Annotated in this window: 52 protein-coding genes, 14 tRNA genes and 6 pseudogenes (1 of these 72 cut by a window edge); 27 read left to right on the forward strand and 45 right to left on the reverse strand. The window is 56.7% G+C overall.

Features of this window, described 5'->3' with window-relative positions; genetic code table 11:
• Positions 1-95 (forward strand): annotated as a pseudogene (locus tag EPY72_RS13765) (IS5/IS1182 family transposase); the annotation flags it as partial.
• Positions 96-128: 33 nt separating this feature from the next.
• Here the strand turns inward: EPY72_RS13765 and EPY72_RS13770 are convergent.
• Positions 129-341, reverse strand: a pseudogene (locus EPY72_RS13770) (hypothetical protein); the annotation flags it as partial.
• Between the two features lie 5 nt (positions 342-346).
• A complete protein-coding gene (locus tag EPY72_RS13775) occupies positions 347-733 on the reverse strand; it encodes a DUF8105 family protein (protein WP_135806801.1) in 387 nt (128 codons plus the stop codon).
• A 774-nt stretch (positions 734-1,507) separates the two neighbouring features.
• Between EPY72_RS13775 and EPY72_RS13780 the strand changes: the two genes are divergently transcribed.
• Together EPY72_RS13780 and EPY72_RS13785 are read left to right on the forward strand one after the other, a co-directional pair.
• Positions 1,508-1,822: a hypothetical protein gene (locus tag EPY72_RS13780; RefSeq protein ID WP_135806802.1), complete on the forward strand. Its 315-nt coding sequence runs from the start codon at positions 1,508-1,510 to the stop codon at positions 1,820-1,822.
• Positions 1,823-2,463: 641 nt separating this feature from the next.
• Positions 2,464-3,309, forward strand: coding sequence for a hypothetical protein (locus EPY72_RS13785; RefSeq protein ID WP_135806803.1), 846 nt, complete (start codon positions 2,464-2,466; stop codon positions 3,307-3,309).
• A 31-nt stretch (positions 3,310-3,340) separates the two neighbouring features.
• On the opposite strand, the gene EPY72_RS13790 is transcribed toward EPY72_RS13785, so the two are convergent.
• Positions 3,341-4,111, reverse strand: coding sequence for a hypothetical protein (locus EPY72_RS13790; protein WP_135806804.1), 771 nt, complete (start codon positions 4,109-4,111; stop codon positions 3,341-3,343).
• A 302-nt stretch (positions 4,112-4,413) separates the two neighbouring features.
• On the opposite strand from EPY72_RS13790, the gene EPY72_RS13795 reads away from it, so the two are divergent.
• The 3 genes and pseudogenes from EPY72_RS13795 to EPY72_RS13805 form a co-directional block, all read left to right on the forward strand.
• Positions 4,414-5,442: a Cdc6/Cdc18 family protein gene (locus EPY72_RS13795; protein ID WP_135806946.1), complete on the forward strand. Its 1,029-nt coding sequence runs from the start codon at positions 4,414-4,416 to the stop codon at positions 5,440-5,442.
• A 61-nt stretch (positions 5,443-5,503) separates the two neighbouring features.
• On the forward strand, positions 5,504-6,775 hold the full coding sequence (locus EPY72_RS13800; protein WP_135806805.1) for an RNA-guided endonuclease InsQ/TnpB family protein: 1,272 nt from the start codon (positions 5,504-5,506) through the stop codon (positions 6,773-6,775).
• Between the two features lie 19 nt (positions 6,776-6,794).
• Positions 6,795-7,049: pseudogene (locus tag EPY72_RS13805) on the forward strand (BlaI/MecI/CopY family transcriptional regulator); the annotation flags it as partial.
• 158 nt (positions 7,050-7,207) lie between these two features.
• Here the strand turns inward: EPY72_RS13805 and EPY72_RS13810 are convergent.
• From EPY72_RS13810 to EPY72_RS13820, 3 genes and pseudogenes are all read right to left on the reverse strand, one after another.
• Entirely contained in the window at positions 7,208-8,317 is a 1,110-nt protein-coding gene (locus EPY72_RS13810) for a hypothetical protein (protein ID WP_135806806.1), read from the reverse strand.
• A 163-nt stretch (positions 8,318-8,480) separates the two neighbouring features.
• Positions 8,481-9,707: an RNA-guided endonuclease InsQ/TnpB family protein gene (locus EPY72_RS13815; RefSeq protein ID WP_135806807.1), complete on the reverse strand. Its 1,227-nt coding sequence runs from the start codon at positions 9,705-9,707 to the stop codon at positions 8,481-8,483.
• Between the two features lie 205 nt (positions 9,708-9,912).
• A pseudogene (locus EPY72_RS13820) lies at positions 9,913-10,140 on the reverse strand (SOS response-associated peptidase family protein); the annotation flags it as partial.
• 141 nt (positions 10,141-10,281) lie between these two features.
• On the opposite strand from EPY72_RS13820, the gene EPY72_RS13825 reads away from it, so the two are divergent.
• A complete protein-coding gene (locus EPY72_RS13825) occupies positions 10,282-11,511 on the forward strand; it encodes an RNA-guided endonuclease InsQ/TnpB family protein (RefSeq protein ID WP_135806809.1) in 1,230 nt (409 codons plus the stop codon).
• 37 nt (positions 11,512-11,548) lie between these two features.
• Here EPY72_RS13825 and EPY72_RS13830 read toward each other — a convergent pair.
• Positions 11,549-12,019: pseudogene (locus EPY72_RS13830) on the reverse strand (SOS response-associated peptidase); the annotation flags it as partial.
• A 210-nt stretch (positions 12,020-12,229) separates the two neighbouring features.
• Between EPY72_RS13830 and EPY72_RS13835 the strand changes: the two are divergent.
• The 4 genes from EPY72_RS13835 (at position 12,230) to EPY72_RS13850 (ending at position 15,698) form a co-directional block, all read left to right on the forward strand.
• Positions 12,230-12,826 carry a hypothetical protein gene (locus EPY72_RS13835; protein ID WP_135806810.1) on the forward strand — a complete coding sequence of 199 codons (597 nt, stop codon included), beginning with the start codon at positions 12,230-12,232 and terminating at the stop codon, positions 12,824-12,826.
• A gap of 966 nt (positions 12,827-13,792) precedes the next feature.
• Positions 13,793-14,734: a hypothetical protein gene (locus tag EPY72_RS13840; protein ID WP_368280863.1), complete on the forward strand. Its 942-nt coding sequence runs from the start codon at positions 13,793-13,795 to the stop codon at positions 14,732-14,734.
• 2 nt (positions 14,735-14,736) lie between these two features.
• Positions 14,737-15,057, forward strand: coding sequence for a DUF8156 family protein (locus EPY72_RS13845; RefSeq protein ID WP_135806811.1), 321 nt, complete (start codon positions 14,737-14,739; stop codon positions 15,055-15,057).
• On the forward strand, positions 15,054-15,698 hold the full coding sequence (locus EPY72_RS13850; RefSeq protein ID WP_049987704.1) for a ribonuclease H-like domain-containing protein: 645 nt from the start codon (positions 15,054-15,056) through the stop codon (positions 15,696-15,698). Before EPY72_RS13845 ends, EPY72_RS13850 begins: the two co-directional genes overlap by 4 nt.
• A 50-nt stretch (positions 15,699-15,748) precedes the next feature.
• On the opposite strand, the gene EPY72_RS13855 is transcribed toward EPY72_RS13850, so the two are convergent.
• Together EPY72_RS13855 and EPY72_RS13860 are read right to left on the reverse strand one after the other, a co-directional pair.
• A complete protein-coding gene (locus EPY72_RS13855) occupies positions 15,749-16,231 on the reverse strand; it encodes a toxin-antitoxin system TumE family protein (protein WP_135806812.1) in 483 nt (160 codons plus the stop codon).
• 3 nt (positions 16,232-16,234) lie between these two features.
• On the reverse strand, positions 16,235-16,822 hold the full coding sequence (locus EPY72_RS13860) for a DUF7342 family protein (RefSeq protein WP_135806813.1): 588 nt from the start codon (positions 16,820-16,822) through the stop codon (positions 16,235-16,237).
• Between the two features lie 175 nt (positions 16,823-16,997).
• Here EPY72_RS13860 and EPY72_RS13865 point away from each other — a divergent pair, with 175 nt between their 5' ends.
• From EPY72_RS13865 to EPY72_RS13880, 4 genes are all read left to right on the forward strand, one after another.
• Entirely contained in the window at positions 16,998-17,249 is a 252-nt protein-coding gene (locus EPY72_RS13865; RefSeq protein ID WP_135806814.1) for a DUF8156 family protein, read from the forward strand.
• 27 nt (positions 17,250-17,276) lie between these two features.
• The gene (locus EPY72_RS13870) at positions 17,277-17,690 is read left to right on the forward strand and encodes a hypothetical protein (protein WP_135806815.1); all 414 of its coding nucleotides are present in this window, start codon (positions 17,277-17,279) and stop codon (positions 17,688-17,690) included.
• Positions 17,690-18,631 (forward strand): hypothetical protein, encoded by a 942-nt coding sequence (locus tag EPY72_RS13875; protein ID WP_135806816.1) that lies wholly within the window; start codon positions 17,690-17,692, stop codon positions 18,629-18,631. Before EPY72_RS13870 ends, EPY72_RS13875 begins: the two co-directional genes overlap by 1 nt.
• Before the next feature lie 77 nt (positions 18,632-18,708).
• Positions 18,709-20,451, forward strand: a complete 1,743-nt coding sequence (locus EPY72_RS13880) for an ATP-binding protein (RefSeq protein WP_135806817.1) — start codon at positions 18,709-18,711, stop codon at positions 20,449-20,451.
• Here the strand turns inward: EPY72_RS13880 and EPY72_RS13885 are convergent, their stop codons facing one another.
• Genes EPY72_RS13885 through EPY72_RS13900 form a run of 4 tightly spaced genes read right to left on the reverse strand, consistent with a single transcriptional unit; the run spans position 20,452 to position 22,624 of the window.
• Positions 20,452-21,441, reverse strand: coding sequence for an AAA-associated domain-containing protein (locus EPY72_RS13885; protein WP_135806818.1), 990 nt, complete (start codon positions 21,439-21,441; stop codon positions 20,452-20,454).
• Positions 21,438-21,839, reverse strand: coding sequence for a hypothetical protein (locus tag EPY72_RS13890; protein WP_135806819.1), 402 nt, complete (start codon positions 21,837-21,839; stop codon positions 21,438-21,440). Before EPY72_RS13890 ends, EPY72_RS13885 begins: the two co-directional genes overlap by 4 nt.
• On the reverse strand, positions 21,826-22,230 hold the full coding sequence (locus EPY72_RS13895; RefSeq protein ID WP_135806820.1) for a hypothetical protein: 405 nt from the start codon (positions 22,228-22,230) through the stop codon (positions 21,826-21,828). The genes EPY72_RS13890 and EPY72_RS13895 overlap by 14 nt, the downstream gene beginning before the upstream one ends.
• Positions 22,223-22,624, reverse strand: a complete 402-nt coding sequence (locus EPY72_RS13900; protein ID WP_168216047.1) for a TrmB family transcriptional regulator — start codon at positions 22,622-22,624, stop codon at positions 22,223-22,225. The genes EPY72_RS13895 and EPY72_RS13900 overlap by 8 nt, the downstream gene beginning before the upstream one ends.
• A 467-nt stretch (positions 22,625-23,091) precedes the next feature.
• Here EPY72_RS13900 and EPY72_RS13905 point away from each other — a divergent pair, with 467 nt between their 5' ends.
• Positions 23,092-25,242, forward strand: coding sequence for a type B DNA-directed DNA polymerase (locus EPY72_RS13905; RefSeq protein ID WP_135806822.1), 2,151 nt, complete (start codon positions 23,092-23,094; stop codon positions 25,240-25,242).
• 615 nt (positions 25,243-25,857) lie between these two features.
• Here the strand turns inward: EPY72_RS13905 and EPY72_RS13910 are convergent.
• From EPY72_RS13910 to EPY72_RS13950, 9 genes are all read right to left on the reverse strand, one after another.
• Positions 25,858-27,312: an orc1/cdc6 family replication initiation protein gene (locus EPY72_RS13910; RefSeq protein ID WP_135806823.1), complete on the reverse strand. Its 1,455-nt coding sequence runs from the start codon at positions 27,310-27,312 to the stop codon at positions 25,858-25,860.
• 795 nt (positions 27,313-28,107) lie between these two features.
• Positions 28,108-28,431: a DUF6788 family protein gene (locus tag EPY72_RS13915; protein WP_135806824.1), complete on the reverse strand. Its 324-nt coding sequence runs from the start codon at positions 28,429-28,431 to the stop codon at positions 28,108-28,110.
• Between the two features lie 204 nt (positions 28,432-28,635).
• Positions 28,636-29,310, reverse strand: coding sequence for a MarR family transcriptional regulator (locus EPY72_RS13920; protein ID WP_135806825.1), 675 nt, complete (start codon positions 29,308-29,310; stop codon positions 28,636-28,638).
• 71 nt (positions 29,311-29,381) lie between these two features.
• On the reverse strand, positions 29,382-29,675 hold the full coding sequence (locus EPY72_RS13925; protein ID WP_135806826.1) for a hypothetical protein: 294 nt from the start codon (positions 29,673-29,675) through the stop codon (positions 29,382-29,384).
• A gap of 59 nt (positions 29,676-29,734) precedes the next feature.
• Positions 29,735-29,806 (reverse strand) — tRNA-Gly (locus tag EPY72_RS13930).
• Positions 29,807-29,833: 27 nt separating this feature from the next.
• On the reverse strand, positions 29,834-31,363 hold the full coding sequence (locus tag EPY72_RS13935; RefSeq protein ID WP_135806827.1) for a TROVE domain-containing protein: 1,530 nt from the start codon (positions 31,361-31,363) through the stop codon (positions 29,834-29,836).
• Between the two features lie 115 nt (positions 31,364-31,478).
• Positions 31,479-31,553: transfer RNA gene (locus EPY72_RS13940), tRNA-Arg, on the reverse strand.
• Between the two features lie 426 nt (positions 31,554-31,979).
• Positions 31,980-32,055: transfer RNA gene (locus tag EPY72_RS13945), tRNA-Glu, on the reverse strand.
• 47 nt (positions 32,056-32,102) lie between these two features.
• Positions 32,103-32,507 carry a hypothetical protein gene (locus tag EPY72_RS13950; RefSeq protein WP_135806828.1) on the reverse strand — a complete coding sequence of 135 codons (405 nt, stop codon included), beginning with the start codon at positions 32,505-32,507 and terminating at the stop codon, positions 32,103-32,105.
• Between the two features lie 179 nt (positions 32,508-32,686).
• Between EPY72_RS13950 and EPY72_RS19510 the strand changes: the two genes are divergently transcribed.
• Entirely contained in the window at positions 32,687-32,827 is a 141-nt protein-coding gene (locus EPY72_RS19510; RefSeq protein WP_168216048.1) for a hypothetical protein, read from the forward strand.
• Complete coding sequence (locus EPY72_RS13955; protein WP_135806829.1) at positions 32,817-34,058, forward strand: RNA-guided endonuclease TnpB family protein; 1,242 nt, start codon at positions 32,817-32,819, stop codon at positions 34,056-34,058. Before EPY72_RS19510 ends, EPY72_RS13955 begins: the two co-directional genes overlap by 11 nt.
• Positions 34,059-34,122: 64 nt before the next feature.
• On the opposite strand, the gene EPY72_RS13960 is transcribed toward EPY72_RS13955, so the two are convergent.
• The 12 genes from EPY72_RS13960 to EPY72_RS14005 all read right to left on the reverse strand — a co-directional run bounded on the left by EPY72_RS13960 (position 34,123) and on the right by EPY72_RS14005 (position 35,885).
• Positions 34,123-34,193: transfer RNA gene (locus EPY72_RS13960), tRNA-Met, on the reverse strand.
• A gap of 103 nt (positions 34,194-34,296) precedes the next feature.
• Positions 34,297-34,369, reverse strand: a tRNA-Glu gene (locus EPY72_RS13965).
• 34 nt (positions 34,370-34,403) lie between these two features.
• Positions 34,404-34,530, reverse strand: a tRNA-Thr gene (locus EPY72_RS19515).
• A 4-nt stretch (positions 34,531-34,534) separates the two neighbouring features.
• Positions 34,535-34,606 (reverse strand) — tRNA-Tyr (locus EPY72_RS13975).
• A gap of 4 nt (positions 34,607-34,610) precedes the next feature.
• Positions 34,611-34,693: transfer RNA gene (locus EPY72_RS13980), tRNA-Leu, on the reverse strand.
• 42 nt (positions 34,694-34,735) lie between these two features.
• A tRNA-Leu gene (locus tag EPY72_RS13985) sits at positions 34,736-34,817 on the reverse strand.
• A gap of 47 nt (positions 34,818-34,864) precedes the next feature.
• A tRNA-Ser gene (locus EPY72_RS13990) sits at positions 34,865-34,950 on the reverse strand.
• Positions 34,951-35,176: 226 nt separating this feature from the next.
• Positions 35,177-35,317, reverse strand: coding sequence for a hypothetical protein (locus EPY72_RS19520; RefSeq protein WP_168216049.1), 141 nt, complete (start codon positions 35,315-35,317; stop codon positions 35,177-35,179).
• Positions 35,318-35,319: 2 nt separating this feature from the next.
• Positions 35,320-35,406, reverse strand: a tRNA-Ser gene (locus EPY72_RS19525).
• A gap of 4 nt (positions 35,407-35,410) precedes the next feature.
• Positions 35,411-35,483 (reverse strand) — tRNA-Pro (locus EPY72_RS13995).
• 249 nt (positions 35,484-35,732) lie between these two features.
• Positions 35,733-35,806, reverse strand: a tRNA-Asp gene (locus EPY72_RS14000).
• A 3-nt stretch (positions 35,807-35,809) separates the two neighbouring features.
• Positions 35,810-35,885: transfer RNA gene (locus tag EPY72_RS14005), tRNA-Gln, on the reverse strand.
• Positions 35,886-36,608: 723 nt separating this feature from the next.
• Between EPY72_RS14005 and EPY72_RS14010 the strand changes: the two genes are divergently transcribed.
• Positions 36,609-37,229: a hypothetical protein gene (locus tag EPY72_RS14010; RefSeq protein WP_135806830.1), complete on the forward strand. Its 621-nt coding sequence runs from the start codon at positions 36,609-36,611 to the stop codon at positions 37,227-37,229.
• A 136-nt stretch (positions 37,230-37,365) separates the two neighbouring features.
• Entirely contained in the window at positions 37,366-38,214 is an 849-nt protein-coding gene (locus tag EPY72_RS14015; protein WP_135806831.1) for a DUF8172 family protein, read from the forward strand.
• Between the two features lie 466 nt (positions 38,215-38,680).
• Here EPY72_RS14015 and EPY72_RS14020 read toward each other — a convergent pair whose 3' ends face one another.
• From EPY72_RS14020 to EPY72_RS14030, 3 genes are all read right to left on the reverse strand, one after another.
• Positions 38,681-39,094: a helix-turn-helix domain-containing protein gene (locus tag EPY72_RS14020; protein WP_135806832.1), complete on the reverse strand. Its 414-nt coding sequence runs from the start codon at positions 39,092-39,094 to the stop codon at positions 38,681-38,683.
• 104 nt (positions 39,095-39,198) lie between these two features.
• Positions 39,199-39,555, reverse strand: a complete 357-nt coding sequence (locus EPY72_RS14025; protein ID WP_210423542.1) for a DUF8170 family protein — start codon at positions 39,553-39,555, stop codon at positions 39,199-39,201.
• Positions 39,548-40,954 (reverse strand): ATP-binding protein, encoded by a 1,407-nt coding sequence (locus EPY72_RS14030; RefSeq protein WP_135806833.1) that lies wholly within the window; start codon positions 40,952-40,954, stop codon positions 39,548-39,550. The genes EPY72_RS14025 and EPY72_RS14030 overlap by 8 nt, the downstream gene beginning before the upstream one ends.
• A 277-nt stretch (positions 40,955-41,231) precedes the next feature.
• Between EPY72_RS14030 and EPY72_RS14035 the strand changes: the two genes are divergently transcribed.
• The gene (locus EPY72_RS14035; RefSeq protein ID WP_135806834.1) at positions 41,232-41,720 is read left to right on the forward strand and encodes a winged helix-turn-helix domain-containing protein; all 489 of its coding nucleotides are present in this window, start codon (positions 41,232-41,234) and stop codon (positions 41,718-41,720) included.
• A 62-nt stretch (positions 41,721-41,782) separates the two neighbouring features.
• On the opposite strand, the gene EPY72_RS14040 is transcribed toward EPY72_RS14035, so the two are convergent.
• Positions 41,783-42,613, reverse strand: a complete 831-nt coding sequence (locus tag EPY72_RS14040) for a type IV toxin-antitoxin system AbiEi family antitoxin domain-containing protein (protein ID WP_135806835.1) — start codon at positions 42,611-42,613, stop codon at positions 41,783-41,785.
• Between the two features lie 325 nt (positions 42,614-42,938).
• Between EPY72_RS14040 and EPY72_RS14045 the strand changes: the two genes are divergently transcribed.
• Positions 42,939-44,378 carry a hypothetical protein gene (locus EPY72_RS14045; protein ID WP_135806836.1) on the forward strand — a complete coding sequence of 480 codons (1,440 nt, stop codon included), beginning with the start codon at positions 42,939-42,941 and terminating at the stop codon, positions 44,376-44,378.
• Positions 44,379-44,429: 51 nt separating this feature from the next.
• Here the strand turns inward: EPY72_RS14045 and EPY72_RS14050 are convergent, their stop codons facing one another.
• On the reverse strand, positions 44,430-45,053 hold the full coding sequence (locus EPY72_RS14050; RefSeq protein ID WP_135806837.1) for a hypothetical protein: 624 nt from the start codon (positions 45,051-45,053) through the stop codon (positions 44,430-44,432).
• A gap of 192 nt (positions 45,054-45,245) precedes the next feature.
• Here EPY72_RS14050 and EPY72_RS14055 point away from each other — a divergent pair, with 192 nt between their 5' ends.
• Positions 45,246-45,833 (forward strand): hypothetical protein, encoded by a 588-nt coding sequence (locus tag EPY72_RS14055; RefSeq protein ID WP_135806838.1) that lies wholly within the window; start codon positions 45,246-45,248, stop codon positions 45,831-45,833.
• Positions 45,834-45,987: 154 nt separating this feature from the next.
• Here the strand turns inward: EPY72_RS14055 and EPY72_RS14060 are convergent, their stop codons facing one another.
• The 4 genes and pseudogenes from EPY72_RS14060 to EPY72_RS14080 form a co-directional block, all read right to left on the reverse strand.
• A complete protein-coding gene (locus tag EPY72_RS14060) occupies positions 45,988-47,067 on the reverse strand; it encodes a transcription initiation factor IIB (protein ID WP_135806839.1) in 1,080 nt (359 codons plus the stop codon).
• An 835-nt stretch (positions 47,068-47,902) separates the two neighbouring features.
• Positions 47,903-48,247: pseudogene (locus EPY72_RS14070) on the reverse strand (ribbon-helix-helix protein, CopG family); the annotation flags it as partial.
• A gap of 88 nt (positions 48,248-48,335) precedes the next feature.
• Positions 48,336-48,665 carry a DUF8158 family protein gene (locus tag EPY72_RS14075; protein ID WP_135806840.1) on the reverse strand — a complete coding sequence of 110 codons (330 nt, stop codon included), beginning with the start codon at positions 48,663-48,665 and terminating at the stop codon, positions 48,336-48,338.
• A 5-nt stretch (positions 48,666-48,670) separates the two neighbouring features.
• Positions 48,671-49,024, reverse strand: coding sequence for a DUF8105 family protein (locus EPY72_RS14080; protein ID WP_135806841.1), 354 nt, complete (start codon positions 49,022-49,024; stop codon positions 48,671-48,673).
• A 771-nt stretch (positions 49,025-49,795) separates the two neighbouring features.
• On the opposite strand from EPY72_RS14080, the gene EPY72_RS14085 reads away from it, so the two are divergent.
• The gene (locus EPY72_RS14085) at positions 49,796-50,755 is read left to right on the forward strand and encodes a hypothetical protein (protein WP_135806842.1); all 960 of its coding nucleotides are present in this window, start codon (positions 49,796-49,798) and stop codon (positions 50,753-50,755) included.
• Positions 50,756-51,899: 1,144 nt separating this feature from the next.
• On the forward strand, positions 51,900-53,399 hold the full coding sequence (locus tag EPY72_RS14090; protein WP_210423543.1) for a Cdc6/Cdc18 family protein: 1,500 nt from the start codon (positions 51,900-51,902) through the stop codon (positions 53,397-53,399).
• Positions 53,400-53,876: 477 nt separating this feature from the next.
• Here EPY72_RS14090 and EPY72_RS14095 read toward each other — a convergent pair whose 3' ends face one another.
• Positions 53,877-54,203 (reverse strand): DUF6788 family protein, encoded by a 327-nt coding sequence (locus EPY72_RS14095; protein WP_135806843.1) that lies wholly within the window; start codon positions 54,201-54,203, stop codon positions 53,877-53,879.
• A gap of 138 nt (positions 54,204-54,341) precedes the next feature.
• Here EPY72_RS14095 and EPY72_RS14100 point away from each other — a divergent pair, with 138 nt between their 5' ends.
• Entirely contained in the window at positions 54,342-55,268 is a 927-nt protein-coding gene (locus tag EPY72_RS14100; protein WP_135806844.1) for a helix-turn-helix transcriptional regulator, read from the forward strand.
• Positions 55,265-56,068, forward strand: a complete 804-nt coding sequence (locus EPY72_RS14105; RefSeq protein ID WP_135806845.1) for a DUF6036 family nucleotidyltransferase — start codon at positions 55,265-55,267, stop codon at positions 56,066-56,068. The genes EPY72_RS14100 and EPY72_RS14105 overlap by 4 nt, the downstream gene beginning before the upstream one ends.
• Positions 56,069-56,081: 13 nt before the next feature.
• Here EPY72_RS14105 and EPY72_RS14110 read toward each other — a convergent pair whose 3' ends face one another.
• On the reverse strand, positions 56,082-56,098 hold the 3' portion of the coding sequence (locus EPY72_RS14110) for a hypothetical protein (protein WP_135806846.1). It continues 799 nt past the right edge of the window; only the last 17 of its 816 coding nucleotides appear in the window; its start codon lies beyond the right edge, outside the window; the stop codon is at positions 56,082-56,084.

Consider the following 56,098-nt stretch of genomic DNA (forward strand, 5'->3'; position numbering starts at 1 on the left):
GCTTCGCCGTGCGAGCGCGGTCATGGTTTCGTGAGTTCCGCGAGATCGCGCTGATGTGTGTCGTCTATAACATCAAACGCTTCGTCAAACAGTGAATCTCTCCGCCTTACAGCGATTCAACACAGCCCCTCAACGAGAATCCGATGGATAATAGTCCGGACAGTCTCCGAGCCATATCTGTCGACGACAGTCGCCATCACTTCGTCTAGGTGGGCGTCTTGGTGGTCCACTCGTGGGTTCTCCGCCCGCTCGAAGACGAGGTCGGCGACGTCATCAACCAATGGATGCTCGGGGTTCCCGGTGCGCTCACGAACGTCAAAGAGGGGCTCAGAGTCGGTCATCATACTTACTCAGCCACGTCCTCGTTCGTGTCTTCCGCCGTTGGCTCCAGCCGTCGCTGTCGACGAACCTCCGCGAGCGTGTCCTCCAGCGTTCCGAGGCCCTCGATGGCTGCGAGTTCATCGGTAATCTCTTCTAGAAGGCGGGCTCGCTCGATTGCGTCTGCAGCGCCGGCGGTCGTCTCGATTGCCTCAACGCGGAGCCGGCGCTCCTCTTGCCACCCACAGTCCCAGCACATTCGGACGACGTCGAGACGCTCGTCTTCAGCAGCATCGAGAACCGCGTCGGACAGTGACGTCGACGGCAGTCGGTCCGGCCCGACCTCGAGCGTGACCGGGCCACCGCACGCAGGACAGTCCATATCCGACAGGATGCGCGCCGCGGTCATCAACATCAGGGGCCCCTGAGACGAACTCACAGACAGGGCTCTCGAGGAGGCAAAACCCGATACCTCAGGCTGGTCGTTGGGACGACGAACGCTCCGGTGACTCAGTAGACGATACTGTGCTCTCAAACTGATACATTTCGGAAAGCAGGACTCCAGAGATGGCCCCTCGGCCGGAGAGAGCCGGCGGCCTTCGCACATTGCATATCGCTTCTTTCTTTGGACGAATTCCACGATATGCAGGGCGGAATAACGGCCTCAAATCGAAGAAGAACCTCGTCGGGCCGATTTGAGGGGGTAGAAAATACCTCGACGAGCTACTGCCTCACCACTATTTCGCTAAAATTGCTCGACCACGGGGTAAACGGGGCAAATTCGGGGAGTACCGATGAGAGCCACGAACGACTCTGTGTCAAGAATGCCTCGCTGGATGGCCGCGCTCTTCCGGACCACATCGAAAGAACCACTGATTCCCGCGAATTCGGGACTTTGAATCCACTCAAAATTGCCCGACGGGGTTTCAGTACAAGAGAGACAGCACTACAATCCACCCTGTCGAAATACTGAGAGGATACTCGTTCACAGTCCGTACTCGACAGTGGACACGTTCGGAATGTTAACCAACAATTTGAACCAAAACAGAGCCTGTTGGTTAATAATCTACCCCTCCACTGTTTCCGGAGCTTTGTCTGGGCGTAATGTGCGGTGAAGTAGCACCTTTGAACTGCCTGATTCAGTGAGATCACCGATAATCCTTAGGGGCGTCGCGTGCTATCGAAGCACATGTTCGATCTCTTCGGCGATGACGGCCATGACGACCGTGTGGAGGCCCAAGCAGATCTGTTCAACACGCTCGGTTATTCAGATGTGCGGGCGGATCACACATCGGACTACCCTGACCCCGAGCAACGAAACGGACGAGTACCCGATGTAACAGCTGATAGCCCATTTGGCCGTGATCCCGTAGTCGAGATAGATAGCGGTACGACGACCTCCAAACGCGATCAGCGCCAACTGGATGATCTTGAGTCTGGGATTGGTCCAGATGAGCGCTTGGTCCAAATCGACGATGATGACCAGCTGTTCGGTGGTTGGTAGGCCGTTCTAAATATCATAGAGCAGTACATCGGCGGGATTCTTAGAAGTCATCGACCAGGATAGCGGCTTAGCCCCACCAAGTGGACATTGCAAGACGTATTTCAAGACTACAGCGCAATTAGATGAGGGTAACCGAGGGACGACGAATGGAGCACGCTCCACAAACAGCTCGAATAAGAGCTGATGATGTCCTCGATGGTAGGTTACCACCGGCGCCCAAGCTTGTACTCTTTGGACTGAAGAGAGTCCATACTCAATCCTGATTGGGAGAGCTCTGTCTACTAGCGGAGGGTGTTCTGATTGTAGAATTCGGTTTTAGCCCCATATTCGCATAATAATCCCGAAATTGGAGGATAGAGCAGAACTAGAAAACGGCCGAGGGATAAAGTGAATTGATTATCCGAGAACGGCAGTTACAATATCTTGATACAATACGCTCAACTCAAAGAGAGCTAAATTCAGAGATCACAGGTGAAATGGGTTACTCGAACCTATTTCGGGCATCTGGAATATGCTTATCGTGTATAAGACAATAGTAACACAGAGTACAGGGTGGAAAACCATTAAGTTCAGACAGCACTTTCGTTGGGGTAGGCGGTCGAGAATACGACGTTGCCTGGAAAGAGCCCGCTCACAGCGCCGTGGACGCCTACTTCTCGAACAGTACCCGGACTCACGGCGAGGAACTGCCACCCGTAGTGATCGAGAACCCACCACACTACACAATGAACACCAGCGATTCCGACGACACTGACCGACTCGAACAGTACATCCGCGACGAGAAGGGCCATCTCGACAGTTGGGAGAGTATGATCACGCTCGCGAATTGGCTCTACACGCACGAGTATTTCGAAACCAACGATCGCGTGGTCCCCACGAGCGATCTCAAAGAGATCCTTGGCGACCGGCTCGAATACGGTGTGGACACACTCCTCGACCATCTCGAAGATATCAACGTCGTCGACGAAGTCTCACAAGGAGGCGGTCGGTTCATTCTGCATGAACGGAGTGGGCGGGCTTTTTTCGACCCAAACAACAGAGAGATGCTGCCACTCCTCGACGAAGAGATCTCGCGGTTCCTCGAGGACCTACACGAGCAAGAAAGCCAAGCGCTGGAGTCCGAAGACGCCGGTGACGACGAAACTCAGTCGGTCGCTGACGGCGGAGAACCCGAAGACGCCGATCCGAACGAGACCGACAAGGCGGAGGCTGGCAACCAGGAGGACCCCGACGATGGGCCGACAACGCTTCGCGCAGTCGCCGCAGCTGCACTAGACGTCAAGGAACCGGTCGAGGACGCGCTCACGAACCCCACGGACCATATCGAGCGGATCGTCCGATTCGACGACGTGGTTACGGAAGTCATCGAGAGCGACGTCGTGAACCGCGGACGTGCGTACGAGCCGATGGGCTGGCGCAACGCTGCCAACAAATGGGTGCTGAAGACGACGGCGAAAGCACGCAAAGAGAACGAATCCTTGTCGTGATCTGTCAGCACTAGTTATCGGCGTCGACCAGTTAGTTCAATTCATTCCGTACAGCTGAGTAGAGGAAGTCCTCGACGTCCCGGTATGTCGGGTCGTCTGCGACCTCGGCCTCGATCCGATCCCAGAGTTCCTCGGGTACTTCGAGCCGCCGGCCGCCTGTCCGCGCCTCCCGCAGCGCCTCAAGGTCGATGTCGTAGGCCTCCTCGTCGTAATGGGCGTTGAACGCGGCGTCGGCCGCCTCGAGGTTGGTGTGGTTGTCGGGTATGTCCGGCGCCGACTCGGACTCGTCAATTACCGCCCGGAGTTCGTACTCCTTGTACGCCTCTCGGATGTCGTCTACGAAGTCCCAGTACTCCTCGACGGACGCCGTCTGCCTGTTGGGTGCATCGTAGCCGAGCGCCTCCATCCCGATCACAGCCCGCTTGTTGAGGATGGCATACGTGTCCGGGGCGAGAACATGGAGTAGCTCGGTTGCGGTCGCCCAGCCGAAGCCGTCGAGTTCCAGCACGTCTTCGAGGGCATCCGTATCCTCGAGCGCCCGCTCGACGGTGGCAACGACCTCATCGGGACTCTGGTCGTCCAAGACGATGTTGTCGACGTAGTGGTCGATGCTTCCCCGTGTCTCGGTCGCCCAGAAGCCGTTGTGGGAGACCAGTTCCACGAACGTGTCGCGGGACGGGGTTTCGAGGAAGTTCTCGGCCAGTTCACGTTTCTCTCCGATGTCGTCGTTCCGATCTGGGTAGTAGCTCATTTGCTTCATCTCGTTCTGTTTCGAACTTCGTTCCTTCTCGATAGCGACCAATCTTCATTCTCTGTTCGTAGTTCTATTGGGATAAGTATTTTCCCAAGTCGTGCAATCAGTAGCGCGTATTCGAAAAATTTCCGGGAAATAGAGCATCTGAGCGGGAAACTCGCCGTCCCTATAGTCGATTTTCCGGTTCTGTTAATGGGATCAGGCTTCCGGAATGCGATTGATTCAGGGGATTCACAATCGCGTTACTGGCCGCTAATTTTCCCGATAGCACCAGGGTCGTCCAGATGTTTTCCGGAAACAACCCAATCACGTTTTTAGTACTAGCCAGAAAACCAGTCTACCAAGCAACGATGATCCGCGATGCTCGCGTTCTCCGCGCCGGGTTCGTCCCTCGGGAAGTTGAGCATCGCGACGCCGAAGTCAACCACCTCTCCAGCGTCCTCGAGCCCATCACGAACGGAGAACCAGCCGACACAGCCATCGTCACCGGACCCAGCGGCGCCGGCAAGACCTGCATCTCGCAATTCGTCACCGAACGACTCCGGGAAGAGGTCCTGGACGTTGAGGCCACCTACGTCAACTGCTGGCGTAATTACACCCGATTTCGGACGCTCTACCAGATCCTCGACGACCTCGGCGCGACCATCGACATCCACCGGCAGTCGACGCCGCATGACGAACTCGTTGACCGCCTCCAGCAGCATGACGGCCCGCGAACCGTCGTCATCCTCGACGAGGTCGACCAGCTCGAAGACCCCAGCGTCATCTACGACCTCCACAGCCTCCCGCAGTTCGCGATCATCTGCATCGCGAACAAGGAAGAGGAGCTGTTCAGCCGCGTCGACGACCGCCTCGTGAGCCGCCTGCGCTCCAGCGAACACGTCCGGATGGCCAAGTACCACGACGAGCAGCTGTACGACATCCTGAGTGCGCGGGCGAAGTGGGGGCTCGACGAGAACGTCATCACCGACGACCAGCTCTACCGGATCGCCGACGCGGCCGCCGGCGACGCCCGCCTCGCAATCGGCATCCTCCGCACGGCCGCCGGCAAGGCCGACCGCGAAAACCACGAACGCATCACCGACGACATTCTCCTGGACGCCGCCGAGGATGCTCGGGCCCAGATTAAGCAGAAGAGCATCGATTCACTCACGCCACACCAGCGGGTTGTCTACGACATTGTCTGCGACTATGGCCCACTCGGACCAAGCAAAATCTATGATCGCTATACTGACGAGGTTGATGATCCACGAACTAAGCGAACCATTCGGACGTATCTGTCCAAAATGACGCAATACAACCTCCTCAGAGCGGACGGGTCAAGCCGGGATCGAGAATACACAGCCATCGATCAACCATCTCCCATACTCGCTGAGTAGGGGGAAACGGAACTGGCCCTTCCGGTAACTATTAAGTGGCTTTGTGACTACATTGAATATAGTGTCGGACGACGAGTATCACCGCCGAACGGCCATCACACGACTGGCTGTATCCCCATCTGACGAAAAACTTCTCCGAGATACCATCAAGCAGTGGAAACAGGGGTGCCAGATTGCCGTAGATAAGGCGTGGGAGCGGTGCCACTCGAAGTCCGACATCCAGCAACTTGCCTACGACGACGTGCGAGAGGCCACTAGTCTCAGCAGCCAACACGCCATTCTCGCGTGTCATCAAGCAGCTGAGAACATCAAATCCTGTATCTCCCGTCGTCAAAACGGGAAGAAAGCGAGCAAGCCCACATATACGAGTCCGACCATCACTTACGACAGTCGGACAATGACCCTCTTCCCCGAGAAAGAAGAGGTGACGCTCACCACGCACGGCGACCACTCGCGAACCCGAGTCAGCCTCGTCCTACCAGACGAGGAAACCGGCTACCAGTACCAGTATTTCGACAGCGACGAGTGGGAATCCACGGAATCCACGCTCCACTACCGTGACGGCGGATGGTATCTACACATTGGCTTCCGGAAACTGACGCAAGACGCTGAGGAAGAGACGACCGAGAACGGAACGGTTCTCGGCGTTGACCTTGGCGTGAACGAGATAGCTGTGACCAGCACTGCTCGGTTCTTTTCTGCTGGTGAATTAAGTCATAAGCGCCGGGAGTTTAAACGAGTGCGTGGGAATCTCGAAGATCGTGGTACGCGGAACGCTCACCGTGCTCTACAAGCGGTGAGTGGCCGGGAAAACGAGTACGTGAAACACATCCTCCACAGGGTGGCAAACGGAATCGTCGAGGAAGCGCTGCGCTACGACTGTGATGGAATCGTTTTTGAGGAGTTAGATGGAATTCGGGAGCGACTTCCTAAAGCGGATTGGCACTCTGAATGGGCATTTCACCGTCTCTACGAGTACGTCGAGTACAAGGCAGAGGCAGAAGGAGTGTTCGTAGATACAACGAATCCAAAGAACACCAGCATACGGTGCGCTGAGTGTGGCTCGATACACAGAAAGAACCGCTCTACTCGAGAAAGATTCGAGTGTCAGAACTGTGGGAACCGGAACCACGCGGATTACAATGCCGCTAAGAACGTCGCAGACGTGTATCTCCGACGTGAGCAACAGTCCTCACGTCGGAGGGGCGTCAGTCAATACGCCCTGAAGTCCGGGACTGTGACGCCGAACCGGGGATACACCCCGTACCCCGACGGGTTCGAGGCTGAGTCCGCGGACAAGCCCCACTCTCCACGAGCGAACCCACCAGGGTGAGCGAAGCAGGTTGGGGTTGTTGACGCAGAAGAGTCTCGATTTACTCACTCCGTACCAGCGCGTCGTCTACGACATCGTTCGCGAGCACGGCCCGGTCGGGCCGAGCGAGATTCACGAGCGCTATACCGAGGAGGTCGATGATCCACGGACGAAGCGGACTGTTCGGGCGTATTTGTCTAAGATGACTCAATACAACCTCGTCGAAGCAGACGGATCCAGCCGAGATCGCGAATACACAGCCATCGACCAGCCATCTGCTACGCTCCCTGAGTAGTTGGGTAGGACAACACACCTTCACCAAGACAGCCTATGATCCGTTGTAATCTCGGAGCGAGGGAAAACCGGCCTAAGTCTAGAGAAATCCACTCCAGCATCACGTTTCTAATCCAGGAAGATTCAGGAGACAATTTTCAACTTGGTTGTTGAGATTGTCTACTCGTAGACGACTTCTAGAATCGTATATAATGTGAACATCAAGAACAGAATCGATATTGTTGAGATATTTTCATCGAAGTATGCAGTTAGACTGCCGTGCATGATTGCGTTTCGATGATCCCAGAAATCCTCCAGATTGGCTTCAATCTTGTCAGCATCAACTCCGTAGTATCCGTGGTCAATCTCTTCGTATGCTTCCTTCAGTGCCTGACGTTTCTGAGATGAAGTGTAGTAGCCATTACCGTCAGGCGTTTTGCCTTGATCTGAACAGAGGATATCCATCAAACCATCCTGAACACTAATGAAAATGAAACAGGGAAGCATGAACTCCTCATTCAGATAGGCCTCTAGTCCTCTATCGATCCGACCGGTATAGTCATCTAACTCTGCTTCATCCGACTCTTCCAAATCCTTCAGTAACGAGGCCACAGATTCAACACCAACCTGCTGTGCCCGAGTATCAATCTCGACATCGTCAATTTCGTAGTTTTCTGGGTTATCGAAGTTCTGAATGCCGTTCTCTAATGCTTGTTGAACTTCCAGATAGTGTTCCCGAATTGACGCTATTATATCTCCAAAATCAATATCAGCCAATACCCCTTGAAGAGTCCTTTCCAAACGCTGCATGCCCTTGTTGACCGGCTCCCAATCAACCCGATCAATTGTCTCAGCCAATTTTTCTGCTGGTACCCCACCAGTGAATTCTCTGGGAGGGTCTTTCAATTCGACACTACTGAGATCGTGTTCCTGATACAATGCTCCGACAAACTCGCGGACATAATCTTTTGCAGCTTCGACAGACCAATCACCTTCTCCAGCTACTTCTTCTATACTATTTTCCCGGACGAAGAACCGAATACCGGCCATATAACCACGGGTTGAAGCAACATCTAAAGGATATGAATAAATCAACTGAAAAAGTTTCAAAGCTTCTCTCGCCCGGTCTTCATCTAAACCGAGATCTTCCTCGACTTGGGACACATCCTCCGTTTCCTGATACAGATGGCCCGCCTCGCGAATCGTTTCACACCACCGAAATTCGACCAGACGTTGTTGTTCCTCTCTCTTCTGTCTAAGCGTTTCTAGCAACTCATGAACATCCGACATTATCTTGATTAGTTACTTCTCTGCCGTATAATGATTTTCCTACCGTTAGCAGCTATACCATTTCGGGAGCACGCTTCATCACCAAGAGAGCCAGTGTCCACGCCGGGAGAAACAGATGATCCGAACGTATCTCTCGAAGATGGAGCAGTGAACCGCCCCAGAGTCAAGCTCCGAGACTTCCTGCTTCCACGACGCGCTTTGCAGACACCGAATCGGTGTCCGTAGGGAGCGCAGTCTCCACAGGCGTGTCTTCGGGCCATCCCAGCCCTAACTCAGCAAAGCCGCGTTTAAGCACATTCATCGCTGCGTTCGCGTCCCTGTCGACCTCGAACCCGCACGACGGACAGGAGTGTTCCCGAACCCAGATAGATTTTGCCGTCTCCACACCACACTTCGCACATTCTTTCGTTGTCCCAGCAGCTTCCACCTGCACGACGTGCGTGCCATACAGCTCGGCTTTGTACTCGAGGAGGGAGATGAACTGTCGCCACGCAGCATCCTGGGTGTTTCGCGCGAGGTGCGAATCCTCCAACATCCCCTTCACGTCCAAATCCTCGACGAAGACGGCGTCGTACTCACGGACGAGCCAAGTCGTAATCTTATGCTGGAAGTCCTCGACCTTCCGCTTGATGTGGCGCTTGACTTTCGCTACCTCACGACGCTGCTTCTCGTAGTTGGACGACCCCCTCTGCTTGCGAGACAGCTTACGTTGCTCGCGTCGGAGGCGCTCGTATTCGCCTTCGAGATCGAGCCAATCCACGGTCTTGCCATCAGATGTTTGGATGTAGTTGAGGATGCCGAGGTCGATACCCACGCTGTTGCTTGCGTTCAACGAATCCACGTCGGGCTTCTCGGGGAGATCAGCCTCGTCGGTTTCGAGGGCGAAGGTGACGAACCACTCACCAGTCGTCTCCTTCTTGATCGTGACCTCCTTGATGTCCGCTTCATCGGGAAGGGGACGATGGTAGCGGATCGGAATATCTCCGATTTTAGAGAGCCAGAGCGTCGCACGTCGGCCACTCGTGTTTTTGAGTTTGAAGCCGTGCTGCGAGTACGTGATACTCTGGAACTCTCGTGGTGATTTCCACTTGAGATTCCCGACCTTGTTCCCGTTCTCTTTTTGTTGAGAGAGGTTCGAGAGGTTGTCGTAGAACAGGGTGACGGTTCGCTGAAGGGCTTTCGCGTTCACCTCTGTGAACACGGGGAACTCGTCCTTCCAGTCCGGGAGACGACTGTGGTGTTTGTATGCAGACCCGGTACTGTCAGCATCGAGGTGCGTGTACTCGTATCGGGTGTAGTTGTACGCTTGGCGATGAATGTCGATGTGATGTTCCAGCTCAGCCGCTACCTCTTGTGTCGGGTACGCGGGGTAGCGGTGAGTGTACTCCATCGCTGTCTTCTCATTAGAACGTGTCCGGCAAATGGTTTGTGGGACGGACCGTTGAGTTCATTCCCGGAATTCAAGCTCTCGGGAAAGTCGCCTGAACAGTCAGTACAACCTCCTCGAGGCGGAAGGGACGAGTCGGGACCGAGAGTACTCGCTCGTCGATTCAGCGGCGGCGTCGCCGATGCAGTGACCGTGACCCCGTCAGCTATCAGGAACTGAACTCGCCGAGGCCCGATTGCTCGTGGTCCAGCGGCTCGATGATCTGGGGATCGTCGTTGCCGGGGTTGTTAACTCGCGTCGAGATCTCGTAAGCGTCTAGATCGTCCTTCGGATACGGCTGACACAGTTCCTTGCGGGTGTCCGGATCTGCGGCGAGCCAGTCAGATTCCGCGTCCTGTGGAAGGACGACCGGCATCCGGTCGTGGATTGAGTTCATAGTGATTGTGAGGCGGATACCCTGATCCTTGAGGGCAGGGAGGAAGCCGACACCCGATGACACAAACTAAACACGGTGCCAAGGCCGACTCCCTCGGCATCTATAAATACCTTCAAGTATCTCTAAGCGTACTAATGAAGTATGGAGGTCGTCCGCAACATCCAGCTCAAGCTCGACGTTCCCGAGGACGCTCACAGTGTCCTCGACGAGACGTTCGAGCAATTCCGTCAAGCGGCCCAACACGTCGCTGACGCTGGATGGAGTGACGACCCCACACAGATCAAGGACACGAAGAACACGCTCCACGAACAGACCTACACTACTGTTCGGGAGCAGACTGGTCTGCAAGCCAGCCTCGTCCAATCCGCCCGCAACCTCGCCGCCGACGCCCTCGGCAACTGCAAAGACCGTATCCTTGACGACGGCAAGAAAGCCAGCAAGCCCGAGTTCCGAGGAAGCGTGGTCGTGTACAACGGACGCACCATCACGTACAACGACGACCACGTTACCCTCGCCACCGTGGACGACCGCGTGACCGCCGAGTTTGTCACACCCGAAGATGAGGAAGGGACGCCGTTTGCGGAGTATTGGACGGACGACTGGGAACGCAAGGAAGCCACGCTCCACAAACGTGACGGCACGTACTACCTCCACGTCGCAGTCGAGAAAGAAGTCGAACCCGCTGATTCTGGTGACCAGCAACCCGAGAACGGAGTGGTTCTCGGCGTCGATTTGAACGTGGACGGATACCTCGCCGTCACCAGCACGGGAGCGTTCCTCGGTAATGCAGACTACCTCAACCACAAACGCGACGAGTATGAACGTCGGCGCGGCAACCTCCAACAGACAGGCACTCGCTCCGCGCACCTCACCATCAAGAGCATCGGCTCACGGTTTTCTCGGTGGAGTGCGGACTACCTCCACCGCGTCTCGAAAGCGATTGTGCAGGAGGCCGTGGAGAATGACTGCACGGCGATTGCGTTCGAGAATTTGAACCACATACGGAAGCGTATCTCGAACGCCAGCAAGTTCCAGCAGTGGGCGTTCCGCGAACTCGAACGCCACGTCGAATACAAAGCCGAAGAGTACGGCATCGACGTAGACGATGTTGCCCCTGCCTACACGTCACAGCGGTGTAGTCACGACGAGTGCGGATTTACCCACGAGGACAACCGTGATGGTGATGAGTTCGAGTGTCTGAAGTGTGGAAAGAAACTCCACGCCGATTATAACGCCGCTCGGAATATCGGGTGGCGGCTTGTCCAGCACTGGCTCAAGTCTGGTGCTGGACGGGCCACCAGTCAACTGGCCCTCAAGTCAGGGACGCTGAACGCGAATGGCACTTTCACGCCTTCCGCCCTGCGCGGATAGAGCGGGAGCCCACTGACAAGCCTCGGGGCTTGACCCCGAGGCAGTTGACCAGGTCGTTCGGCTCCGTTGTGATAATCGTGACGCACGAGATCCTCTCGTCGTCGCCCTCCCAGACGTCCCAGAGCCCGGCCATCGCGAATGCGGGGTCGTCTTCGCGGTAGATCCGGTAGGGCTGTTTCGACCCGCCATTCGATGATTGCCACTCGTAGAATCCCGACGAGAGGACCAGGCAGGGGCGGGATTCCCACGCCCGCTCGAAGACGCGTTTCTCGCCGGCAGTCTCGGAACGAGCGCTGATGATGCCCTCCTCGTGCTCATCCGCCCAGAACGGAATCAGCCCCCAGTGGTAGGCGTCGATCTCGTCGGAGCCCTCGTTCGTGATGATGTAGAGGTCCTCACCTGGCGCGATGTTGTATCGGGGTGTATACCCGCCGTCTGCGACGACCTCGGCGTCGAAACGGGCCTCGAGGTCGGCCTGATCGATGAAGAGCGAGTTTCGACCACACATACATCCTGATCCAACTGGGAGAGTCTTCAACGTATTTGAAAATGTGAAGGGCTGGTTCTGAGGCCCCTTCGTTTGATGGTAGATTTGGGATGATTGGCAAGTACAGAGGTTCTATACAACAGAGGAGGCTTCTATGGAAAACAGATAAACGGCACTTCTCTACTGACAACCTACAAAACTATTTCACCATTACATCCGATTGGTGGAAGCATGAAACGGGTGTTCTTCGACAAGATCGATTCTGTGGGTACATTCCCAGATAACAGAATCAAGATGGATATCATCTTCCAGGATAGTAACGGGAATGAGTATGTCTGGACGCCGAAGTGGGAGGAGGTGATGAGTATATACGCTGAGTCAGAGAGAGTAGAGGAAATGAATCTGGCAGGCGGAGAGTGGTTGGAGGAGTTGAAGGAAAAGAAGCAGTTCAGTGACGAGGTGCTGGATGAACTGGCAGAGGTTATCGCTGACGGACGTAGTACGGATGAGATAGCTGATTTCTTCGAGATAGTTGGATTTGACGCGGATGAAATGGGGTACAATTTAAGCCATGATGATCCGTTGCGGAGTAAGGCTGAGGGCCATAGTAATCGCGTTTATATTGCTAAAGAGAAGTTGCAAGAGCTGAACAGCGAGGATTACCGATATGTTGTGCAGATTGTTCAGAAGGCCGCGGATCCTAAGCAGTATATCGGCGAGCAGGAGAAGCATCAAGAAGTGGTAGAGAAGTTGAATACGGCTTTAGAGTTTGAAAATCTCCGTGTTACGGAGGATGGGCGGGTTCTTCCGATAGAAAAGGACGGTTGAATCCTTCCCCTTCGTGTGTGTAAGACTCGCAAGCTTACGTACCGGCTATTGGTATGTGGCCAAGAGGATTTTTACAGAGCCGAAAAGCCTCTGAATCGTGCGATTAGAGCTCGGTCGGTGGCAGAAGATCACAGAGAACAGGTGCTTGGTCAAGAAGTGCGTCGAAGAGCCGTTCAGTCGGTCGATATAGCGCGTGGTGTTCATCAACAGAGTATGGGGTTTTCTCATCATCTGTGTGTGAGAGAAATCCGCACTCGAGAAGCGGAGCAAGGGTAGTATCCAGCGCAGTTCCGGAACGGCCAGATTCAACTTCGAGAGTGTGTCGAGAGAACTCAGAAAGGAACCGTGTACAGCAACTCAGGACGTGAGCACGTCGATCAGCGAATAATTCGTTGAGCGCAGTACGATGGGTGCGTGTCCAATACTCGTCGAGTTTGACGTATGTGCGAACAATAGGGGATAGCTCGTTCAAAGAACCAGTAGCATGGACGATTCCAAGGTCGTTGAGCGCATGTTGGTCTTTGGTGTCCAGAGACTCGCCGAGAGGATGGAGAACAGTTTGAAGCGCATCGTGGTACCGTGAAGTGAGGAATTCACCGGCAACAACGTGGGCGTTCGCGATATTTCGAGTTGGATGCATTGACTCGTGGTGATCGGGGTTTCGGTGGTCGACGTGGGTTTGTGGGTAGCTCATAGAGCACCTCTTCCAACGTGGCGTCGAGCATTAACATACCGAGCAGTCAGGCCCGAGACTATAGCTGTGAAGGATTAACCAACAAACCGCCGTCGATACGCACCAGTGTTGGTTAACACGGAGAACGCTGGATTCAGGAACTATTCTCGGAAACGGGATCCAAACAGAGATTACTCGGGACTGTACCGGGATTGGAGGGGATCAAGTCGAGTTCCCTGAAACGCGGAAGCGACACGCCGCGGCTTATCGGGAACGTAGACAACTAGTCGAGTATGGGAGAACACTCAACATCGAACCGATTGGCGGTGGACCAGCCGACACGGGGCGCTGACCGCAATCGGTCCCTCGCTGACCAGGCCGATCCGGCTACGGACGAGATGTTGTTGCCGCAGCTCGACGACGGCATCACGCTGCTCGACGTCGAGGGGGACCGCGGCGTCCCGATCCTGCAGTCGCTCGTGCTCGACCATCTCCTCCTGCACGACGGGCCCGCCTTCTGGGTCGACGCAAATGGACACGCGACGACGACGACACTCTCCCAGATCGCGCCCAGTCAACGGTTGCTCAACCGAATCCACGTGGCACGCGGTTTTACCGCCTACCAGCACTACGGCGCCGTCTGTGATCTCCCGACGGCAGTGAACAAGTCGATCCAGATGTCCACCACCGACGCCGGGGCAGCCGGTCGAGGGGGACCGAGTCGTGACGAGGACACGTCGCCCCACACACCCGCCCTCATCGTCGCGCCGGCCGTCGACGCCCAGTACCGCGCCGACGATACCCTCGGCGAGACCCACGCGAAAACCCTCCAGGCCCGAACTCTCGCCCGGTTGGCGACCTACGCCGATGGGTACGACATCCCGGTGCTCGTTACGCGAAACGAACGAAACGAATTCACCGAATCAATCGCGACGGTCGCCGACCACCACCTGGAGTGTGAGCAAACCCGGATGGGGCCACGGGTCGTCGGCGAGGACTTCGAGACGCTCGTCTATCCCGTCGACGACGGCGCGTACTACCAGACGACGTTCGCGTACTGGCGGCAGCTGCTCGCGGCACGCGCCACGCAGGTCGGTACAGAACCGACGACGCCGGCGCCATCGACGCCGACTCCGGAGGGTGTCGGAACGGGCGTCACCGCTGACGGTGAGACGGTGGCGGCCACCGCGGATCCCCTGCTCGATGCGTGGACGGCAACCGGCGGAGGGCGATAGCGATGGGACGCACGAACCCGACGTACCGAGATGCGTTGCGGGCCATCGAAGAGCGCTGGGCGGAGTTCCGCCGGGCACTGCGGCGTCGCGACCAGCCGCGATTCGACCGGCTGTTCGAGTATGCCCGTGAACACGCCGACGCGAGCGGGCTGTTGAACCATCAAAATCCGCTGCTGCCGGCGCTGCTCAGCATCGATCTCGAACAGGAGGCCAAACTGGATGACCACGAGGAACGGCTCGAAGAGGTTGAGCAACGGCTTTCGGAAACTGTCGGCGAACAGCAGCAATCGTCTACCGAAGGTAACACTGGAGGTGTAGAATGACGGAGTTGACGACGATTGCCTTCGATATCGAAACGACGGGATTTCAGGCCGGTGATGAACTCACAGTAGTTGGGTTCGATTCAGCGGTCTCGTCGCGGGTATTTCTCCATACCGGGACGACACCAGAAGCAGGCCTCGCAGATCGGCTCAGCGATGCCCTCCAGACACCGGTACAGCTCTCACTCCATGACAACGAACAGGAACTCCTGAACGAACTAGCGACGTTCGTCACGTCGACACTCACCCAACGAGATGCAAAGCTCGTCGCATACAACGGTGAGCGGTGGAACGGAGGATTCGACCTCCCGTTCCTTCGCACACGGCTCTGTACGCACGGGCTCGAGTGGCCGTTTGGCACGTTGCCATACGTCGACGTGATGGATGTCTTCGAGACACGCTTCAATACGAGTGAAGACACACTGAGTGGCGTCTACGAGGAACTGATCGGCGCCGGATTGAACGACCTGGATCCATTCACCGACAGTAGCGAGGCAGTCACCGCATGGGAGGAGGGAGCCTACGAGCCACTCATCATCCACAATGTCGCGGATATCCGACGGACTCGAGCGTTGATGGAGCTTGCAGAACGGTATTGTTCAAAGTCAGATTTCTCTATGAAGTCGCTGGAACCTATCGCCTGAAGAACTCGCTTCTCAGTGGGGGTTCGTAAAGGAAAGCACCCGGATGGTTCCTACGGTGGGTTACGACCTGCGTTGAGTGGTTCATACGAGTCCGTGTGGTAGGCGACCCGCCAGAGTTTAAGGACCGCGCGGGTGACCAATTCTTCAGGAGATTGTGAAATACAGGACGCTTCGACCTCGTCTGGATCAGAACTCGCGTTCGGCGGTGGATGATAGTGTTCTAATCCGGGGACGTGGATATAGTCTCCTGCGTGTGGGTGCTTCCCCCAGCGCAGATTCACCCCTTCCGTGTCCGTGTAATGGAACTTGTAATCATCTCGTGTCGTCCACTGGATATCGATCCGGGCGTTCTCGGCCTCACACAGTCCATCGTCAAGCATGACTTCGAGGACTGATGGATGGAGGTAGTCGTCGAGTTCAGGTGTTGCGAGCGGTTCCATCTCCTCGACGACATCACGAATCGTCAGTAGCACCGGCCGATCCGCAGCTCCCCGGAGAGTATGGGTTTCTGCTTGGTCAAGCGAATCCCGCATTGCTCAGGCAGGGACGCTGTCGTCAGTCGAGCGACGGTCACTATCGACGAACTGCTCGGCGTTGCCGATCGAGAGGGCAGCGTTCGCGAACGCGAGATCCCGTCGGAGCGTCTTCCACTCACGAATCGTCTCTGGGTCGATCTCGTCCTGTGACCCGGTCTCGCTGAGGGCCTGGTTCGTCTGGTTGACCGCCAATTCTTCGGGGGAATCAACACCGAATTCGGACCGATATTCGGTGAGCTGCTCGCGCATCTCCTGAATTCGGGTGACGAGTTCATCGGTCGAGACGTGCTCAAGGATGTCGGCAGCCTGTTCGACGACGAGTGATTCAGGTGAGCGCCGATAGAGCGTGCCACCCTGTTCGCCGGGTGTCGTCTCGACAAACCCCTCGTCTGCGAGTGTGTTCAGGTGCTTTCGAGCGGTCTTTGGAGCCGTCCGTGCATCGTCAGCTACGGCATCAGCTGAGACGGGGCTGTACGTATGCGCAACGACGTGTCGAATGCGCTCATAGGGTGTTGTTTCTGCTTCCCATTCCTCACCAACCGCTTCGTTGACGTCTGTAAACTCATCTGGTGGGTTTCGGTCGTTCATATAGAAACACACGGATCAGAAGAACATAGTTCTTTGGTGAAATACTATATTCCACTCATGGAGAGTGCACCGGCTGGATCCAACCAGGTGAGTTCTGGAAAGCGAACGACGGAGGCGTGAGCGAGTAGGATGGGGCAGTATACTATCGACTTCTGGACGATGGTCGCGTCCTGAGGTGGGAGGCAACCGCCGACGGCGGCGTCGCGACCAGCCACGCTTTGACCGACTGTTCGAGTACGCCCGCGCGCATACCGACGCGAGCGGGCTGTTGAACCACCAGAACCCGCTGCTACCGGCACTGCTCAGCATCGATCTCGAACAGGAGGCTCGCCTCGACGACCACGAGGAACTTGAGACCACAATCAAAAGCGAGGGAGGAAGTACCGAGAGACAGCCTGGTCACGACCCCAATGACCGGGAGGTTTGATTACGGGAGTATACAAATAGGACGAATATGGCAAACAAAGAGCAAGAAGAAAATCCCTTAGCGGATCTGTATGTCGATGCCAGTGAGGAGGATCGGGAACGAATACGGGACGCAATCTCCGGCTTGATTGGAATTGACACCGAAACCGCAAAGCCAGTCCTGCGCGAGAAGTTCAGTTCCTTAACATCGAAGAAACAGTTTACAGCGCTTCTACTGTATCGTCGGGCCTTACTAAGCCTCGATGAGCTTGAAGAAGATGAGACAGTTGGTCAAGACTCAACCTATTTTGCGGACCTGATTGGTGTTGACGACAGTACCATCCGACACGCAGCGACCGATCTGGATTTTGTCGTTAATGACGACGAACAAGGAGGATATCTCGTTCCACCTCATAAAACCCACCAGGCTACGAAATGGCTTAATTCAGGCGAGGAAGATTGATGAGTTACGCGACACCCAGGAAGGACGCCTCCGTAGAAAATCTACTCTCTCTGTGTGAAATCCTTCGAGAGGGCCCCCTCCCTCGCGAGGAGATATATGAGGAAGCAGACATTGGACGAAGTTTAGTCAGCGATACAATAGAATACGGAACGCGACTGGGATTCCTATCAGACTCGGAAGGGGAGATTAAAGCCACTGAACGAGGGATTGGTGCAAGCTACTACAATGAGGGGGACAGCGATCTTGAAGAACACATCATAGAGGGGCTAAGCGAGTATGATCTCTATAGGAGTGTACTCGAAACTCTGGCTCCAGAAGCACAAGACAGCGGGGTAATTACAAAGAAAGACGTCCTTCGGACCTTCCGGACCGAGATGGGACTGAGTGGGAGTGAAAGCACGTTAGGAGATGCTGCAATAACGTTCCTGCAAACACTCGATGCTGGTGGGTGTGGAGACTATATCGTCGGTCGTCGCGGGAAAGAATCTCGGGTAGAAGTTACGGAAGAATTCGAAAATATTGTAGAGAGGATAACAAACGTAGATACTGGAACAGGACAGGGCGACCGAAACGCTTCTCCTGAATCTAGTGCTAATCTCAAAGCTGGACCAGACACTTCCGAGGGGGATATCCCATCCCAACGAGGTCCGGGGCAGGACGAGATAGGACAACAAAAGCCACTGAATCAAACTCAATCAGACTCGTTCACTGTCAGCCTGGAATTGAGCGGTGATGAAGAACCCGAGAATGTTGAGCAACTTATTCTCGCAATACGTCGCGGGCTCGAGAAGGATCTCAGCAACGAGTTAACGAACACGGGAGGTGAAGAAGCTGATTCTGCAGACAATCAAGAGTCCGAGGAGGATCCAGACTCTACCGACCAATCACTAGATTCTTTCATGAGTCAGGATACGGCGAATGAGGAAAACGGAGGTGAGTAGCAGGGATAGGTCCAAAAGATGACAGAAATCGTATAGTTTTTACGTTAACAGCCCGTGGCTTCTCCTAAGAGTGGCCTATGTCTAATCAGGCCGATTCCGGGAGTGAAGCTTCAGAAGCGAGCTCCCAAGATGCAATCCAGATCAACGAATCGGGAGACGCTCTTCCCGTCGTCGAAGTTCTTACTGGACGAGGAGTGATTTTAGGGAAATCAGGTAGTGGGAAGAGTAACACGGCAAGTGTCGTGGTAGAGGAATTGCTCGAAGACGGCTATCCAGTACTGATCGTCGATGTCGATGGGGAGTACTTCGGGCTCAAAGAGGAATACGAACTTCTACATCTGGGAGCGGACGAAGAGTGTGACCTACAGGTCGGGGCAGAACATGCAGAAAAGATCGCGGAACTCACCCTTGAGGAAAACATTCCCGTCATTCTCGATGTGTCCGGGTATCTCCATGAAGAAGACCAGAAAGAACTGATCAAAAAAGTTGGACGGCATCTCTTCGCGAAAGAAAAGAAGCTGAAAAAGCCGTTCTTGTTCCTTATTGAAGAGATTCATGAGTATATCCCAGAGTCGGGCCTCGATGATGCTGGGCAGATGCTCATCAAGATCGCGAAACGCGGGCGCAAACACGGTCTCGGCCTCTGTGGCATCTCGCAACGCCCCGCAGATGTCAAGAAAGATTTCATCACGCAGTGCGACTGGCACGTTTGGCATCGCCTGACCTGGGAGAATGACACAAAGGTCGTACGAAGGGTCTTGGGATCGGAATATGCGGAGATGGTCAAAGATCTCGATGATGGGGAAGCGATTCTCCATACAGACTGGAATGACCAAATCAGGCGAGTACAGTTCCGTCGAAAATACACCTTTGACGCAGGGGCGACGCCGGGGCTGGAAGAGATTGAGCGACCGGATTTGAAGTCTGTTAGCAACGATATCCTCTCTGAGCTGGAAACGATATCTGAAAGAAAACAGGCCGAACAGAGTGAAATAGAACGCCTCCGATCTGAGTTGGAAGCACGTGAGAAGCGCATTAGTGAACTTCAAGAAGAATTAGAGAGGTCTCGTGATGTTAGTGACCTCGCAGAGCGGTTTACTGAAGCTCTCGTTGAGGCTGATGGGCAAGGAGCAACGTCGGAGACAATCGAGGACACTGTTGAAGAGATCCGGGAGGAGAAAAACGAGCAGATACGTTCGCTACAGGAAGAGAATCAGGAACTCCGTCAGGAGAACCAAGAGTTGCGTAACCGAGTTCAGGAGCTGGAGCAGACAGCCGATCACGTCGAGAGTGTCGAGGCTCTCAACGAGAATATCGAAGAAGTATCAGAGGCGTATCTTCGATTAGGAGAGGCACTCGGTCTGGACCCGCAAGAGAACGAGATAGAACAGCTCCGGGAGCGCGTAGAGACGCTTCAAAAAGAACTGTCAGCACAATCGAACACTCCAACCGAGCAGCCCAGCGAAACGGCCGATGGGAGTGTTCATACCTATCAGGAATTCCTGAGTGACGAAGCCATCCAAGACAAGATTACGTCTGCGAAGGATGAAGCGACATCACCTCGGTACGTTGAAGGAGTCATCACAGCGATAATGGCGCATAATGAGCCGGTTACCTACGAACAAATCGCCGATGAGCTCAATATTAGTTCGACAGGCCATGTGGCCTCTGCAGTTAATGCTCTTCACAGTCGGGATGTCGTAACGAAATCAAAGAATGGTCGAGTCACGGAAGTCGACCTGAATATTGACGATCTGGGAGAGATTCGCGCCGCTGCTGCACGGCGAGCTGCCTCAGAAGAACTCATGAGCAGTATCTAACTACGGCGTTACAGCTTGTTCATCGGGCTCTGCTGATAGAACTAATTCTCCGTGGGTCTCGTCATCCGCAATCTCAGTGTAGGTGAGCCAAGGGATGAGTCGGTTGGCACGAGTCTGAACGGTGACTTCACTCCAACCTTTAAGATGGGCTTCTGAAACCCGATTCATCACAGTTTCAGCACTGAATTCCTCATCAGGGGCTTCCTCACAGAACGCTCGAACCAACGGGATCTGGAGTAATTCTTCAGCGAGAATCTTTTTTCGGTTGCCAATGCTTGATTGTTGCAACTCCCTTCCTCGGTCAGTTACAACCGGACCAGTACGGGTATAGTCAGCAATCCCAAGGGCATAACAGGTCGATAGGGTCTTTTCGACCGTTTTTGTAGACATCTCCGTACTCGCCTCCAAATCCTCACGGGAGTCTGCCTTCGAGATGCGAGGAAGTAACTCAAAGACTTTCTCCGGAGCAACGCGGGGACAGTTTGCTCCCCGCGGGTTTTCTAAGGGCTCCGTTTCGACCGAAACCTGTTCTGGGCTCGAAGCGAGAACGCCGTCAGATCTAGTACCGAGATCAAGATAGCTAATCCAATGGGCATAGACAGAGCCATATGCTCGAAAAGTATCTTCAGCCGCAGCACCAGATTTAGTCTCGAAGCTGATAAGACGACCAGCTTCTTCAAACGTCACAGAGTCGTCCTGGATCTGATTGAGAAGCTTTGAGACACCCGGAAGTTTCTCAAAGGCCTCGCGTAGAGGGGTTAGATCCTGCAGCTGGACGACCCGTCTTGCGTCCTCGGTCACTGAAAGCTGACCATCTTCTCGGTTGATCAGGCCGAGGATGACACCATCATGGATTTTATTCATCGCCGTCTTGCGCGAATTACCGAGCCCATCAGCGACTTCTTCAGTAGTAGATGCCCCACTAGTGATTTCTCCGAGAACGTCTTCCGTGTGCTTCGGACGTCTAAAGAGTCGTTTTGTGGTCATCATTCACCACCCCCCATCGCATCCTCAATTTCATCAAGAGCCTCCGGCAGGTTCTCAACGAGCAGTTCGTGATGACTTTGCCCCTCTTTCGAAAGATACCCCGCTTCGCGGAGTTTCTGAAGGTAGTTCCGAACAGTACGGTCGCTCTTATCGATGCGGCTGTAGAAGAATGACGACTCCAGTTCTGGATCATCCACTAGGTCGGCCTCAGACGCGAACCGCTGCCCGATGAAATACACCAGAATTTGGAGTTCAGCATCGAGCGACCGAGCTCGACTATCCAGATTGATAGTTCCGTCACTATGCAGGTCGAATAGCTTCTTAACACGGTCGAACTCCGATTCTAAGATCGTCGCATCGTCGACGACCATCTCCTCGTTGATTCGTTCATTCAGATCCATTGTTCGAACCCTCCTCGACGGTTTTCAGGGCGGTTGCGGTCAATTTCCACAGCTGTGCACGGCCGTCAGTACCTGCCCGAAGGACCCAATCACGATCTTCCATCCGACCCAGTACGTCGCTCATATTACCGGCAGGTTGGACTCGACACTCACGATAAGCATCCTCAATATCACCAACCGTGAACTCGTCAATCCCACGTTGGGTTTCGAGGTAGTACGCAATATAGAGGGACCGCTCAGTGTGACTCGAGGGATCGTTCTCCTCAACAAACTCCCTGAGATTCGCTCCAGCGGTTGGCTGGTCTGTCCCATCGAGTCGATTTTCGATCTCCGTGACTCGCTGCTTCAGCTCCTCAACTTGTTCCTCTAGACTTTCAGCGCTGTCACTCATCGGTATCACCTTCGTTAATATAGTCACGGACTTGGTCGATACTATGCGAGGGAATGCGATAGGCGCCGTCGTCGCTCTCAACTAGACCCTCGTTATCCAATTCCCTTACTGTGGGGTACACCGTGTTCTGATTGACTCCGCTTTGTGTGCTAATCTCACCTGGAGTCATCCACTTGGTGTCGACCATGTCCAGTTCCGCACGAGCCTTCTGTGCCAGCAGTACTATCAGCGTCTTTTTCTTTGCCGTCAGCTCCCGGAAGTGGTCTTGTGGGATAAGGTCCCCACTCTGCTTGCCAATTCGAATGTACTCTTCCAGGAGATCATGAAGGATCTCTTCGTGCATCTCTTGCTCATCAACGAGCAAATTTTCGAGAGTTTTCTGGTTCTCGGACATCGACACTTTGCCCTTCATACCTCCACCCATATAGTACTTTGGCAATCTTGGAATCTTCTTCGCAGTGTTCCCTCTTCGGAAATACCCACGTTATATAAACGATTCCGATATGGTTCCCGGCTCTCGATATTGCCAAGTTGCCAAATGGGGTTTCTTGAGCTCATATTATAAAAGAATCGGCTATTCAGGGAATAGCTTGGGGGTTGCATCGTAGAGCGAAGGTCTTGGCAAGTCTGATTACAGGGTTGTTACTCGATTGCTGGTGTGATTGAGTATCCCCATAGATTAACCAACATCTGAGACGGTGAATTCAGAGTGTGTTGGTTAAGTCAATTGCGAATCCCGGAAAGAGGCGAGAATGTACAAAGCGTTCGAATATGTACTTTAGAAGGTGCTTCGCGTCTGTTCCGGAAATTCGGAAGCGACACGCCGCGGCTTATTGTTAAGGCCAATATCTTGACCACATAGTGCCATTCACCATCGATTTCCTGAATGACGGCCGCATCCTGGAGTGGGAGGCAACCGCCGATGGCGCCGTCGCGACCGAGCGCGATGATTACACCCCACGCTTCTACGTCGCCGCTCGCGACTCAACGACCGACCTCGACCTCACGACACTTCAGTCGGTGTACGACCAGCACCCGGATGTCGTCGCGACCGAAACAGCTGCGCGACGGCCCAGGTTTCGGCGGGACGAGGAGACAGTCCTCGCCGTCGACGTCACCCACATTGACCGCGTTACCCCACTCGCCCGGCAAGCGCGTCAGCTGTCGGAGTATCCAGTCGGGGATCTCGCCTGCTTCAACGTCGACTTCTCGCGAGAGTTCCGATACTGTCTGGAGACCGGCGCCGATCCGACGCCGGCGAGCGAACTGTCGACGCTCCGGCTCAGCGTCCCAGTGACCGAAGCGAGCAACGACATCTATGGGGAGCTGTCCGTCGCCGGCGACACCGTCACCGGCTCGCCGACGGATATCCTGACCGCCGTCCAAGGGGCGCTCGACGCACACGATCCGGACGTCCTGGTCTGCTCGACGAGCGAGATCGTCCCGACCCTGTACGAGATGGCGACGGATGCCGGCATCGACGACTTCTCGCTGAGCCGGTGGCCGGACGTCGACTACCAGCAGCTTGCGAGCCGGTCGACGTACTCGAGCTACGGCCGCGTCGGTCACTCCCCGGCGCGGTACAACGTCCCCGGGCGGGCGATCATCGACGAGTCGAACACGTTCTTCTACGGGGAGACGAACCTCGACGGCGTCTTCGACCTCGTGTCGCGCTCGAAAAAGCCCGTCCAGGAACTTGCGTGGGCGTCGATCGGGAACGTGCTCACGACGATCCAGATCTGCGAGGCCCACGACCGCGGTGTCCTCGTCCCGTGGAACTCCTGGCGCCACGAGTTCTACAAGCCGATGGGGACGCTCCACGATGCCGACCGCGGCGGCTTCATCTTCGCGCCCGAGGTCGGCCTCCACGAGAACGTCCACGAACTCGACTTCTCCTCGTTGTACCCGAACATCATCTGTACCCGGAACGTCTCACCGGACGTTATCCGGTGTGACTGCCACAGCGACCGCGACGACGTCCCCGGCCTCGGATACTCGATCTGCGACGACCGGGGCTACCTCGTCGACGTGCTGCAGCCAATCATCGACGCCCGCGACGAGATCAAGGCGGCCATCCGTCGCGAAAAGGAACGAGACGACCCCGACGAGGACCGGCTGACGGAGCTCGAGGGACGGTCGGGTGCGCTGAAGTGGATTCTCGTCGCCTGCTTCGGCTATCAAGGGTTCAGCAACGCGAAATTCGGCCGTATCGAGTGCCACGAGGCAATCAACGCATTCGCTCGCGAGATTCTGCTGACGGCGAAACAGCGGCTGGAAGCTGGCGGCTGGCGCGTCGTCCACGGCATCGTCGACTCCATTTGGGTGACCCCGGATCCCGACGTCGACGACGATGACCGCGAGGACCTCGAGACGCTCGCGACGGAGATCACGGAGCGCGTCGAGATTCGGCTTGAACACGAAGCCCACTACGACTGGGTCGCGTTCGTGCCGCAGCGCGAGAGCGACGCCGGCGCGTTGACGAAGTACTTCGGGAAGGTGGCCGGCGACGATGGCTTCAAGATCAGAGGTATCGAAGCCCGGCAGCGCTCAACCCCACCGTTCATCGAGGACGTCCAGCGGGATTGTCTCGAACGGCTCGACGCGACTCGATCTCCGGATGCCGTACTCGACTGTCTTCAGGAGGCGGTCAAGCGCCTCCACGCTGGGACGGTGCCGGTCGAGGATCTCGTCGAACGGAATCGTGTCTCCAAGCCGCTGGAAGGGTACTCGCAATCCACTCAGAACGTGGCGGCGCTAAAGCGGGCTCGCGACCAGGACCTCGCCATTCACCCGGGACAGGACATCAAGTACGTGGTCGTCGACGACGAGAAGAGTTCGCGAGAGCGGGTCGCGTTGGCGCACGAAGAGATGGAATCGTACGATGCGTCGTACTACGAGACGCAACTCGTCAGAGCTGTCGAGAGTGTACTGTCACCGCTTGGGTGGGACCGCACGGAGATACACCAAGGACTCGCAGGGACACGTGAGCCAGAGCTAACCGATTTCCAGTGACTGGGCAGCGAATGGTTCAATAGAGAACCACGGTCACACTCCCTCCCCCCGTCATCGATGTGTAAAACTATGAGAGGAGGGAGGGGGTGACGGGAATAGAATGGCGAAAACCGACGATGAGACCATTAACACGAAGAAGAGCGTCTCAGCGACGTAATCTATATTCTTGTAACCAATGCATATTGTCTGACAAAGTTTTATATGTAGTGCGTTACAACCCGAACCGTACTGCATTTGGATGTGAAGGTTAGGAGAAGCGACGCTTCGACTAACCGAACAGGGGCGTCCCTATCACGCTTCTCGATCTCCTACGCCATCTCTTTTGTTTTCAGCCGTCTCGTGGCGCCAAACCCGACTTTCGTGATTTGTTCTACGTGAGTACCCCCTTCCACCTTCTGTTGTTTACACATCGATGACGGGGGGTGGGGGTCACGAGACCCCGTGTCTTGATCTCATTTTCTATCCGTTCGGGGGATTTGGTGTGGAAGCGACTACTCCTGTTCGCTGCATCACCGACTCCAGTTCAGGACTCTCTCGACCTCTGCCCCGCTACTATCTCGACTTTACACATCGAACACGGGGGGTGTGTCCTCCACCGGGTGCTCGCCGAGATTCTCACTCTTCGTGAAATTCTTTCAGCTGCGCATTCACGACTGAACTGAGGAGTTCTTCCTGCTGGGCTATTCCTTCCAGGCGCGTATCATCGACGATCCGGGTCATCATCGCCTCAGGATCACCCGTGAATGTGAACTCCATATACATCCCACCGCCTCGTCCGCGGCTTTTCCGAGATGTTGAAATCAACCCGTACGTCGAAAGTTCTTTGACATATTTGACGTACGTCTCACGAGTCATCTGGTCCGCATCGAGTTCGTTCGTGACCCACTGATAGACTTTGAATCCAACCGGACTTGGGACTGAGCTTCCCGTCCGGTTCGAGTGATGCGCAACTGCTGCAGTTGCGTAGAGTGAAATCTTCTTTTGTGTCGTGAGTCCCTCAACGAGCTTCAGCGACCGGTCTTTGTCGATCTCCTCTTGGGATTCTCGGACGTGGTCCTCCGTGACCACTTCATCTCCTCGTTCGTCTGCGAGGTCGCCGGCACCGCGGAATAGGTCGATCGCCTTCCGTGCGTCACCGTGACTCTGTGCAGCGAACGCCGCCACAAGCGGAATCACGTCATCCTCGAGAGCATCTTGACGGAACGCATCGCGTCGATTTTCGAGAATTTCGCGCAGTTGATTCGCGTCGTAGTCAGGGAAGTAGACGTCACGTGGATTGAACGAGCTCTCGGCACGCCCGTCGATGTCTTCCATAAACTTTGGATCATTCGTCAGCGCTGCGACGGACACGCGGCCTTCGATTTCGTTCGTGTTACTCGCCCGCGAGAGCTGATAGAGGAGTTTCGAGTACGCGGGTTCGTCGTTTTCGCGCCGGCCGACTAAGAGGTCGATCTCGTCGAGAATGAAAATGACCGAATTGTAGTGCTCGTTGATGAGTTCGTACAGACGTCGGTACTTGCGCTTCGTCGATACGCCGGTCTCTGGAACACCGACTTCCCTCCCAACGTCCTGGGCGACAGTTTGGACGAGTTCGTAGACGGCCTGATCGAGCGTATTGATTGGCTGGCAGTTGATATCGACAACGCCGAACCGTTCGCCTTTGGATTGACAGAGCTCGATGATCTGTTGCGTGACGGCCCCGATGATGAGTGACTTACCTGTTCCTGCGGGACCGTACAGCAGCATATTCGGCGGCCGATTTCCTTGGAGAGTCGGTTTCAGAAACGAGACGACGGACTCGAGCTGGTCGTCACGGCCGACGATTCGCTCCTCGTCGATAATCGTGTCAGGCTCGACGAGATCCCGGTTGACGAAAACCGATGCCTCCCCCTCATCATCGAGCATATCACGGATCGACCGCTGAGCGCTCTCTTCAGTCGATCCCTGATTGTGGCTTGAGTCTCCGGCAGCGTCCTCACGGGCGGATTCTAACTGCTGTCCATCCGACGTAGAACTAGTTTCTTCATCAAGGGTGGATTGGTCCGCCCCTTCTTGATCACTACCGGCCATATGCCTGCTGTACACCGGAGCATTAAAAAGATTAACCTCTGTCGATGTTTATTCGCCCGCTGTATCCAATACACCGCCTGAATTCCGCGGTTTCACGGCTCGTCAGTAAGAACCGACACCGAAGTACATCTGGTGGGAGGCCCCCCGTCATCGATGTGTAACGTAGAATCGGCGCCCCTCTTGTGAATTTGCGTATCTCTGATTGGAACTAGTCGTCCCACCCCCCATCATCGAAGTGCAAGCCGCGCGTCTGACACCCCCCGTCATCGAAGTGTAAACGCAGGGTCGACCATCCCCCCATCATCGAAGTGAAAATCGGTCCAGTCTCCGGCTCTCTTGATGTTCACCGTTCGAATTTCATTTTGCACACGGGGTGTTCCTGCTCGACTTGTTACTCAATTCATCTCTTACACGGAATCCAGTACGTCTGTGTCATCCCACGAGGCCATACTCAATATACAAAACCAGCCTAATATCTCTCTATCGTCGGAATACGGCACATTTACACTTTGCACACGGGGTGTGTGATGAGAACCTATCAGTGGATACACTCGTGATCAGGGGTGTGGTCTGTCTCAAATAGAAAAAACCATGCTTCAACTGTGGAACCCTGTTCGACTGTTCGTGCCTAAAAACGGCTCTATCGACTATTAACGGCTTAATTTAATCTCAAATTCTTTCTCGTTCCCACTGTTTTCACTCTGGACGAGGGGTGTGTCCACCCCCCTTTTCAAGTGCACCAAAATCAAATAGCACACGGGGTGTGGGAAATCGATAATCGGATGTATTGACCCCTCATTCGTCCGGATTGACTGGCCCTTTATATTTGGACGTGACCTTGTCCCCCTCTCTCCACTGCCAGTAGTAGTAGCGGTTGTCGTTGATTTCCTTGATCGTGATCGTTGCCTTCGACGGGACCTCGTCCGGAAGATCATCGGGTCGGTCGTCGATCTCGTCGTCCTCCGACTCCTCCTCGAGGCGGGCCTCGCGGGCTTTGTGCTCTGCCAGCTCCTCGGCATAGCGTGCGACATGCTGGAGCTGGTCTGGCGAGTAGCCGTTGAGCGTGTCGACGATCTCTGTCGGGAGTTCGGCTGGCGGCGTCGGTGGCTCGTAGGACATTAGCGGTCGCCTCGTGTTAACCAACAAAGTGCGTACCGGCATAGATTTGTTGGTTAATCAGATATCGTCCCTTCGCGGGCTGAAGAGTATGAATAGCAGGCTATTCAAAAATAGCAACCCGGGAACGCTGTCGATGTCAAACCAACGGCAATCAATTAAACCTCACCGTGGAGGAGGTCGATAATTCAATTGCTGCTGTGAAACTCACGAGCATTCTCTTTCTGACTCACGGTAGGAAACGTCGAGATCGAGATCGTCGTACATGCGATCGAGCATAGCGAGTGCTGACTGAAACGTCGCATAATGCTCCCGCATAAACGCTATCGTCTCGCGCCGAGAGATGACTGGATATCCTTCGACGTGGTCGGGGTTGAGCACCGAACGCTCGTTGAGGACGACTTGGAGAGGACCTTCAAACGATTCCTCCGGTTGTCGCTCAAATCCTGTTGGGATTCCAAACTGTTCGAAAAAACGCTGCCAGGCGTCGATGTCCTTCTCAAGGACGGCAAGAAAGAGCGGGTAGTCGCCGGGCTCGCGACCAACCTGATAGCCCCCTTGGGTCCACACGTAGACGGCGTCCACCTGTGTAAAGGCGAAGGGCCAGTCACCGAACTGTGGGAGTACGTACGCCTCTTCGATGGACGGTGGATTCACGGCGGCACTCGTGGCCAGCAGGTCTCGTGCCGCCTTACGGACGCGATCGTCGGTCACGAACAGTCCATCATCATATCGAAGATACCCTGCATCCTCTAGTTGATTGACTGCTTGTCGAACCGTTTCGTAGGGGGTGTGGAGATGTTGGGCTACCGTTCGGATCGAATCTCCAGGATTGACTGTGAGCAACACTCTAGCAGCAGTCTCATCAAACGGATCGTACATCTAATAATTACCAATATTGTGGTAACAGTCAAATAGATTACTACACTTTCGGCTATGCCGTTCTGAACGGCCTATGCAATCTGTCTGACTGACTCAAGTCCCGGGACACCAGCCAGTCTGTCTCTGATCTCCTCCTCGCCAATTGCCGTAGCCCACCGGACCGTAATTTCGACGGTAATGAGTGTGGCCGACAGCTGTGGATCGATACTATCCAATTCGTCAATCGTGACGGCATCGATAGTTTCGGGCCGCGAGAGACGCTTCTCAGCGTCAGTGACGAGGTCCCCATCTGCGCCGCAGGGGATTCGAATCGTCACGACGGCAATTGTCGTCGATTCTGGGTCGGTAGTACTGGATACTGCCATATTTTCATCTCCGTTGAGGCGCGTCTCACGGGCCAGATGTTCGACAACTGTACTCCGAATGCGCGAGGGCGGTTCGAACGCCCGTCTCGGACGTGGCACGACCGCGTGTTTCCGAACTCTACCACTCGCGCATCCTCAAACAAAAAATACGGACAGGGCTAGGTCGGCTCGAACGCCTCGATTTCATCGATGATCTGCTTCGGATTCTCGGCGTGTTCGATGAACGAGAGGACGTTCTCTGACCATCCCGAGATGTTGTAGACGTTCTCGTAGCCTTCTGGCGTCACTAGGTCTCCGTAGGCCGCGAGATCGACGAGATACAGCGCGGTGTCCGCAGACACCGCGTCTCGATACGCATCGAACGCGTCCTTGACCGTCTGGGAATCGCGGGCCGTGAACGGCGTGTTGTCCCAGATCTGCATATCGGTGAAGACGACGATGCGTTCGACGGGCTCACCTCGCTCGCGGAGGTAATCGATTGCCTTCCAGCCGTTCGTCGAGTTCCCGGTATCCTCGTCGATCGCCAACACCGCTGCTTGGCGCTGCAGGACTGGCGTGTCGACGTGCATCGGAACGGTCTGGAAGTCGTCGCCGAACCCGCCGACGTCAGCACCTTGGTCGGCCAGGATCGCACCGAACAACGCACCGATCTCCTTCAGTCGGAGCGTGCTGTTCGCGGACAGCGGCTGATCCATCGACCCTGACAGGTCGACCGCGACAAAGGTATCGCCGAATCCGCCAGGCACCGTCTCGACCGCGACATCAATTGCATCTTCGAGCCACTGCTCGACCGTCGGTGCCTGGACGTCCGCGTCTTGCAGCGCGGTGTAGGCCTGGTAGTACCGGAACGGGTACAGCGGCGCGTGTCGGACGGCCTCCAGGTCGAGGTGATCCACGACGGTGTCCTCCGGCACGCCGGCTTCGAGCATATTCCGGAGGTTCCGGATCGACGCGAAGATGGGCAGCGTGTACTCGTCGTCCTCGATGAGCAGTTCCCAGGCGGCTTGGGTGTTGCCGCGCTCGGAAATAACCGTCTCCCACGTGTTCGGCGCCGGCAACGGGTCGACGTCGGGATAGTCGTCAAGGCCACCACGCATGAACCGCTCGAAGAGCGCTTCCTGCTCGGCGTCGACGGGCGTGGGGTGGACGCGGTTGAAGACGTCGTGCAGCGTCACCTCGCGCCGCGACAGGTCGTACTTGCCCAGCGTGTAGGCGTCGGCCATCTCCACCAGTGCGTCCTCGATCCCGCGTCGAAGCGGCCACGGCGCAGTCCCGCCGAACAGCTGATCGTGGACCGCGAGCGCGGTGGCCGTCTCGTCCATCCGCTGGATGATCGCCGGCGCCCATTCGCGGATGAGCGACTCGGGGGAGTCGTCCTTGAATCGGTCGTCGTTGGCTGCCAGTACGAGTAGCACTTGTGGGATGTCCCGCAAGTAGAGCTCCTGGCGAGCATAGGCCGCGAGCTTCAGGACGAACTCCGGGTCCTCGTTTGCGGCGGCATCGAACTGGCGAACGACAGCAGCCAGCTGCTCGTCATCGGTCTCGTAGAACGACCCCTCCAGCAGCTGGTTGATCGTGCGCTTGTACAGTGCGAGTAGGGGGTCGGCAGGCTCGAACGCTTCCCCACCTTCGTAGTTGGTGGTCCGCGTTGCCTCCGCGACCGTTTGCTTTGGCGTGTTGAATTCCATCCTATCACCCGGAGCCGCAACAGGCGACTCCGATTTTGGTGCTGCTCACACGTGGTGCGAGCAGCGAGTCTCGGGAGCGAAATTTCCCGAACCAGCCTCGCATCGCTCGGCTGGACGTTCCCGGCACGATTCGAACGTGCGACACCCGGCTTCGAAGGCCGGTGCTCTGTCCTGACTGAGCTACGGGAACACGAGTGGCCGAACAATTTCTGGAGCGAACGACGGGATTCGAACCCGTAGCGTGCCATCGACGTAGCGCTCCAGATCGACGGCCACTGGCGACACGGCGACCGGAAAACTGTCGGAGCGGGACCGGTGTCGAGCGTCCTCTCGGACGCTCTTTGTCCGGGATGTTCTCGATGGACTGCGCCACCGACAGGATTTGAACCTGCGAGTTCCTGGCGAAGCAACGCTCCGACTCGACGGTCGCCACGTGCGGTCGGGCAACCGGTGGTGCGACGGGCTATGACTCCCGTTGGTGTGCTTTGCGGGCGAAGAAACGCACCACCTCGACGACCACACGCTTGGGGAAAGCCGACCGTGACAGCGTCACAGATCCGTGGCTGCCCGCTATGTCAGACACGGAATAAACGCTGTCAGGGCCAGCCTCCCCGAGTGCTCCCGAGGGGAATCGAACCCCCGAACTCCACCTTGAAAGGGTGGCGTCTCTCGCCAACGGAGACTCCGGGAGCGCAGTAGGGACGAAATCAAGCGCTGAGGTGCGGCGGATACGCACGGATTATCGCAGGCGTTCGAAGCCCTCGAGTTGCCCGTGCGTGAACGTCACTTGATACGTGACGAGTGTATCGAGATCCTCGAAGGAGTGTTTGAGCTTGAAGCGGCCGTGGTAGTCCTCTCGTTCGATCCAGCCGTCGTGGACTCGGTTCCGACTGCCGGCCATGTAGCGAAAATCGTCCTCGTCGACGTCGTCACGGCTCGCGTATGGCCGGTCTTCTGGCGGGACCGCTTCGGTGTGCCACTCCTCTTCGAGGAGCCGACCGTCCGCCGTAATCCGAAATGTGGTCATGGTCGGTCGATCGATGCCTTTCGTCTGCCAGTCGACATCCTCGGCAGGAGTAATCCCTTCGGGGTACTCTGGCAGGTGGACGTCGTCGTAGAGTTCGACTGTATCGAATAGGCTCATCTTGATACATCGAGGGAATCCCGCCCTTCCCGTGAGTGAAGAGTGTTCCAACTGGTCGGAACCGAGAAACGAACAGGGCGGGAGGGAATCGTGTAATCTTCGGGCGACAACCGCCAGGACTGTCGTCTAACTGAATACCGGACGTAAGTGTTTACTTACACGGCTACTTACATAGCTCTGTGCGAACCGACGTGGATATGGAGCGGGACGGCGACCTACACGAACGGGTCAAAGAATACGCCCGTGAGAACGGTATCCGCCACCCACGAGCATACCGCGAGCTAATCGAGAAGGGATTAGAGGCCGCCGATGCCGACTAAGACGCTCGAAGCGACACTCGCGCCGCCGACAGCCCACAAAGAGCGAAAGCTACAGGAACTCCACGACCTGTATCACGAAGGGCTACACGAGGCGTTCGAGGCTGGCGCTGATACGCAGTCAGCAGTCAACGACATTGTGACTTCCTACGACCTGCCGTATCAGGTCAAAGACGCGCTCAAAAACTACGTGCCGTCGTTGGATGATGCACAGGAATTGAGCGACGGCCACCCGACACGAATGGTCAACCGTGCCGCTCGCTTCGACTACTCGGAGGACCGAACACACAGCTACGTGTGGGAAGTCCCCCAACCCGGACGCGGGACGAATTTCTGGATTCCGCTTCGCATCAACCCCGAACAGGAACATCTGTGGGCCGACCTGCTGGCCGGGAATGTCTCGCCCGGTCAACTCCAACTGATACAGAATCGAACATCATGGATGCTACACGTCGCTGTCGAGTATCCTGTCGAAGAGCCCGATCACGATACCGACAACGACGATGTGACGCACATCGGTCTGGACATTGGTGAATCGTCTCTTATTATGGGCTGTGCCCTCAAAGACGGTTCACCGACCCGCCCGCTTGTGTGTGACGGGAGCCGTGCGAAGCATCTCCGCAAAGAGATGTACACCACACTGAAACGACTGCAAGAGCGAGACGCAGCCGAGTGGCGGATCGACGAGCGATTCGACCACTATCAAAACGCCCTTACCGATATTGTCGAGAAGGCGTCTCGACAGGCTGTCGAGTACGCCCGGCAATTCGAGAAGCCGGTTCTGGTGATGGAAGACCTGACGTACATCCGCGAGTCGCTTGATTGCGGCGAATTCATGAACCGGCGGCTTCATGCGTGGGCGTTCGCTCGATTGCAGGACCGTATCGAGGACAAAGCCACCGAAGCGGGAATCCCGACGATGTACGTCAATGCCGCGTACACGTCGCAGATGTGCCACGAGTGCGGTCACATCGGCTATCGAGACGGTGGCGGAGAGTTTCACTGTACGCACGACGAGTGCCACGTCACGACGTTTGAGGGCGATATAAACGGCGCTATCAATATCGCACAGCGGGCAGACCCGTGGGGAGAGAGCGTGCCGCTGAAACCGGCAGGCAATGACTCGCCTCGGGATGGGAGTGCCTGTGACAGCACCACGACCCACACCGAGCAGAGCCAATCAGAGCAGATGACGCTCAGTGAGTTCGGGTCGAAACCCACTGCCAGCGACTAGCTGGTATTCCTACGCAGGGAAGCGGCGCCGTTCACGGCGCGGAGGATGTCACTGTTGTCCTCCATTGCGGGACCAGGAGTCGAACCTGGGCCTCGGGGATATGAGCCCCGTGGACTGCCATTATCCTATCCCGCAGCACACAATTCGGAACTCACTCATGGACATCTCTCAGTTCTCCACAGCTGTCCGTCCCTCAGTTTCGTCGGCTGGAAGTGAGAGGTCTCGGACTGTTGGAGAATGCTCCAGCCCGGATTCGAACCGGGGGCTCGGCCGTGAGAGGGCCGTGAGTTTGGCCGCTACTCCACTGGAGCGGGTTGGCCTCGTCTGGAACGGGTCGTCGGCTAGTGGGACGGGCAGGATTCGAACCTGCGTGTTCTCGTTACAAGTGAGATGAAGGAACTCTCACCGTCGCACCGGGTCTCCGGTGAAAACTCGGCGAGAGTGTGTGAATGCCAGGCTCTTCCACCGTCCCGCAGTCTCCCCAGCACGACTCGAACGTGCGTCTCCTCCTCTACAGGGAGGCATCGTAGCCGCTACACCACAGGGAGAAAATGTCGCCGCGAGGATTCGAACCTCGGAAGGACCTACGCCAGCGGGTCTGAGCCACTTCTCGTTGACCACTTGAGTACGGCGACGGAACGGTGAAGCAATGATTGTCTCCCGGCACGACGGCCGGATGCCGCCACCAGGATTCGAACCTGGGAAGGACTAACCACACGGGTCTCGACCGTGTCCGTTCGACCACTCTGGCATGGCGGCGCAATTCGAGAATCGCCGGCGACTCTGCGAATCACTTCGGCACGCAGCGGCGGGAGAGCGATTTGAACACTCGTGTCCTTGCGGACGCTGCGGTTCCAACACAGTCCCTTGACCAAGCTAGGGAAACCCCGCCAACGGTGAGACGGAGAGTCGAACTCCGAAGACTCCCGGCTCTCGGTTTCAAACCGAGCGCGGTCGCCTATCCGCATGTCTCACCATCTCCGTCGGAACTTGCTCCGATGAGCCCGCCTCGCGTTTCTCACCAGGACACCGAAAGACGCGCATTACTCAGCTTCTGAGCTTTACTACCGAGGCGAATGTGTTCATCAGCATCCAGTCACGGCAGGGATGGATGGCGGTCACCTCGTTCCGTGGAAGTATGCGCCGTCCTCGGTGACGCAGATTTCCACGCTTCCAATCGTGTCGATGGACGTTGTTTCACCGAGCGGGACGTGACGGAACGCTTCCTCCTCGCAGGTAGGGCAGACATTCGTTGTCATGACGCCGCGACCCGGATTCGAACCGGGAGACCGATAGCAGACGGCCACGGCATAGCAGGCCGCTGGGTTCCCCAATACCCAGTCACGGCACAGTGAGCCGACGAGGATTCGAACCTCGGTCCTGTGCGCCCGATGCACAGATCGTCGTCCGCTGGACCATCGGCTCACGGGACTGCCGAGCGTTCGGCAGCTGATTATCTATCTGTACGACTTTCCAGCTGCGCAACCACGAACGGGTGGTCGTGGTTGCGCGTCTCATCGCGGGGGCGTACTTCGGGTGCTCCCGGGAATACCACACCGGCTCATGTAGGTTGCAGACCCTGCTGGGCCCAGCATCGTCGGAACGATCCAGCTGATCGCACCAACGGGCTGCCTACCTCGATGGGTATCCCCACGTGGCCACGCCACGCATCCACGCCGACGCCGGGATTTGAACCCGGATCACGGCCGTGACAGGACCGTATGCTCGCCGGATTACACCACGTCGGCATGTCGCCCCGGCCGGAATCGAACCGGCGACCTCCGGATTCAAAGTCCGGCGTCCCTCGCCAGCGGAGACTCCGGGGCTCGACGTAGCCGCAGCTCTCGCTGCGGAGTTGTTGGCTAACGACTTCCGTACGCTCAGCGCGGACGGAGTCCGCTCGCTCCTGTATCGAAACGAACGGAAACCAATCAGCCGCGAGCCTGGCATCCCGCACTCGCATCAGGCTGTGTCCTGAGCGAGTACTGGGCACAGGCAGGCGGCAATCCCGTGTTCCCCGACCCGTGACGGGTAGTCCGTATGGGGGCCGAGTTATGCGGGTGAGAGTGTCCGGACGTCGCCGGATTGCGTCGAACTCTCGTATTCGAAGTCGACGTGGATCCGGCGGTTTGCGCCCGGGCTCTTCGCACGCTGATCTTGTAGGCACTCGCCGAACACGGGACCCGCGGCTAAGCGAGAACGAGCACGCCGCGGGATGAGGCGAGTGATGATCATCGTGTTGAACTCTCTCGGTTTGAGGGGTGTCTCGGACGTCAACCTGGAATATCGTGGCAATTGTATTAAAATTAGTTAGGGTGTGTTACCCACAGGCACGGTAGTTTCACTTCAAGATGCGGTTGCACACGATTTATTTCTCCAATATCAGCTGTCGTCGATAGCTGGACGCTGGCCGGTGTCCTCGGTTGGACCCACAGAAACTATTTACACCAACCTGCTCTCTGTGGCGATAGATGAGTGGCCGATCGCCGGTCCGGTGCTAGCCGGGAGCCCAGTCACACGGCGTGACTGACGGTTCTCGGTTAGATACCAATGACCGAGAATACCGACTCAAACGAATCTCAGAAGCCAGGGAGTGCAAACAGCGGGTGTTCCAACCACACCGAACAGCGATCATCCACCGGATGCCAGGGTAGTGGTGCTTCCCCGCCGTGCGATGCGTGTGACACCACCCAGTCCGACAAACTCCACGAAATCTCCCTTGATGAACGGGCGTATGATGTGTGTGGAGATTGCCTCCAGCTCCTCGTTGACGACGTCGAGGAGTACCACTGGTGGGACCGCCTGACTGAAGCACACTACAATCGCGCTGCCGAGTTTCTCCGCTCCCTTGATGCAGTCTGGTGCGTCAAAGATCAGGCCTACGCTGGCGGGGAACTGTGGGTCCACACGCCCTATTGTGACGCTGCCGTCGTCAGAGATGTGTGTGACCACTTTGGGTTCCAGATTCGCTGGTTTAGCGTTGTCTACCCCGTTGACGATGGCTTCGAATGCGTCTCCGAGCACGGGCCCTGTATCGAGATCAACCTCACGTTTACAGCCCACCGTTCGGATCCACTCCCGCTTGAATACGACATTCAGAACGACGTGGCATACCACGAGATCGAGTGGCTTGATGAGTGTCGACGCCTATACACTTCGCATCTTGAGTAGCTTGAACTTGTAGAATGTCCAGGGATACCCCCGCTGGCGCTGGTCGTCGTTTAGGGAGACCACGTTGACGATACCGGTCTTGATGAGCTTCTGGATGTAGGGTGTTTTAAATTGGCCTATCATTTACGCTGATGGGATGAATGGCCGTGTCTACTACCATCACCCCGAGGACTCTCAGTACTCTCTCGCCTATGTCACTCGGGACAAAGATGAAATAACGACATCCGGGCAAGATGCGATCATTGAGGACTACGATCTTGATAAGGAGTTCTTTGTACTGTATACGAATCGTGGGGCGAGTGGAACGGTTGAGGATCTTGACGACGAGTTTGAAGATGTGCTTGATGAAATGTCGCCACAGGACCGGATGATTACGGTACGGTTGCTTCAGATCTTCGAGGAAATCATTGAGGAGAAAGCGCTCGAAGAGGAAGCGAAGCTCGAAATTTACAAGCAAATCGAGCTGGAGCGGATTCCCGACGCTATCGCACGTGTTGATTGGAGTGGAACCGCCGTTGATGTTGCAGGGCAGCTGATGTCTACGCTTATTCTGAAACACGCGTTGCCCAATGCGAATCACCGGACGTCGATCAGTATGGCTCAGTGGTATCTGGAGAGCATCGAAACCGGGTTCTCATTCCCGGACTTTGCGACTGAAGAGTACGATTGGAAATCGTGGGTCAACGAGTACATTACCGAGTCGAAACGGCTCCTCACGGTTCGGCGGAATACGACAGCATTCTCGTTGCTTGCTGAATGGGGGTGTGACACCGTGCTGCGGAAAAATGGTATTGAGATCGTTCTGGCAGAGTATGACCTAGATTTCACCCGCTCAGAAGCGTACGAGCATTATGGAGAACTCCACACCGAACTCTGTACGAACTTCCTTACTGACTCTGTCACGCGTGCTGGGCACGACGAACTCATCGCTACCGAAGGTAATGGAAAAGCGGAATTCGTCTCGTTCCTCGAAGAGGCAGAATAACCGCGTTAATCCTGAAGGTCCGCAACGGTGCGCCCGAGCTCCCGGGCATGTTCGCTCTCGCTTACGCCGTATCGCTCTTCTATTGAGCGGAGTTGTTCTTGGAACGTCATCGTAGGATCCTCCAGTCGCGTCTATCACAAAAAAGCGGTTCCAGCATAAGAACTTTTCCCCGACTGTTGATCGAGGCAAGCCGATTTGACATCCCACTTCCCCTTCAGGGCGGACCGCACGAGCTTTTCGGGGTCACGTGCGACGTGCTTGACTTGGTCTGGACACAACTAGTGAGTGTGGTGACGATCTCTGTCGGGAGCTCCGGCAGCGGCGTCGGTGGCTCGTAAGATGTCGGCGGTCGCCTCGCATTAACCAACAAAGTGCGTATCGACATAGATTTGTTGGTTAATCAGATGTCGTCCCGTCACGGGCTGAAGAGTTTGAATAGCAAACTATTCGCGAATAGTATGTGTCGTTAGACGTCGTCGGGACGGGGGACGTTCTCGTACTTGACCATCTTCTCGGGTTTGTCAGAGATGGTGTCGTAGATCTGCTGGAGCGTCTCCTCCGCAGCGAGCAGGTTGTGCTCCTCTAGGAACTCCCGCCCCTCCTCCGTGAGCCCATAGAACTTCCAAGGGTAGCCCTGCCGGCGCTGGTTGTCGTCCAGGGCAACCTCCTCGACGATGCCGGCGTCGATGAGTTTCTGCACGTTTTTGTAGACGGCCGCTTCGCTCACGCTGGGATTGAGTTCCTCGAGTTCGCACATCGAGGGATGCTGTTGGGGGTGAGCGAGAATATCGCTGATAAGCGAAAACCGTGTCTGCTGTGTAATGAAGTGGACGAGTTCCCGTGATGTCGTGTCGTCGACGATACCCGAACCAGCGTCCATACCGATGTATTCGACCGGGCGTAGTAAAGTAGTTTACCCGAGAGTAAACTACCGGGCCAACTAGCTCTGATAAGTGTAACGTCAAGCGAGTAGGGCAAGATAGGTCACCGTTTCTCGCTCTTTTTGCACTCCGGACTCGGTGTCGGGGACGGGAGAGCGTCGACTGCGGTTCGAAGCTCGTCCTCAGTTGTCCACGGGAAGCATCGATCGTGGCGTTCGAATTTGCGGAACTTGTTGAGACGAACCCAGCTGTACGTTGCTGGCTCTTCGCCCTCGCCTGTTCGATCGTCGATCACATCCCAAACCTCCTGTTCGTCGATACCGAGACCGTTCTCTTGGGCGCGATCAACGAACGGCTCGACGTTTAATTGGACTTCATCCTCCAACAAATCGTCTGCGAACGCTATCTCGAGAGCGGCCTGAATGATATGCCCTTTCGATTCAAGATTCGAATCAGTCACCCTCGAGGATGGCAACAATATCGGAGAGATCGAAGAGACGGAGGTCATCACGCTCGTCTGCAGCTTCCTCAACGGAGCGTTTGAAGCCAGAACGACTGAACAGGGCGAATTCATAGGTCGGCTCATCACCTCCCTTGGGTGTCCAGTCGATGTGCTCCACGTCATCTTCGAGATTCGAAAGCACATCATAGCCGAGGGGTGTACTGGTGAACTTCGCTTCGCCAACGATCAGCGTTGACTCGTCAGTTGGGGCGACGACATCTACCTCTCGGCCCTTGTACCACCACTGGCTTGGCACCTGCGTGAGCTGGTAGTCTGCATAGAGCGCCGGCACCGCCTGGTGACAGAGCGATTCGAACGTTTCGCTGACGAAGTCGGGCAATTCCGGTTCGATGAGATCCGCGTAGGCGTTCTCGCCGTAGAGTTCGTACTGTCCCCCGCGGCCGTAGAGATACCGGAAGTAAAACCGGAACACGGGGTCCCGAATCTGGTATCGCGTCCGCTTGCTGCGTGCCGGGTCGGCGAGTGCTGGATGGTGTTTCTCGATGATCTGGAGGGTTTCCAGCCGGTCGAAGTAGTACGACGTGTTGGTGCTCTCGATGCCGGCTCCCTGAGCGATTTCATTCCGACTGCGGTTCCCGCTGGCCATCGACTCTAGAACAGAAAAATACGTGTTCACCTCGTTGAGTTCCATCTGGAGGACGGTTTCGGGCTCGTCGTGGAGTGGGCCATCCGGGTCGCACAGCAGCCGTGTGATGTTCTCTCCGAGGTTCTGTGATGAATCGAGTGGGCTGAGATATCGGGGTGTGCCGCCGAAGACGCCATAGACGAACACCCGTTCTTCGGGATCGTACGTCGGCACGAACTCCTGGATGGAGCGAAACGGCAGCTGGGTGAGTTCGAGGCGGCCATTCGGTGTCTGGGATACCCGGCCGTAGAGTGGCGCACCGCCATCGAGGACGTGCGTATGAATCATACCGATTGCAGAGCCTGTGAGTACGAGCGTTGCCTGACTCTCGTCGACAGCCGTATCCCACAGGTGTTGAATGACCGACGGAAGTCCCTCGTTCGATTCGATGAGGTACGGGAATTCGTCGATGACGATGATGGCGTCTCTGTCGGTGAGGTACGTCAAGAGCGGTTCCCATTCCTCTTTGACGGCCGTGATGTCTGGATAGGTCGTCGCTGCTGCTTCGACGAATCGCCTGAGCTGTGTCGTCGCTGTTCCCTGGACTGCCTGATAGTACACAGCATCGTCGCGGTCGGCAATCGATTGGCGGACAAGTTCGCTCTTGCCGATTTGACGGCGCCCATAGATAATGGCGAGCTCTGCAGCCTCACTCTCGTAGAGGGCCTGCAACCGATCGAGTTCATCGAGCCGATTGACGAACTGGTCCATACACCCAGTCGTGGTGGGAGATACATACGTGTTTCGAGTTTTAGAGGCAAAACTATAATAGTCTGAACGATAATATCCTGGACTCTAATATGGCGAGGTAATGTTCGACGAAGGTCAGAATGCTCCCTGCGGACGCAGAAAAAGGTAACCAACAGATCAGAAAACACCGCCTTTGCGTGGTTAACTGGGTAAGATGAAAATTCGCCCTCGAACACCCTTGATGAGTTCTTCTGCCGTTCGATTAATTGTTATTGCGCCCTACCTCGTACCATCACGTATGAGCGAAACCGACACTGGCGCGGCCGATGCAGGGCCGTTCGCGGAACAGCAACGGCTGTTCAAGCTGCTGTCCCAGGATACGCGCCATCTCATCATCCAGGAGCTGCTGGGCCATCCCGCCCATCTGATGTCGCTCGCCGAACTCGAGTATATGACCGGAAAGAGTCAGGCGGCCATCAAAGACCAGTTGGAGACGTTGATCGACGCCGGGCTCCTCACACGCTACACGTACGATCCAAGCGAGGGGAAACGTGATCTCCCCGCCCAGTTCTACGGATTTACGGAGCGGGGCGTCGAAGTCCTCCACGACTACAAGTATCTCCGTGGGCTTCCGGTCGCACGCGCCCTCTACGAGAACACGCGCAAGACCGAGAAAATCGAGCGCCACGAATCGGCCCCTCGCCCGGAGCTTCCGGATGCCGTCGCGGCAGCCCTCGAGTTCGACGAGCCCGATCTCGACGCCGTCGATGGTGGCACAAACTCGTAGTTCGTCGTCGAACAGCACCGTTCTCGACGCTGCAGAGAAGGTACGCGGACTTCGTACCTTGGTCAGGACTCCATGGGCTCCAGCATGGCTGGCTCGACGTTGATCCGGAGGCGATACGTACTGTCGGTCGACCCGGTGTCGGGTCGCGTGGGGTCCAGTGGGGAATAGCCACTCGTGAACGACGCGACGAGCTCTTCGCGGGCGGGGAGGTTAATGCCGAGCTGGTCGGCGAGGTAGACGATCCGCTTGGTCGCCGCGCCGTTGTCGAGGCGCTTGAGATACTCGCCGACCGTGTCCCAGTCGCAACCCCGTTCGTCGGCGGTGCGCATCGCGGTCGCAAGTTCCCGAAGACCACCACAGAACTCGGGGTGGTCCGCACAGTCGACCAGCGTCTTTTCCAGGTCGCTGACCTGAACGGTCGTACCCTCGACCGATGTCGGCTCAACGCCGAAGAATTTTCCCTCGGTGACTGTCGTGACGCGGTACGAAACACCGTGGATCTCCCGGCTTTGCGCTCGGGTCGGCGTAACGACGTACACCGTCCGTGGGACCTGTTCGGTCAGCCCGTGGTGGCTGAGGGCGCTGTAGTAGCCGATGTACATTGGATCGGCGACGTGGGCGGCGATGAGGTACTCGTTGGTGGTGTACAGGCCCTCTTCACCGGCTGCGAGTGGGATGATGAGGTATCGGCCGGGAAACAGTCGGTCGAGCCAGCCCTTCTCGGTGAGCCGGGAGGCAATCTCGCGGGCGGTGTTTGGGGAAACCTCCAGCGTCGTCTCGATATCGTCAACGGAGATGATCTGGTGCCCCGCGCCAGCGAGTCGTGCAAAGAGTCGACTTTCTCGAGTCGAGAGCCCCTGGCGTATATTTTGCGATTGTTCTATGAGACTCATACCTGCGTTTCTTACATAGAATATAGTCTCAGACCTGCTTTAGCCTTGCCTCATCCTTCTTAGCTTCCTTAACCAACACAAAATCATCCAATAGATATGTGTTGGTTAAGAATCGTGGAGACTGTGGATGAACAAATCGGATGTGGCAGATTCTGTCGGCAATATCTTCCAACCCCGTCTTCTGGCTGGTCCAGCTATTGATGTGACATTGGATCGAGTTCGAATTAGTCATTCGATACAAAATTCCGATCGTATTCAAAAACAAGGTGGAGGGGCTTGTTGACGTGTCCACAGCGTTGACTTGCCGGCACTACGAGACACAGGTATGAACCCACGCGATATCATCCGTCGAGACCATGATTCACGTGACGGTGAGGGCCCGCTGCGCGTACTGGTGGATACCGCGTCACTGAACGAGCAGCTCGCCGATGGTAACGATGCCGCCCAGCGGGTACTCGACTATGCAGCGAACCGCGAGTTCGAATTCATTCGGTCGCCAGACACGCCACGGCATGAGGAGCTTGAGTGTATCCCACCGTATACAATTGAGACGGCAGAGAACGGGGCTCGAGTTGTCCGGAGCGATGATGATGGGGAGCAAACAACCACGTCATTCTCGCACCTGTTCGGATATCAGGAACGGGCGATTCGGCGGACTACAGCACGAGTCTTCTCGGATGACGTCGACGCGTATGCGACCGAAGTAGAGGACGTCACCGATCGAGAGCTGGCGACAGTCCGGCAGGTGTTCGTCCACGCCGCGCTCAACCATCGTGATGAGGGACACCTGTTCATCACGAACCGAGCGGTCCTCCTCACCAACCGACGGTGGTTCGAAGCGCACTTCCCCGGTGGGCAGTTGAACATCATGAGCCTCAGCGAGGCAGTCGAATATCTCGGGCTCTACCTCCGGTACCGGGAGCAGTTCTACGCTAGTCCGAACCTCACCGTCGGAATGTTCGGCTGGTACTGGCATCTCTTCCGGTCGTTGGTTCCGCGGTATCACGTGGAGGCCGACGCAAATGACGACTATCTACGAGGATTTAGCATCCGATTTCAGAACTTGCTTATCGCCGTCGATGAGATTGGCTATCAGTATTTCCAGGAGCCAGATAACCGGACGCAGCTCAACGTCCAGTACCATTTCGACAATGCGATCTCCCTGATCACCGGCGTTTTCGATACACTTGCCCTCAAGACCGCGGAGAAGTATGCTATCGACGACATTCGAAAAGAGTTCATCTCGCTCTCGAACAACCGGGGACGGGACTTTCTGGACGAGGTTCGGGAGGCAAACACTGATCTTCGTGATCACATCGCGGCCCACATGGCGTACATCAATCTGCTCTATGTTCTCCGACCGCTTGTAGTCCATCGCGGAGGATATCAGGACAGTCTCCTCGAGGATGCTAATCAGGGTTGGACAGCAGGAGTCATCCCGCTTGACCGGTTCAATGAGGCAGATCGAGATGCCTTCGAGCGGTACTACCCCGAGATAGATGACGATCCCTTACCCTATGATCCGCTCACTGAGTGGGGCTTGTATCAGGCAGACTGGGCTGATGCGGGCTACATCGAACCATACCACTTCATGAAGGCCGCAGTGAAGACGCTCATCCAGTTTGCTAATGCGTACCTCCAGTTGCTCGGCTATCCGGATTTCATCGAGCAACACAGAGAGGACGATCAGGGAGCGACGTTCATCGATACCTGTGATCGAATCCGTCAAACCGGCTTGACCGGCTTCTATCAGGTGTTCCCGTAGCTATCTCCGACAGTCAAGGGAACTGGCTGAAAGAGACTGTAATAGGCGTCTTCAGCTCTTCCTGAACGGTGTGGGAATCCCGTCCGCAGTAAAGCGAGCGACTGCTCCGCAGCTGGGACACTCATCGACGAACGCACAGACTCGAAGCGAGGTTTCTAACTCACGAACGCTCCCGCACACGGAACACTCGTACGCGGTGCGATACCGGACTGATGGACGGTGCTGTTGCCGTCGTGTGCGGGAGGTCTCTGTCGGTGTCGCTCTGCCGTGAGACGCTGCTGACGGGGATCGCTCCTGGTTCGTCATGGACTGCTCGTGATCGAGCTGCCAGGCCGAATCGGGAAGCGTGTCATAGATGCGATCTGGCTTGCTGATTCCCACATCGAGAGCAGCAGGCTCGGCTGGGTCGCGTGCGTCATCTGATCGGGGCTCATCGACTGAGCTCCCGTCGACGTGTGATGTGTCTCGGTGACCCAGAGGATCCGTCTGTGCCCATACACCGAGTTCGACGGCCTCTGCCTGCTCGTAGAGCACGCCATCGATGGCGGCCGCCAGTTCAGCGAGTGGCTCGGAGATCTCGGACTCGCCGTGTTTCTCGACCGCGTTCTCGAACAGCCATTCGCGGAGCGTCCCTGCAGTCTCTCTATCGACTGTATATGATGGAACAGCCTTCATTCGTTTCTCACTCCGCTCCTCGTGGGTACGACAAACCTACAGAATTCGTAGATTCCGTTGAGAGTGGCTCTTACGGATGAATCGGCCTTTCAGACACGAGTCGAACCTTAGCAGTTCAGAATTGGGAGCTGTTTGGGCACGGAACCACCTAATACAAAGCGGCTGGTAGAAGGACGGAGAAAGTAGAGACCGATGGTTACGTATGATTTGTCGAGGATGGATGTGGGATTGATTGCAGAGATGATTGCAGGGCGATACGGGGGTTTCCCAGAGCCGCTGGAGGAGGCGATTATTACACACGTGATTGACCGGCCTGAGGGGAAGAAGTATAGCAGAGACGACATCCGGATTCATTCGAAGAGTCGGAATCTGACGGAGGAAGTTCATATAGGGGTATTGGAGGGTGTTACGTTGCCGGAGGATGGTGACTGGGGGTATTCGCAAGGCTGGATACCTGACGATATTCTCATGGTGCAGGCACTGACACCAGTGGAGGGCACGCCAAGTCCGCCCCATTCGCGAGAGGAGGTAGACCCGACGACGGATCTGTTGGCGTACTATGCGGTGGAGGTGAAAGCGGTATCGAGTGGGAATCGGGTTAGGTTGACAGAAAATCAGCAGGAGAGTTTGGCAACTGTAAGCAAGAAAGTGGACCGAGTTCATCCGGTTATCGTAATAGTCGACGTAGGTGACCTCCCGGAATCGGCGGAGGTTGAGGTTGATATCTATGAGGAGTCAGTTTGGGCGGACGGTCAGATGTCGAAAACCGTCCGGAGCTAGTTCCAGATATAGTCTCACCAGCTGCGTGACGCGCCTGTCAGCGAGGTTGTGGCTGCGCGCGCAGCGACCGCAGGGAGCGAGCACGGAGCGGTGGGTGGGGCGGCGGGGCGTCCACGGGCGGTGGTCGCCACTAAAAAACGGGGGAGCGCCCCGTTCAGCGCAGGGTGTCCTGTTCCGCTTCGAGGCCGACACCCGGGTCGTCGGTGCCGTGTTCAGTTTCGTAGGCATCGACGAGCTCCCGACTGTACCGCGCGATCCGGTTTCTGGACGTCGGCACGATCGTGCTCGCCGCCACAGCGACCTGCTCCTGGGTGAGGTGCTTGCGCGAGAGCAGGCGATCCGCCGCGTACAGCGCTGACGCCGCGACGGTGCACCGTGGCGTTCCCGGCCCGACCGGCACCTGATCGCCGAGTTTCATCAGGTGTTGGGCCAGTCGCCACGTCCGCACGGCTCGCGCCCCGGGGATGGCGTCGTCATCGAGGGCGTCGACGACCGCCATCACGGCGTTGGGTCTGATGAGCGGCGCGTCGAACCCGCATTCGCACCGTATCTTCCGCGCCGCAGCGCATACCCGCTCGTGGGGCGCTTTGGTGTGCGTCGCGACCGCGACGTCGATCTCGTCCCGGTCGACCGATGAGGCCCGCGCGGCTAGGAGGACGGCGCCGCCGGCGAGTGCCTCCCAGGCCATCCGTCCGCCCGGCAGCCGCGCTTCCGAGGCGCTTCGGAGGAACTGTGCTGCCATCTTGACGACGTGGTCCGGCAAGCTCAGGTTGCCGCCGATCATCTCGACGTCCCGCAGCCCCTCGTTGAGCCGCTTCGTTCGCTTGCGCTTCTCGCCGAACTGCATCCGCTTGTGCCACTTCCGGAGGCTTTGGACCTTCTCCCACTGCTCGTTGCTCAGGGGATTACCGCGACCGTCGGTGTTCCGCCCGATCTTCGTGTGCAGGCCCTTGTCCGTCCGCAGCGGGTCCACCGTCTCGATGCTCTGGTCGGCGTCTCCGACCAGCCCCAGGTCGTTCAGCGTCGGGCTCAGGTCGACCCACTCGTCGGCAACGATCAGCCCACAGTCCGTGCAGAACGACTGCTCGTCTTCGGTGATCACCTGGCCCTCACACTCCGGACAGGCCGACCGCCCCGACGGTTCGTGTTCGACCGTCGACTCGTGACCGCGTTCCTCGGTGGTCGTATTCTGTACGTCCGAAACCGTCTTTTCGCTCGCGTTGTTACTCGACATTGCAGTAACCCGAAGGCGCTCACCACAGCGCCCGACACCCCGTGTTCCAGCACGGGGATTTCCTCGACGTCACGACCGACAGAGCCGTCTGCGCGCTCTCGCTCGCGCCTTCGCGAGCGCCCTACCGGGCGCGAGCGAGAGCGCGCCCGCACGGAGGGATACAACCAGCGCCGCGCGCCGACCCGCCCGGAGCGAGCGACCAGCGGAGAAAGCGTGGGGGGTGAGCAGCCACGCCGCGCAACCCCCCGCGCTTTCCCGCTGGCGTCGAGGGCACATTCAATTTAGCCCGGCAGTCCGCCCGCTACTGCAGGCAGACCGCCCGGAATGGTCGGTCGCGAGCGACGCGGAGGGCGCCAGCGGCGAGCGGCGCGGGCCGTTCGAGAAACACCGGACAGCCGATGTCGTCGTTCGCTATCCCGAGCGCCAGCCTGGCGGACTCAGAAAGGGCGAGGCCGTCTCGACCGTTCTCCGATCCCGCAAGCACCGAGTCCAACGAGACGCGCAGCGTGGGTCGCGGGTAGTCGAGCGGTCGAGGGCTTTCTTTGCTGTCTCCGATGCCACGCGAGCAGGGAGCAGTATCTCACGAGCAAACTCGACGGACGTGACCCTGATGGCTAAGGGAGTTAGCTGTCGAGATACCGCTAGTATCGGTGAGCCGGCCAGTTACAGATGTCTCCGTCGCTGATGTGGCAGAAACCCATTACTCGTCCTGGAGTGCGGCGTAGATATCCGCATGCCGCCGGCCGTCGAGGGCCCCCATCTCGAGGGCAATCTTTCGACGTTCGGCGTCGCTCTCGGCCGCCTGATACCGCTCATACAGCTGGCGGACCTCGGCATCAACCGCTGTCGGGTCGCCATCGTAGACGTCGACGTCGTCGGGGGCAGCGAGATCGAGTGGCTCGTCTTCGAGATCCGCTTTGAGGAGGCGGAACCGCTGAGCGGTCTCGGCGCCGACCAGCTGCGTGACCGTCTCGAAGTCGAGTTGGTCGTCGTAGTACTTCGTCGCGACGAGCTCCCGGAACGGCTCACTGTCCGCGGTCTTGTCGAGATACTTGCGGAGGGCCTCGATGAGCAGGGCAGATCGGTTCGTGTCGTAGACCTCCGCAATAGCGTCGAGGCGCTCGACGAGCGACGCCGGCGAGTGAAAATGAACTCGCTGCAACTCGTCGCTTGGGTCCATACGATGCGTACGTTTCGGACAGACGCTGGTAACGGTTTCGGGGCTGTACAGTACACGCTCTGAGCGTCAGGAATCGGGAATGTCGAACTCAATCGTCACTCTGTGCGGGCAGCTCTGCCAGGAACCGGGTGGCTGTTGTCCCGATTCGGACGCCGTCGACGTTGTCGACGTCAAGGTCCGCCGTAGCAGTTCGAAACGGATACTCCTCAACGAGAACCCGATAGATAACGGTCCGAATAGTCTCCGAGCCATATCTGTCGACGACAGTCGCCATCGCTTCGTCTAGGTGGGCGTTTTGGTGGTCCACACGTGGGTGCTCTGCTCGCTCGAGAACAAGGTCGACGACGTCATCGATCGGTGGATGCTCGGGGTTCCCGGTGCGCTCACGAACGTCATAGAGTGGCTCAGAGCCAGTCATCATACTTACTCCGTCGCGTCCTCGTTCGTGTCTTCTGCCGCTGGCTCCAGCCGTCGCTGTCGACGAACCTCCGCGAGCGTGTCCTCCAGCGTCCCGAGCGCCTCGATGGCTTCGAGTTCATCGGTAATCTCCTCGAGAAGACCGGCCCGCTCGATCGCATCTGCATCGCCGGCGGTCGTCTCGATTGCCTCAACGCGGAGCTGGCGCTCCTCTTGCCACCCACAGTCCCAGCACGTCCGGACGACGTCGAGCCGCTCGTCTTCAGCAGCATCGAGCACCGCGTCGGACAGTGACGTCGGCGGCGGTCGGTCCGGCCCGACCTCGAGTGTGACCGGGCCACCGCACGCAGGACAGTCCATACCCTACAGGATGCGCGCCGCGGTCATCAACATCAGGGACCCGTGAGACGGACTCACAGAGAGGGCTCTCGAGGAAGCAAACCGGATACGTCAGGCTGGTCGTTGGGACGACAATCGCCCCGGTGACTCAGTAGACGATACGGTTCGTTTAAACTAATACATTTCGGAAGCTGGGACTCCAGAGATGGCCCCTCGGCCGGAGAGAGCCGGCGGCCTTCGCACACTGCATATCGCGTCTTTCTTTGGACGAAAACCGCGATATGCAAGACACTATAACGCCCTCAAATCGAAGGAGAACCTCGTCGGGCCGATTTGAGACAGTAGAAAATACCTCGACGAGCTCCCGGCTCACTACTATTTCGCTAAAATTGCTCGACCACGGGGTAAGCGGGGTAAATTCGGGAAGTACTGATGAGAGATACGAATAGCCCTGTGTCAAGAACGCCTTGCTGGATGGCCGCGCTCTCCCGGGAGATGCCGAAAGAGATCCCTATTCCCGCGAATTCGGGATGCTGAATCCACTCAAAATTGCCCGACGGGAGTTTCAGTACAAGGTAGACAGTACTACAACCCTTCATCTCAATATACTGAGAGGACGGCTTGTTCACAGTCCGAATTTGACAATGGATAAGTACGGGCCGTTAACCAACAATCCGAATCAGGAACAGAGTTTGTTGGTTAATAGTCTTCACCCTCCACTGTTTCCGGAGCTTTTGCTGTCTTCGTCCGTCCGACACAAGGCTTTTCGAGCGCCTCCGTGGAATCACAATTATGCGCCGCCGTGCCTTCCTTGCGACCGTCGCCACGTCCCTCCCCGCAGTAATCGCTGGCTGCACCAGTCCCGGTGGGTTGGGTGGAAGCAACGCCGCTGCAGAAGCCCCTACAGCACGCCTCGAACTGACGACGATTGCCGACGCGAAACTCCCGACGAAGGTCCTCTATACAGTCCGCCCTGCTGAAGGCAACGACGAAACGGCACAACTGTTCGATCGGATTCTCGACGGTGGCACGACAACGAAGGCGACACGGCCGCCACTACCCGAACAGCAACATATCGCCTACCAAGACGGCGTCTACGAGCTGGCATACGAGGTGATTGAGGAAACGCCGGCCACCAGATACTCCGTGAAAGTGGATATCGTCACCGGATCGGTAACCGAGGCAGAGGCTATTCAGTTCGCTGACCTCCCCGAAGTTGATCAAGAGGAATTTGCTGCCCACGGACTCGCTAATGGTGACCCGATCGGAATCGGGACGACGTTCCTCTATACAGACGCCGAGCGCGAACAATCCGTCCTTGTCCCCGAGTCGGAGTACTCGTACATCATCTGGGACGACGGAACAGAAGCCGAATGGGTCATCGACGACGCCTACGACACGACGCTGAACACCTATCGCTACACGCCCGACCAGGTGGCAACAGCCGCCGAGTACGGCCAACAGATGCGCGAGCGGTTTACGTTCGAACTTGCGGACCTCCCAGACGCCCAGCGAGAGATCGTCGAGACGGCGATCACGGACGGACCGTACGTTGTCGGGCCCGATGAGACGCCGTCTGATGCGCTTGTGGCGCTCGCAGATCGGTTTCGCGGACACGAACAGCCCCACGGGCTCGACGAGGAGGGTGAAGGTGACCTGAGCGGCACGTATCTGGTTCGGTACCAAGGGGACGTGTATTGGACAACGCTCGTCGTCCAGCATAATGCGTTCCAGACGACATCAGCAAGCTGATCCGGACTATTCTACTGGCATCTTCATTTGACAGATGAGTTGATAGACACGATTTTATGGTAGTCCGATATGTACGGGGAACTCGGTCGGAGCACTGAAGTGGATCCTCGTCGCCTGCTTCGGGCATCAAGGGCTTAGCGACGCGATGTTTGGCGAATCGAATGCCAAGAGGAAATCGAGTCGTACTACGAGTCGCAGCTGGTCCGAGGCGTCGAGAGCATACGGACACCTATTGACTGGGATCGGACCGACATCCGACGAGAACTCAACGGAACACATATAGTCGGTATCACGGACTGGACCTGACGACCCCCTCCCCCCTTTTTCGAGTTGTAAACTCGTGACGGTGGGGAGGGGTGAACAGCAAGAGGGACTACAAAACAGCCGATTGTGGCGGATATACGCGATAGAGAGGCTGAGTATTTCATTTTCTAAATTGTAGCTAGGAATGCGAAAGTTTATGTTACACGTTACCTTATCATAACCGCACTAGAGACAAAGAAAACAAATTGTCTAGCTCCGGCTAGACAATTGACACCTCTGGAGTAGATAACCTCTTCATCTCGTCCGTGGTTCTGATCCCGCGTACTATCACGTCTCATTGCCTCTACGCCAACTTCTGTTAACTCAACGCTCGTCACATAGCGTTTGGTGTGGCCTGTTCCCATCGACTTACAACTCGAAAAAGGGGGGAGAGGGTGCAACATTCGAGATCACCAAATCAGCTTCACCAGCTACCATGTCTGAAACCCGGTATTACTCTCATTCGTGAACAGGTCCTACAAGCGTCGTTCTTTCGCTACTATTCTGGTGCTTACTACTCGAAAACGGGGAGTGTGAGTAAGACCGTATCACCCAGAGCATCATTCACAAAATTCAGATTATGTGGATTTTGCTTCGAGACTCACTTTGACTCCCTTCTCCTTACAACACGAAAACGGGGGGTCTGGGTCATCGAGTAAGTTCGACGATAGCGAGCTTCGTCGAACTGTTACAACTCGACAACGGAGGGTGATAGATTCCGAAGACGGTATCTGGCTCATTCAGAGGATACGCGGTTGTAGTCGTTAGATAGCCTGTTTTCGCCCGGTTACAACTCCACAAGGGTCCATATTTTTATACCCAGAGTTCGAGGGGGTTCATAATGGGACGAGAGGGACGTAGAGCAGGATCGAATAATCCGGAAGGTGAGGAGGATCGTCAATCTTCTGCTGCTGATCCTGAAACTCCTGAATCGAGGGATGGGGAGGTGGCATCTCCTGGCACGTCACAAACGACCTTCGAAAACGGATCAGATCCCGCCGATTCGTCTCAAGAAGCAACTAACGGCGACGGTGGCGGCATCTCAATTCGTGATCGTCTCCAAACCGAGTCGTCCGGTGGCGTTTTCGCGAACAAAGACCTCGTCCGGTCAGATACCATCATCGACGAGGATCGTATCGTCGGTCGTGACGACCAGCTGGGCCGTGTCGTCGACAATCTAAAACCGGTTCTCCAGAATGAGGGGATCCCCGATATGCTCCTAAGCGGGCCATCTGGAACTGGGAAGTCGCTCATCATTCATGCGGTCTGCAAACAGATCGTCGAACTGTGTGAATCCCAAGGCAAGACCTTCGGGGTCATTTCAATCAACTGCGAGGGGCCGAAGACAGCAGATCGGGCTGTCTATCGGTTAGTCAAAGCTGCTGCCGACGACCTCGGCGTTGATCCTGGTGTTCCCCAAACCGGCGTCTCAACGGATCAGAAGCTCGAGCGACTGTACGAACTCATGCGAGAGTATTACGATGGGGTCATCTTCATCCTCGATGAGATCGATATGCTCGAGGGGCCGTATCAGGAAGCAGAGTACAATTCTCTCATCTACCAGCTTTCACGGGCTCGCAAACTCGCCGACTTTGATGGCCCCATCTCGCTCACGACAATCACGAACTACGCCGACTTCATGAAGGACCTCAACAGCCGCGCACAGAGTTCCTACAACCCTGACGACATCTTCTTCGACGATTACGATGCGAACCAGCTCCGCAGTATTCTCCGCAACCGACGGGACGCCTTCAAACCAGACTCACTTGCAGATGACGTTGTTCCGCTTGTTGCTGCGTTCGGATCCCAAACCCACGGGGATGCGCGAAAAGCGATTGATCTCCTCAGATGGGCTGGTGAATTAGCCGAGCGGCGTGGAGCCGACACAGTTACCGAAGCCGATGTCCGTGATGCCCAGGAGAAATACACCGAAAACCGCAAGCTCCGCCATATCAGCGGCATTTCGACTCAAAAGAAACTCTCCATCTACGCCGTGGCGGCGACGGCCAACTACGCAAGAGAACATCCTGAGTGGATCCCTGCTGGACCTGCGTTCAAGACGTACCAATTCATTGCTGATACGATGGACGCGGACCAGTACAGTCGTGAGACCTTCGTAAATCACGTCACAGAGCAGAGTACGTACGGTGTACTGGACTTTGAGCGTCGAGGCAAGGGGCGAGGCAGGGGAGTGCATATGTATTTCTCCCTCTCCGAGGATCCTGAAACGATCATGGAGACGATCCGTGAGGATTCCCGATTCGAAGATCTAGCTCACGAAGAGGCGACTATCAGCGCTGTTGTCCGCGAACGGCTGAAGCAGTTCCGGAGTAAGAACTGATCTCGCCCGTATTTTCCCCGCACTTACTTCTCGAAAACGGGGGGTGTTCGTATCCCGCGTGATGCGTTACAACTCGAAAATGGGGGGTGTCATTCGGCGGGATGTCTCGTTACTACTCGAAAACGGGGGTGGGTGAGCCAAGAGATTTGACGTGCCAGTTGATGTACTGTGCCTTCCCCTTTCCCTCTCCCATTTACAACTCGAAAACGGGGGGTGTGTCCTACGATTTCTTTGTCGTCGGTACCATCGATGATGCGGAGACGGTGGAGAAACGACGGAAATACCGGGGTGTGGTCCCTTCAAAATCAGCGCCACCCCCTCCACCCACATCCAGTTACGACGGAAACGTGGGGTGGGTGTCCTCCATCATCGAGTTTTACTCGTCCGGGTTGACCGGACCCATTCACACTCTGGGGGGTGTCATCTGCTACGCTACGAATCACGTTGAAACGACATCAGGCTACAGTTCCATCTCGTTTACTCGTCGGGATTCACTGGCCCTTTGTACTTCGACGTCACCGAATCGCCTTCCCGCCACTGCCAGTAGTAGTAGTAGCGGTTGTCGTTGATCTCCTTGATCGTGATCGTCGCCTTCGCCGGCACGTCGTCTGGGAGGTCATCGGGGCGCTCCTCGACCTCTTCTTGATCTGCCGACTCCTCGAGACGGGCCTCTCGTTCCTTGTGCTCGGCGAGCGCTTCAGCGTACGTCGCAACGTCTCGGAGCTGCTCCGGGTCCGACTCGTTGAGCGTGTTGACGATCTCCGTCGGGAGGTTCGCCGGTGGGGTCGGGGATTCGTAGGACATCGGCTACTCTCGTGTTAACCAACACGGGCCACGAATCCATAGTTTTGTTGGTTAAGCCGACGGAGACAGTTCTCGCGACCGCTGGCTGTAACACTACTCGAAACTTCTTTATATGCAAGTTTCGTACTGTGTTACACCGTGCTCCGGCGCATCGAACTCGAGGTCCTCGCCACGGTCAACCGCGGCGACACGATCTCCGAACTCGCGACGAAGCTCGACCACAGCGAGAGTTACCTCTCTCGTGCCGTCGCCGACCTCGTCGAGAAGGGGCTCGTCTACACGGAACGCGATGGCCGGCGAAAACGAGTCGTCCCCTCGGATGCTCGCGCCGTCGAACGCTACCAGGACCTCGTCCGCCAGCACTCCCACATCGACTTCCCCGAACTGCTGACCGGCAAGGCACTCGAAGTACTGTACTACCTCGACCAGCCGCGAACCGTCTCCGAGATCGCCGGCCGGAGCGACAACTACCGCAACACGGTCAACCGCGTCCTCAAGCGGTTTCGCGACCGTGGGCTCGCCGGGACGGCCGACGGCTACTACGAGTTCAACGCCGACTTCGACCGCCTCCACGAGTTCGCCCGGGAACTCGCACACCATCTGCATCGCCAGCGCCTCGAAGCCGTCGCCCCGAAGGGGACGATTCTCTGGGAGGATTACGACGAATTCCTCACCCAGACCGAGACGGAGATCGACGCAGAGGCATTCCACGAAACCGGCCTCGCTCGATTCGCGGCCTATGACCTCCAGTTCCTGCTCACCGGCCACCGCTACTACCTCTACTCCGAGGACCTCGACGCAGTTTCGCCGGCGGAGCTCTGCTGTCACACGCTGCTGATCGACAACGGCAGCCGTCACCGTTCGTACTGTCTCCTCCTGCTCAGCCAGGTCGACGTCGACGAGGAGGACCTCCGAGAGCAGGCGGCGAAGTATGACCTCGAAGACGAAATCGACGCCTTGCTGCGCTACCTCGAGACGCACGGCGAGGTCGACGACGACCGGCTCCCGGAGTGGGACGAGTTCCAAAAGCTGGCGGCTGACTACGAGGTGCCACTATCACCATGAGACCAACATTCAGACGCGAGTACATCGAGAACGAGTTCCAGCGAATTGCGGATGGCCTCTCAGCCCCACTCACGGTCTACCTGATCGGTGGTGGTGCGATGTCGCTGCGCGACCTCAAGGGGGCGACGAAAGATATCGACCTGGTCGTCCCGGATGGCGACGCGTACGGCCAGCTGTGGGCCGTCCTGATGGACCTCGGGTATGTAGAAGTTCAATCGCTAGATCCAGATTATCGGGCGCTGGGGGCGACGAGCTGCGTCGAGAACGACGATGGTTGCCGCCTCGACATCTTCAACCGGCAGGTCGCGAACAAGCTCGTGCTCACCGACGGTATGCAAGAGCGCAGCGAGCCGTTCCTCGATACGGATCGACTGACGGTCCGGCTGGTCAGCACCGAGGATATCTTCCTGTTCAAACTGATCGCAGGTCGTGACGACGACATCGAGGACATGAATATGCTCGTGCAGGCCGGTCTCGATTACGATGTCGTCCGGGATGAACTCGAAGCCCAGATTGAACGCCTGGGTGACGATCAGTTCGCCACGTTCGCGAACGAGGCGCTGGTCGAACTCGAGGAGCGGTACAGAGTGACCACACCGATCGAGGATCGCGTCCAGGAGCTCACGAACAGGTACTACCGGGGGCTCGAAGTCCTCCAAGCACTCGACGAGCCGATGACCGTCGACGAACTGGCCGCCGAACTGGAGCTGGATACCGACGAGGTTCACGACCGGATCGCGTATCTCTCAACGTTCGACCGGGTCAGTCGGGATGGCGACACAGTCCGCCCCATGGAGTAGCTCAATCGTTACCCTACGGGGAGGGAAGGC

The organism is Halorussus marinus (assembly GCF_004765795.1).
Lineage (GTDB): Archaea > Halobacteriota > Halobacteria > Halobacteriales > Haladaptataceae > Halorussus > Halorussus marinus.

Bases quoted from the DNA above. Each gene is read 5' to 3' on its own strand.
- EPY72_RS13775 (WP_135806801.1), bottom strand. From the start codon at position 733: ATGTTGATGACCGCGGCGCGCATCCTGTCGGATATGGACTGTCCTGCG.
- EPY72_RS13780 (WP_135806802.1), top strand. From the start codon at position 1,508: ATGTTCGATCTCTTCGGCGATGACGGCCATGACGACCGTGTGGAGGCC.
- EPY72_RS13795 (WP_135806946.1), top strand. From the start codon at position 4,414: ATGATCCGCGATGCTCGCGTTCTCCGCGCCGGGTTCGTCCCTCGGGAA.
- EPY72_RS13810 (WP_135806806.1), bottom strand. From the start codon at position 8,317: ATGTCGGATGTTCATGAGTTGCTAGAAACGCTTAGACAGAAGAGAGAG.
- EPY72_RS13815 (WP_135806807.1), bottom strand. From the start codon at position 9,707: ATGGAGTACACTCACCGCTACCCCGCGTACCCGACACAAGAGGTAGCG.
- EPY72_RS13825 (WP_135806809.1), top strand. From the start codon at position 10,282: ATGGAGGTCGTCCGCAACATCCAGCTCAAGCTCGACGTTCCCGAGGAC.
- EPY72_RS13835 (WP_135806810.1), top strand. From the start codon at position 12,230: ATGAAACGGGTGTTCTTCGACAAGATCGATTCTGTGGGTACATTCCCA.
- EPY72_RS13840 (WP_368280863.1), top strand. From the start codon at position 13,793: ATGGGAGAACACTCAACATCGAACCGATTGGCGGTGGACCAGCCGACA.
- EPY72_RS13845 (WP_135806811.1), top strand. From the start codon at position 14,737: ATGGGACGCACGAACCCGACGTACCGAGATGCGTTGCGGGCCATCGAA.
- EPY72_RS13850 (WP_049987704.1), top strand. From the start codon at position 15,054: ATGACGGAGTTGACGACGATTGCCTTCGATATCGAAACGACGGGATTT.
- EPY72_RS13855 (WP_135806812.1), bottom strand. From the start codon at position 16,231: ATGCGGGATTCGCTTGACCAAGCAGAAACCCATACTCTCCGGGGAGCT.
- EPY72_RS13860 (WP_135806813.1), bottom strand. From the start codon at position 16,822: ATGAACGACCGAAACCCACCAGATGAGTTTACAGACGTCAACGAAGCG.
- EPY72_RS13870 (WP_135806815.1), top strand. From the start codon at position 17,277: ATGGCAAACAAAGAGCAAGAAGAAAATCCCTTAGCGGATCTGTATGTC.
- EPY72_RS13875 (WP_135806816.1), top strand. From the start codon at position 17,690: ATGAGTTACGCGACACCCAGGAAGGACGCCTCCGTAGAAAATCTACTC.
- EPY72_RS13880 (WP_135806817.1), top strand. From the start codon at position 18,709: ATGTCTAATCAGGCCGATTCCGGGAGTGAAGCTTCAGAAGCGAGCTCC.
- EPY72_RS13885 (WP_135806818.1), bottom strand. From the start codon at position 21,441: ATGATGACCACAAAACGACTCTTTAGACGTCCGAAGCACACGGAAGAC.
- EPY72_RS13890 (WP_135806819.1), bottom strand. From the start codon at position 21,839: ATGGATCTGAATGAACGAATCAACGAGGAGATGGTCGTCGACGATGCG.
- EPY72_RS13895 (WP_135806820.1), bottom strand. From the start codon at position 22,230: ATGAGTGACAGCGCTGAAAGTCTAGAGGAACAAGTTGAGGAGCTGAAG.
- EPY72_RS13900 (WP_168216047.1), bottom strand. From the start codon at position 22,624: ATGTCCGAGAACCAGAAAACTCTCGAAAATTTGCTCGTTGATGAGCAA.
- EPY72_RS13910 (WP_135806823.1), bottom strand. From the start codon at position 27,312: ATGGCCGGTAGTGATCAAGAAGGGGCGGACCAATCCACCCTTGATGAA.
- EPY72_RS13915 (WP_135806824.1), bottom strand. From the start codon at position 28,431: ATGTCCTACGAGCCACCGACGCCGCCAGCCGAACTCCCGACAGAGATC.
- EPY72_RS13920 (WP_135806825.1), bottom strand. From the start codon at position 29,310: ATGTACGATCCGTTTGATGAGACTGCTGCTAGAGTGTTGCTCACAGTC.
- EPY72_RS13925 (WP_135806826.1), bottom strand. From the start codon at position 29,675: ATGGCAGTATCCAGTACTACCGACCCAGAATCGACGACAATTGCCGTC.
- EPY72_RS13935 (WP_135806827.1), bottom strand. From the start codon at position 31,363: ATGGAATTCAACACGCCAAAGCAAACGGTCGCGGAGGCAACGCGGACC.
- EPY72_RS13950 (WP_135806828.1), bottom strand. From the start codon at position 32,507: ATGAGCCTATTCGATACAGTCGAACTCTACGACGACGTCCACCTGCCA.
- EPY72_RS13955 (WP_135806829.1), top strand. From the start codon at position 32,817: ATGCCGACTAAGACGCTCGAAGCGACACTCGCGCCGCCGACAGCCCAC.
- EPY72_RS19520 (WP_168216049.1), bottom strand. From the start codon at position 35,317: ATGACAACGAATGTCTGCCCTACCTGCGAGGAGGAAGCGTTCCGTCAC.
- EPY72_RS14010 (WP_135806830.1), top strand. From the start codon at position 36,609: ATGACCGAGAATACCGACTCAAACGAATCTCAGAAGCCAGGGAGTGCA.
- EPY72_RS14015 (WP_135806831.1), top strand. From the start codon at position 37,366: ATGAATGGCCGTGTCTACTACCATCACCCCGAGGACTCTCAGTACTCT.
- EPY72_RS14020 (WP_135806832.1), bottom strand. From the start codon at position 39,094: ATGGACGCTGGTTCGGGTATCGTCGACGACACGACATCACGGGAACTC.
- EPY72_RS14030 (WP_135806833.1), bottom strand. From the start codon at position 40,954: ATGGACCAGTTCGTCAATCGGCTCGATGAACTCGATCGGTTGCAGGCC.
- EPY72_RS14035 (WP_135806834.1), top strand. From the start codon at position 41,232: ATGAGCGAAACCGACACTGGCGCGGCCGATGCAGGGCCGTTCGCGGAA.
- EPY72_RS14040 (WP_135806835.1), bottom strand. From the start codon at position 42,613: ATGAGTCTCATAGAACAATCGCAAAATATACGCCAGGGGCTCTCGACT.
- EPY72_RS14045 (WP_135806836.1), top strand. From the start codon at position 42,939: ATGAACCCACGCGATATCATCCGTCGAGACCATGATTCACGTGACGGT.
- EPY72_RS14050 (WP_135806837.1), bottom strand. From the start codon at position 45,053: ATGAAGGCTGTTCCATCATATACAGTCGATAGAGAGACTGCAGGGACG.
- EPY72_RS14055 (WP_135806838.1), top strand. From the start codon at position 45,246: ATGGTTACGTATGATTTGTCGAGGATGGATGTGGGATTGATTGCAGAG.
- EPY72_RS14060 (WP_135806839.1), bottom strand. From the start codon at position 47,067: ATGTCGAGTAACAACGCGAGCGAAAAGACGGTTTCGGACGTACAGAAT.
- EPY72_RS14075 (WP_135806840.1), bottom strand. From the start codon at position 48,665: ATGACTGGCTCTGAGCCACTCTATGACGTTCGTGAGCGCACCGGGAAC.
- EPY72_RS14080 (WP_135806841.1), bottom strand. From the start codon at position 49,024: ATGGACTGTCCTGCGTGCGGTGGCCCGGTCACACTCGAGGTCGGGCCG.
- EPY72_RS14085 (WP_135806842.1), top strand. From the start codon at position 49,796: ATGCGCCGCCGTGCCTTCCTTGCGACCGTCGCCACGTCCCTCCCCGCA.
- EPY72_RS14090 (WP_210423543.1), top strand. From the start codon at position 51,900: ATGGGACGAGAGGGACGTAGAGCAGGATCGAATAATCCGGAAGGTGAG.
- EPY72_RS14095 (WP_135806843.1), bottom strand. From the start codon at position 54,203: ATGTCCTACGAATCCCCGACCCCACCGGCGAACCTCCCGACGGAGATC.
- EPY72_RS14105 (WP_135806845.1), top strand. From the start codon at position 55,265: ATGAGACCAACATTCAGACGCGAGTACATCGAGAACGAGTTCCAGCGA.